This is a genomic window from Sphingobacterium sp. UBA7038 (genome assembly GCF_002494055.1).
Classification (GTDB): Bacteria; Bacteroidota; Bacteroidia; order Sphingobacteriales; family Sphingobacteriaceae; genus Sphingobacterium; species Sphingobacterium multivorum.
In genome coordinates this window covers 288571-341219 of sequence record NZ_DLAV01000013.1, presented here as the reverse complement: position 1 = coordinate 341219, position 52649 = coordinate 288571, and the positions used below count along the sequence as shown (strand labels likewise).

The 52649-nt window shown below is 39.7% G+C and carries 42 protein-coding genes (1 of these 42 running past the window's edge); 15 read left to right on the top strand and 27 right to left on the bottom strand.

What is annotated here, in order from left to right:
- Positions 1-339 precede the first annotated feature (339 nt).
- From B3H30_RS08485 to spt, 5 genes are read right to left on the bottom strand one after another with little or no spacing between them, the layout of a single operon-like run.
- On the bottom strand, positions 340-738 hold the full coding sequence (locus B3H30_RS08485) for a GtrA family protein (protein ID WP_112374843.1): 399 nt from the start codon (positions 736-738) through the stop codon (positions 340-342).
- A 2-nt stretch (positions 739-740) separates the two neighbouring features.
- Positions 741-1433, bottom strand: coding sequence for a CDP-alcohol phosphatidyltransferase family protein (locus B3H30_RS08480; RefSeq protein ID WP_112374844.1), 693 nt, complete (start codon positions 1431-1433; stop codon positions 741-743).
- A 9-nt stretch (positions 1434-1442) separates the two neighbouring features.
- Entirely contained in the window at positions 1443-2435 is a 993-nt protein-coding gene (locus tag B3H30_RS08475) for an NAD-dependent epimerase/dehydratase family protein (RefSeq protein WP_070561221.1), read from the bottom strand.
- Positions 2432-3553, bottom strand: coding sequence for a hypothetical protein (locus B3H30_RS08470; protein WP_088162962.1), 1122 nt, complete (start codon positions 3551-3553; stop codon positions 2432-2434). Before B3H30_RS08470 ends, B3H30_RS08475 begins: the two co-directional genes overlap by 4 nt.
- Positions 3554-3564: 11 nt before the next feature.
- Positions 3565-4764, bottom strand: a complete 1200-nt coding sequence (spt, locus tag B3H30_RS08465; protein ID WP_046672730.1) for a serine palmitoyltransferase — start codon at positions 4762-4764, stop codon at positions 3565-3567.
- 411 nt (positions 4765-5175) lie between these two features.
- On the opposite strand from spt, the gene smpB reads away from it, so the two are divergent.
- Entirely contained in the window at positions 5176-5631 is a 456-nt protein-coding gene (gene smpB / locus B3H30_RS08460) for an SsrA-binding protein SmpB (protein WP_046672731.1), read from the top strand.
- Between the two features lies 1 nt (position 5632).
- Here the strand turns inward: smpB and B3H30_RS08455 are convergent, their stop codons facing one another.
- Positions 5633-6535 (bottom strand): AraC family transcriptional regulator, encoded by a 903-nt coding sequence (locus B3H30_RS08455; RefSeq protein ID WP_046672732.1) that lies wholly within the window; start codon positions 6533-6535, stop codon positions 5633-5635.
- Between the two features lie 175 nt (positions 6536-6710).
- On the opposite strand from B3H30_RS08455, the gene B3H30_RS08450 reads away from it, so the two are divergent.
- Positions 6711-8213, top strand: coding sequence for an aldehyde dehydrogenase family protein (locus tag B3H30_RS08450; RefSeq protein ID WP_286709679.1), 1503 nt, complete (start codon positions 6711-6713; stop codon positions 8211-8213).
- 120 nt (positions 8214-8333) lie between these two features.
- On the top strand, positions 8334-8708 hold the full coding sequence (locus tag B3H30_RS08445; protein ID WP_112374846.1) for a DUF779 domain-containing protein: 375 nt from the start codon (positions 8334-8336) through the stop codon (positions 8706-8708).
- 90 nt (positions 8709-8798) lie between these two features.
- Here B3H30_RS08445 and B3H30_RS08440 read toward each other — a convergent pair whose 3' ends face one another.
- The 5 genes from B3H30_RS08440 to B3H30_RS08420 form a co-directional block, all read right to left on the bottom strand.
- Entirely contained in the window at positions 8799-9200 is a 402-nt protein-coding gene (locus B3H30_RS08440) for an acyl-CoA thioesterase (RefSeq protein ID WP_070561224.1), read from the bottom strand.
- Between the two features lie 68 nt (positions 9201-9268).
- Entirely contained in the window at positions 9269-11092 is a 1824-nt protein-coding gene (locus tag B3H30_RS08435) for a MutS-related protein (RefSeq protein WP_115046637.1), read from the bottom strand.
- Positions 11093-11223: 131 nt separating this feature from the next.
- Positions 11224-11880 carry a protein-L-isoaspartate(D-aspartate) O-methyltransferase gene (locus B3H30_RS08430; RefSeq protein WP_046672736.1) on the bottom strand — a complete coding sequence of 219 codons (657 nt, stop codon included), beginning with the start codon at positions 11878-11880 and terminating at the stop codon, positions 11224-11226.
- Positions 11881-12115: 235 nt separating this feature from the next.
- Positions 12116-14599 (bottom strand): replication restart helicase PriA, encoded by a 2484-nt coding sequence (gene priA, locus B3H30_RS08425; RefSeq protein WP_286833900.1) that lies wholly within the window; start codon positions 14597-14599, stop codon positions 12116-12118.
- 240 nt (positions 14600-14839) lie between these two features.
- The gene (locus tag B3H30_RS08420; protein ID WP_046672738.1) at positions 14840-15229 is read right to left on the bottom strand and encodes a DUF423 domain-containing protein; all 390 of its coding nucleotides are present in this window, start codon (positions 15227-15229) and stop codon (positions 14840-14842) included.
- 412 nt (positions 15230-15641) lie between these two features.
- Between B3H30_RS08420 and B3H30_RS08415 the strand changes: the two genes are divergently transcribed.
- The 3 genes from B3H30_RS08415 (at position 15642) to B3H30_RS08405 (ending at position 20456) form a co-directional block, all read left to right on the top strand.
- Positions 15642-18281: a hypothetical protein gene (locus B3H30_RS08415; protein WP_286833898.1), complete on the top strand. Its 2640-nt coding sequence runs from the start codon at positions 15642-15644 to the stop codon at positions 18279-18281.
- A gap of 118 nt (positions 18282-18399) precedes the next feature.
- Positions 18400-19410, top strand: coding sequence for a DHH family phosphoesterase (locus B3H30_RS08410; RefSeq protein ID WP_286727311.1), 1011 nt, complete (start codon positions 18400-18402; stop codon positions 19408-19410).
- 23 nt (positions 19411-19433) lie between these two features.
- On the top strand, positions 19434-20456 hold the full coding sequence (locus tag B3H30_RS08405; protein WP_070561229.1) for an FKBP-type peptidyl-prolyl cis-trans isomerase: 1023 nt from the start codon (positions 19434-19436) through the stop codon (positions 20454-20456).
- A 79-nt stretch (positions 20457-20535) separates the two neighbouring features.
- On the opposite strand, the gene B3H30_RS08400 is transcribed toward B3H30_RS08405, so the two are convergent.
- Genes B3H30_RS08400 through B3H30_RS08390 form a run of 3 tightly spaced genes read right to left on the bottom strand, consistent with a single transcriptional unit; the run spans position 20536 to position 24072 of the window.
- Positions 20536-21708: an ABC transporter permease gene (locus B3H30_RS08400; protein ID WP_145329426.1), complete on the bottom strand. Its 1173-nt coding sequence runs from the start codon at positions 21706-21708 to the stop codon at positions 20536-20538.
- A gap of 11 nt (positions 21709-21719) precedes the next feature.
- Positions 21720-22676, bottom strand: coding sequence for an HlyD family secretion protein (locus B3H30_RS08395; protein ID WP_182982056.1), 957 nt, complete (start codon positions 22674-22676; stop codon positions 21720-21722).
- 1 nt (position 22677) lies between these two features.
- Positions 22678-24072: a TolC family protein gene (locus B3H30_RS08390; protein ID WP_286833894.1), complete on the bottom strand. Its 1395-nt coding sequence runs from the start codon at positions 24070-24072 to the stop codon at positions 22678-22680.
- A 363-nt stretch (positions 24073-24435) separates the two neighbouring features.
- On the opposite strand from B3H30_RS08390, the gene B3H30_RS08385 reads away from it, so the two are divergent.
- Positions 24436-25203, top strand: coding sequence for a TatD family hydrolase (locus B3H30_RS08385; protein WP_070561233.1), 768 nt, complete (start codon positions 24436-24438; stop codon positions 25201-25203).
- Between the two features lie 12 nt (positions 25204-25215).
- Positions 25216-26235 carry an asparaginase gene (locus tag B3H30_RS08380; protein ID WP_070561234.1) on the top strand — a complete coding sequence of 340 codons (1020 nt, stop codon included), beginning with the start codon at positions 25216-25218 and terminating at the stop codon, positions 26233-26235.
- Positions 26236-26349: 114 nt separating this feature from the next.
- On the opposite strand, the gene B3H30_RS08375 is transcribed toward B3H30_RS08380, so the two are convergent.
- From B3H30_RS08375 to B3H30_RS08325, 11 genes are all read right to left on the bottom strand, one after another.
- On the bottom strand, positions 26350-27654 hold the full coding sequence (locus B3H30_RS08375; protein ID WP_070561235.1) for a bifunctional folylpolyglutamate synthase/dihydrofolate synthase: 1305 nt from the start codon (positions 27652-27654) through the stop codon (positions 26350-26352).
- 11 nt (positions 27655-27665) lie between these two features.
- Positions 27666-28493 carry an energy transducer TonB gene (locus B3H30_RS08370; RefSeq protein WP_070561236.1) on the bottom strand — a complete coding sequence of 276 codons (828 nt, stop codon included), beginning with the start codon at positions 28491-28493 and terminating at the stop codon, positions 27666-27668.
- A 58-nt stretch (positions 28494-28551) separates the two neighbouring features.
- Positions 28552-28962, bottom strand: coding sequence for an ExbD/TolR family protein (locus tag B3H30_RS08365; protein ID WP_046672748.1), 411 nt, complete (start codon positions 28960-28962; stop codon positions 28552-28554).
- Entirely contained in the window at positions 28962-29669 is a 708-nt protein-coding gene (locus tag B3H30_RS08360; protein WP_046672749.1) for a MotA/TolQ/ExbB proton channel family protein, read from the bottom strand. Before B3H30_RS08360 ends, B3H30_RS08365 begins: the two co-directional genes overlap by 1 nt.
- Positions 29670-29694: 25 nt before the next feature.
- On the bottom strand, positions 29695-31146 hold the full coding sequence (locus B3H30_RS08355; RefSeq protein ID WP_070561237.1) for an SPOR domain-containing protein: 1452 nt from the start codon (positions 31144-31146) through the stop codon (positions 29695-29697).
- Positions 31147-31187: 41 nt separating this feature from the next.
- The gene (locus B3H30_RS08350; RefSeq protein WP_046672750.1) at positions 31188-32930 is read right to left on the bottom strand and encodes a TonB-dependent receptor; all 1743 of its coding nucleotides are present in this window, start codon (positions 32928-32930) and stop codon (positions 31188-31190) included.
- Between the two features lie 6 nt (positions 32931-32936).
- Positions 32937-35975, bottom strand: a complete 3039-nt coding sequence (locus B3H30_RS08345; RefSeq protein WP_070561238.1) for a tetratricopeptide repeat protein — start codon at positions 35973-35975, stop codon at positions 32937-32939.
- A gap of 381 nt (positions 35976-36356) precedes the next feature.
- The gene (locus B3H30_RS08340; RefSeq protein ID WP_046672752.1) at positions 36357-37295 is read right to left on the bottom strand and encodes an aspartate carbamoyltransferase catalytic subunit; all 939 of its coding nucleotides are present in this window, start codon (positions 37293-37295) and stop codon (positions 36357-36359) included.
- A 182-nt stretch (positions 37296-37477) separates the two neighbouring features.
- A complete protein-coding gene (pyrR, locus tag B3H30_RS08335; protein ID WP_070561239.1) occupies positions 37478-38041 on the bottom strand; it encodes a bifunctional pyr operon transcriptional regulator/uracil phosphoribosyltransferase PyrR in 564 nt (187 codons plus the stop codon).
- A gap of 246 nt (positions 38042-38287) precedes the next feature.
- Complete coding sequence (locus B3H30_RS08330; RefSeq protein ID WP_236560287.1) at positions 38288-39688, bottom strand: APC family permease; 1401 nt, start codon at positions 39686-39688, stop codon at positions 38288-38290.
- 148 nt (positions 39689-39836) lie between these two features.
- On the bottom strand, positions 39837-42851 hold the full coding sequence (locus B3H30_RS08325; RefSeq protein ID WP_286833890.1) for a DUF2723 domain-containing protein: 3015 nt from the start codon (positions 42849-42851) through the stop codon (positions 39837-39839).
- A gap of 810 nt (positions 42852-43661) precedes the next feature.
- Here B3H30_RS08325 and B3H30_RS08320 point away from each other — a divergent pair.
- From B3H30_RS08320 to pth, 3 genes are all read left to right on the top strand, one after another.
- The gene (locus B3H30_RS08320) at positions 43662-44618 is read left to right on the top strand and encodes a ribose-phosphate pyrophosphokinase (protein ID WP_046672755.1); all 957 of its coding nucleotides are present in this window, start codon (positions 43662-43664) and stop codon (positions 44616-44618) included.
- Between the two features lie 421 nt (positions 44619-45039).
- Positions 45040-45636: a 50S ribosomal protein L25/general stress protein Ctc gene (locus tag B3H30_RS08315; protein ID WP_046672756.1), complete on the top strand. Its 597-nt coding sequence runs from the start codon at positions 45040-45042 to the stop codon at positions 45634-45636.
- Positions 45637-45716: 80 nt separating this feature from the next.
- Positions 45717-46280 carry an aminoacyl-tRNA hydrolase gene (gene pth, locus B3H30_RS08310; protein ID WP_286833889.1) on the top strand — a complete coding sequence of 188 codons (564 nt, stop codon included), beginning with the start codon at positions 45717-45719 and terminating at the stop codon, positions 46278-46280.
- Between the two features lie 68 nt (positions 46281-46348).
- Here the strand turns inward: pth and B3H30_RS08305 are convergent, their stop codons facing one another.
- On the bottom strand, positions 46349-48559 hold the full coding sequence (locus tag B3H30_RS08305) for a M56 family metallopeptidase (RefSeq protein ID WP_070561241.1): 2211 nt from the start codon (positions 48557-48559) through the stop codon (positions 46349-46351).
- Between the two features lie 4 nt (positions 48560-48563).
- Complete coding sequence (locus B3H30_RS08300) at positions 48564-48926, bottom strand: BlaI/MecI/CopY family transcriptional regulator (RefSeq protein ID WP_046672759.1); 363 nt, start codon at positions 48924-48926, stop codon at positions 48564-48566.
- A 335-nt stretch (positions 48927-49261) separates the two neighbouring features.
- On the opposite strand from B3H30_RS08300, the gene B3H30_RS08295 reads away from it, so the two are divergent.
- The 4 genes from B3H30_RS08295 to B3H30_RS08280 all read left to right on the top strand — a co-directional run.
- A complete protein-coding gene (locus tag B3H30_RS08295; RefSeq protein WP_070561242.1) occupies positions 49262-50632 on the top strand; it encodes a hypothetical protein in 1371 nt (456 codons plus the stop codon).
- Between the two features lie 5 nt (positions 50633-50637).
- Positions 50638-51645, top strand: a complete 1008-nt coding sequence (locus tag B3H30_RS08290) for an SPFH domain-containing protein (protein ID WP_070561243.1) — start codon at positions 50638-50640, stop codon at positions 51643-51645.
- Positions 51646-51771: 126 nt separating this feature from the next.
- The gene (locus B3H30_RS08285) at positions 51772-52017 is read left to right on the top strand and encodes a hypothetical protein (RefSeq protein WP_070561244.1); all 246 of its coding nucleotides are present in this window, start codon (positions 51772-51774) and stop codon (positions 52015-52017) included.
- A 189-nt stretch (positions 52018-52206) separates the two neighbouring features.
- A protein-coding gene (locus B3H30_RS08280; RefSeq protein ID WP_046672763.1) for a citrate synthase crosses the window boundary here: on the top strand, positions 52207-52649 show its 5' end (the start). It continues 844 nt past the right edge of the window; the window shows 443 of its 1287 coding nt (coding positions 1-443); it begins with the start codon at positions 52207-52209; its stop codon lies beyond the right edge, outside the window.

Below are 52649 nucleotides of genomic sequence, written 5' to 3'. Positions count from 1 at the left end.
TATAGGTTGTAGCTAAGCAAAAGCTAACTTTATACTAGGTAAAATCTAGAGTAAACAAAAGCGAAATAAACACGACAGCTATACAATGAGCAATATATTGCAGCTCGTCATGCAACCTAGCGTCAAAGTTGAATTACCCTTACAGATCGGTCACTAACAGCAACTTGCAGGATTAGCGCAACTATAGGCTGTTAAAAAGCTCTTTTAACCTAAACCAACAGCTCGACTAACATCCTATCAAAACAAATCTTGGTAACATAAGAGCACGAGAAATCGAAAGAAACAGAAAAAGAAATGGAACTGAAAACAGCTAAAGCTGATTCGTAAAAAATAAGGAAATTACGATTTCTCTTCAGCTTTAAAAACCCAAAAACGCTGAAGCGTATAGTTGAAACCCAAAGAAACAAGCAACTCAACAACTAGTTTCGAAAACAAAAAGTTTACATGATATACATCGACCAGAAAATGAATTCCTGTAGACTTCAATGTAATACTACCACAAACGACGATCACAAATTTCCATAACTGACTGCCGACAGACTTTTGCGTGCTACCGAAGGACCAGTATCGATTGATCAAAAAATTAACAACAGCACCAAGGCTACCACTAATTACATTGGAAAAAGGAGCACTGATATGAAGTAGCTTATAGCAAGCAGAGTATACTCCAAAATCAAACAATCCGCCTAAAAAGGCGGAGAGTTGGGCTTTTAAAAAAGTAATAACTTTTGAAGACATCGTTAAATAGCCTCCTCCTGTTGTTTTTTCAGTTTATCCGCTTTATCTTTTTCATCGCCTAATTTAAGAAGTAGGCGTGTATCATTTGTATTAATTATAAAAAGTGCGATACAAATTAACAGTACACACCAATTAATAGACCCAGGCATTAAAACTTCAAATAACATAACCAATGAAATAATCACCCGAATTTCAGTAGGCCCCAAAATTCCGGCGTCTATCGTATACTTATCGGTAATTCTATACCTGAGCTGAGAAATAATCATTGCCCAGCCATACAATGCGACCAATGTAAATCCCAGATACTTAAAATCACCCACGGTATACAGCACATACCCCAATCCTATAAAAACCGTACTAATCCAATCCATTACAATATCCAACGCGAAACCGTACCAGCGACGGGATTTATTACGGTAGAATGCGATACGACCATCTAATGAATCACCAAACCACTGCACAAAGAAACCAGGGATCCCTAGAAGCAAATAGCGAATATCAACATATTCAGCCAAGATAAAACTCCCCAATATCATTAAGGAGCCTAAAAATCCAATTGCCGTAAGTCCATCCGAGGTAATCCAATTTGGAATTCGAGGTACGACGTACGAAATAAGTTTTTGTTCGGGTTCACTTAAGATATTTGTTCTCTTTCTATCCTGAAAAAGTTTTTTATTTATTTTTAACTCACTCATTATCTGCGATTATAGCCATTTATTTTCTTTATACCAAGCCAATGCCTCCATTAAGCCTTTCTTCAAATCATATTTAGGTTGGTATTGTAGCTGACGTTGAGCCGCCGAGATATCACAGCCCCAGTTTTCAGCTGTAAGTTCATTCAGTCGCTCCGGATATAGCACAGGTATTGCTTTAGATTTTTTATACAATCGTTCAAAAATAACCGCGATAGTCTTCACGACACCAAAAGGAATATGCATACGAATCATTTTCTTTTGGCTAAACTCTTTGAAAAATCTAGCCAACTCATAACGGCCATACACCTGCCCATCACTGAGGTTATACACCTGCTTTCCTCCTTGATCAAAACGACAGGCATGAATGATCGCCTGCACCAGGTCAGCAACATAAATAAAGCTAAGCTTTTGAGGAGAGCGGCCAACATAGGCATCCAGGCCGCCATTCATTGTTTTAAAAACAATAAAAATATCTTTTTCACGAGGGCCGTATACTGCAGTGGGGCGCAAAATCGTTAGTGGCTGATCTCTAAAATCATCCAAGGCGAGCTCCGCTTTCCGTTTACTACGACCATAGGCCGTAACAGGGCGATAGGGATTGCTCTCATCGATAAGGTTAGCATCGTAGCTAACAGGACCGATTGCCGCAAGACTACTAACGAAAACAAATCTTTTGATGGGAGTTTTTAAATAAAAACAAGCAGATGCCAAGTTTTTTGTATAACCAACGTTGACCTTTTCGAGATCTTCTTCGTGCTTGGCACGAGTCATTGCCGCAGCATGAACAACATAGGTATAGTTTTCCGCTTCCAGTAATTCGCTGATAGACTCTTCATCAGAGAAATCCGGATAAACAAATTTATCTACAACGGAGCGAATTTCTGAAACATCACTTGACTTCCTCACCGCGGCATGAACTTCCATCCCCGCCTCTTTCGCTGCTCTTGTCAAATGATAGCCTACAAAACCACTCGCTCCGGTGATTAATACTTTTTCTATCATAATGATTTTTGATACAAACGATAACGTTTGTACAATTCTCCATTCATTTGTTCTATAGCGTGGTTCATCATGTAATTATGCTCCAACATCCACGAACATTCGGCCCCTTTGATATTAGAATCTTTTGATTCTTTTATAATTCGGCCATACAGACATGCTTCAATACCAAGTTTACGGTAGTCTTCCAATACCCCTAACATGAGTACACGAAGCAAGTTGATTTTTTTCTTTCCAAATAACAATTTAAAAATACCCGTAGGAAGTAGACGTCCTCGCTTCACTTTGATAAGGATTTGATTGATATCAGGTATCCCTAGACCAAAGCCAACAAGCTCACCATCTTTCTCCGCAACGATAGCAAAACGTGGATCGAGAATCATTTTTAGATCTTTGGCCGTATAATTAAATTCGTCCTCTGTCATCGGAACAAAACCCGAATTTTTATCCCATGCTCTATTATAAATATCACGAACTTTTGCTGCCTCGTTTTTAAAATCCTTCACATTGAATTGACGCAATGTAATGCCAGATCTTTTCAAACGCTCTTCCAGTCTATCCAAAAGCATGACTGAACGTTTATCCGCCGACTTTTCCATGACCAAGTAAGCTCTCAAATCCACTTTATGTCCATAACCCGAATTGGTAATCAAGTCGATGTAATACGGTGAATTGTAGGGCATCATGGCTACTGGAGGCTTATCAAAACCGTCAACCAATAAACCAACGGTATCATTGGTTGATAAATTGATCGGCCCAACGATCGTATCCCCTCCTTTAGCTTTAACCCATTTCTCTGCAGTCTCAAATAACGCGTTTGCGACTTCTTGATCATCTATACAATCGAAAAAACCCCACTGCCCTTCATTCACATGATTGAAAGCATTATGGTTATTGTTCCAGATGGCACATATACGACCGACAATCTTATCGTTACGATAAGCTAGAAAAGGTTGTGCTTGGGAATGTTTATAAAAGGGATGCTTGTCAGGGGAAAGCAAATCGTTTTGTTCAAGAAATAAGGCAGGTACATAATTAGGATTTCCCTCATAGAGACTATGAGGGAAATCTATAAAGAGCCGTCTTTGTTTCTTTGTTTCAACGGGTATAATCTGAATCATACGATTAGATTTTATATTAATGTTTCAACTTCAGCTTGTTTGAATACTTTAACCATCTTCTCAATAGCCTCGTCGATTTGGTCATAAGTATGTGTCGCCATCAATGAAAAACGAATCAAAGACTCTTCTGCAGGAACTGCTGGAGAAACAACTGGATTAACAAATACACCATCATCTTGGAGCATTTTAGTTACCCAGAACGTTTTTTCATTGCTACGAATAAAGATTGGTAAAATAGGACTTTCCGTAGCACCTAGATCAAACCCATGATCCAGTAATTGTGCTTTGGCATAATCTGTGTTTTTCCATAATTTTTCAATATGCTCAGGCTCATTTTGAATAATTTCCAAAGCTTTCAATGTTGAAGCAACCGAAGCTGGAGTCATTGAAGCACTGAACATCACAGAGCGCGCATTGTGTTTTAAGAAATCGATCACATCTGCATCACCTGCGACAAATCCACCTAAAGATGCTAACGATTTACTAAATGTACCCATAATCAAGTCTACATCATCATTAAGCCCAAAATGAGAAGCTGTACCAGCTCCTTTGTGCCCAATAACACCTAAACTGTGTGCATCGTCGACCATTACTGCAGCATCAAACTCATTGGCAATCGACGTAAGTTCAGGCAAATTAACAATATCCCCCTCCATACTAAAGATACCATCCGTACAAATTAACTTCGCACTATCCTCAGGTAGGCGTGATAACTTAGCACGTAAGTCCTCCATATTATTGTGTCCGTATTTGATTACTTTGGAAAAAGACAAACGGCTACCATCAATAATTGATGCGTGGTCACGCTCATCCAACAAAATATAATCATTACGTCCCATTAGACATGACAAAGGCCCTAGATTTGATTGGAATCCTGTACTAAACAGAATAGCGGCTTCTTTACCTACATAAGCAGATAATTTTTCTTCCAGTTCCACGTGAATATCCAACGTACCGTTTAAGAAACGAGATCCAGCACATCCAGTACCATACTTTTCCAAAGCATCTTGCGCTGCTTTTATAATACGTGTATCAGTCGTTAACCCTAAATAAGAGTTAGAACCAAACATCAACACACGTCTACCATCGATTTTTACTTCGGTATCTTGTTTTGATTGAATAGGTCTAAAATAGGCATATAAGCCCTTAGCTTTCAACTCCTCAACAATCTTAAATTGCGATATTTTCTCGCCTAACTTTCCTTTACTCATGCGATAAAAATGTATTTCTAAAACTATTTCTAACTTTTAGATGTTATTGTAACAAACAAAATTATCGAATTGGACTTTTATATAAAAAACTCGGTCTCCGACTAAAAATCTGCTATATCCACAATGTAAGTTGAAATGCTACGTTGTATATATTCACAATAATTCCAAAAAACGTTGCAAACATACGAAAACATAATCTGACTTTCACTTAAATTTAGTCATATTTTTAACACATCGCCCAAAACAGTTAATTTTATTTTAATACTCCGCTAACATCCGCCCCACACAATTCTACTTTAAAATAAGACAATTTTAATAATTATATTTGCGAACTTTAAATTATCCTATAATTAGTTACATTTAGGTTCATTGCAATAGCAATGGTATAGACTTACTAATATACAACAATATATGGCTTTATCTTCAGATATCAATATAAAAAATAAAAAAGCTTCTTTTGAATACCACTTACTGGACAAGTACATTGCAGGAATTCGATTATTGGGTACAGAAATAAAATCCATACGCGAAGGAAAGGCAAATATTAACGATAGTTTCTGTAGTTTTTTTGAGGACGGATTATACATCCGTAACATGCACATTGCCGAATATTCCATGGGATCTTTCTATAACCATGAAGCAAAACGCGACCGTCAACTGCTATTGACAAAAAGAGAATTAAAAAAACTGAAAGAGAAAGGGGAAGAACGTGGTTTTACCATTGTACCCCTACGCATCTTTATCAGTGCCCGGGGGTTTGCCAAAGTTGAAATTGCCTTGGCACAGGGTAAAAAAGATTTTGACAAACGAGAAAACATCAAAGAAAGAGATGTTAAACGTGAGCTTGATCGCGTGATGAAATTTTAGGTTAACGCGCCAGGACAAATGCGCCTGGCGTCATGCCTACCCTGCTTTTAAAAAGCCGAACAAAGTAGTTGACATCATTAAATCCTGCCCCATAGCACGACTCCTTTACATTACGGGTGAGTAAAAGCATCTTTTTTGCCTTCTCGATACGCTGTTGGATCACATACTCCATTGGACTAAGTCCAAGTTCACGGTTAAACATCCGCGTAAGGCTCGCTTTGCTCATGTGAGCAGTCCGCTCCAATAGACCAATTGAAATTTTCTCGGTAATATGTTTCTGAATAAATTCCTGCACGTGTAACAGTACTTTGTTGGGCGACTTCCCAATTTTTAATGCCATCATCGACTGTGACTGAAGTAGCCGAATCGTAAGCTCTTTAAAGGTCAGATCTGCAAGCACATCTTTCAACGGATTTTCACTAATAATGATCTGAAACAACTTGTTCACCAGATCGGCAAGCTCAGTCGAATTGTACAGGTGAAAAAACTCCGGATCAAGCCGCCATTGATTGACATGTTCTTTTGGATAAAACTCATTTAGATAATCTAAGACTGCTGCTATCTTCTCTCTATGAATTGTTAAAGCGGTACACTGCGTGGGCTGGTCGAGGGTCGCTTCTGGAAAATCAATATGCATAGCCACCGATGCAGGTAACACCATCATCTGACCGGGCAGATAGTCAAAAGCCTTTACATTCTCCAAATGCATGATTTTTTTACCCTGGATCATATTAATCATAACCAAATCATCAAAACATAAAGGTACATGCTGCGATATCCGATATGTTTCGTAGATATTAAGCTCCAAGCTATCTAACGTAAATGCGCGTCGGTTCTCCACTAATGTGCTGAGCTCCCCCTTCCGCGAAAATGGCAATGTATGAATCAGCGTCCTATTTTCCATAGTGCAACAATTAAATATAATTGGCAGTCAATCAAATATAATAAATAAAATAAACTATGAGCGAAAGTTATGTGCCACAATTGTGCTATGTTTTGGATCAATTCTGCTACACCATTGAATAATTGCTGGCTAACTTTGATAAGAAGGGATTAAAAATAATTAATAAATAAACCATATGAGCGCAATCAAAAGACCATCGTTCAAAGAACGATATGACAACTACATTGGTGGTAAATTTGTCGCACCAATTCAAGGAAAATACTTCGATAATATTTCGCCGGTAGATGGAAAAGTGTTTACTCAAGTTGCCCATTCAACAAAAGAAGATCTGGATCTCGCTGTCGACACCGCCGCTAAAGCTTTTGAAACTTGGGGACAAACCTCGGCTACAGAACGAAGTATTATCCTCAATAAAATTGCTGACCGCATTGAAGCTAATTTAGCATATATCGCAGCCGTTGAAACGATAGACAACGGAAAAGCGGTACGTGAAACATTAAATGCCGATATCCCATTGGCAATCGACCATTTCAGGTATTTTGCTGGTGTAATCCGCGCTGAAGAGGGGTCCATAAGCGAATTGGACAGCAATACAGTGTCACTGATTGTACACGAACCAATCGGAGTTGTTGCACAGATTATTCCATGGAATTTCCCGATTCTAATGGCCGTATGGAAACTAGCTCCGGCCCTTGCCGCAGGGAACACCGTCGTATTAAAACCTGCTGAAAGTACACCCACATCCATTCTTGTCCTTATGGAGATTATCGGTGATCTGATTCCTGCCGGAGTAGTCAATATCGTTAACGGTTTCGGCGCAGAACTTGGTCGTTCTTTGGTCACAAACCCAAAGGTTTCCAAAGCAGCATTCACTGGTTCCACAGCAACTGGACGTTTGGTTATGCAATATGCGACTGAAAATATCATTCCGGTAACCCTAGAATTGGGTGGGAAATCGCCCAATATTTTCTTTAGTTCGGTTATGGATGCAGACGATGCATTTTTGGACAAAGCAGTGGAAGGAGCCGTATTATTCGCACTCAATCAGGGCGAAATTTGTACCTGTCCTTCTCGTTTACTGATCCAGGAGGACATTTATGAAAAATTTATCGCTAAAGTAGTCGATCGGGTTAATCAGATCAAAGTGGGCGATCCATTAGACCCAACAACAATGATGGGTGCTCAGGCATCGAAGATCCAAAAGGACAAAATTATGTCCTATATTAAACTTGGCAAAGAAGAAGGGGCCGAAGTATTGACCGGCGGTGATGAAAACAATGTCGGTGCTGGTTTTGAAGAAGGCTACTACATCAAACCTACCCTATTCAAAGGCGATAATAGCATGCGTATTTTCCAGGAAGAAATCTTCGGCCCCGTGTTGGCAGTCACCACGTTCAAGGATGAACAAGAAGCAATTGCTATCGCCAACGATACCATGTATGGTCTCGGAGCAGGTGTATGGACCCGAGATGCACATCAGCTTTATCAGATCCCACGTGCCATACAAGCAGGACGTGTTTGGGTAAATCAGTATCACTCCTACCCAGCGGGTGCCCCATTTGGCGGATACAAACAATCAGGAATTGGACGGGAAAACCATAAAATGATGCTTGCCCATTACAGACAGGCCAAAAATATGTTGATTTCCTACAGTAAAGAAAAACTTGGTTTCTTTTAACTGAAGCGTACCGGGTATTCTTTTCGAACAGCTAGATACCCGAGTTTAGGGGGAGCAAATGCTGCCCCTTCAGCTGAATTTCCTATTCGTCAACGCTAAAACACATAAACGAATTTCACCATGATCAATAGACTAGACATCACTGAAAAAGCCAGGGAGCTCATTCATGAACTTGAAGCGAAGCATGGTAAATTAATGTTTTATCAGGCCGGAGGTTGCTGCGAGGGTACACAGCCACAGTGTTTTGAGGAAGGAGGTTATTTTCCTAGGACAAATGACGCCATGATCGGATTAGCCGAAGGATATGAGTTTTGGGTGGATCGGGATCTCTTTGAATATTGGAAACATGCGCATTTCACACTCGATGTGCTGGATGGATTTGGTCCGGGGGGATTCTCATTGGAAACCCCACTGGGTAAAACTTTCAAAGTTCATTATCGTTTATTTACAGCCGAAGAACTTAACGACCTCCGCCCCATCAAGAGAAACGAATGACAAAAAGGGTCGCATTGCAATCTGCGACCCATTTCCATGTTATAATTTTAAAAAATCTCCCTTGAGTTTCCGCATTCGGAAGCTAAAATTTTATTCAATATCCAAGCCTTCAAGGACTGGAATTGGCTGTCTGTTTTCATCAAGGGCAACAAATGTAAAAACACCCTCAATGGCCAATTCTCTTCCTTCCTTGTACATATGTTCCAAAAATATGTCGACCTTCACCTTCAAGCTGGTCCGGCCTACATTTTGAACCCGCGCGACCGCTTCAATAATACTTCCGGAAGGAATTGCCTTATTGAAGTCAATACGGTCTGTCGATACAGTCACCAACGTTTTGCGGCAAAATCGTGTCGCAGCCATAAACGATACTTCGTCCATAATGGACATCGCCTTGCCGCCGAATAAAGTATCGTGATGATTTGTCAAAAACGGAAACACGGTCGTGCAAACATGTGTTTCTGATAAATCAATACGTTCTTGTAAAGTCATTTATTGTATTATTTAGTGGATTTAAGAGGAGACAAATGTAAACCAATCTAGCTCCAGTTCCGTCATTTTTATTCCATATTTTCGTCAATATCCACGCCTATACCTTTCAATAAAAGCGACGCATTGAATATCTTACATTCCCCTATCTTCAGCTTATAATCAAACAGCATCTGCCCCGCATCAACACGAATGTCAAAATGATAATTTTTGATATCTCCCGGGAATTCCTCTTGTAAACTGGACAGTTGTAAGTCGTGTGTAGCCACCATACCCTTACCGTCCAATCGAACCAGTTTCTTTATGATTGCACGGGAGCCAAGATATTTGTCGACTGAATTTGTTCCACGAAGCATCTCATCGATTAGAAAAAAGCTATCGCTATGTACTGAAACTGTATCCAATATAAATTTCATCCGATTCAGTTCTGCTTTAAATGTCGACGTACTTTCATTCAGGTTATCCTTGATGCGCATATAGGATATTAGTTTGTAAATCGGGAGCTGAAAAGAAGTCGCTGCAACCGCAGCTCCGGCATAAGCCAAAATTGCATTAATACCTACTGTCCGCAGAAATGTACTCTTTCCAGCCATGTTTGAACCTGTTACCAAAGCAACACGATGATCTATACTACTGTAATCATTGGCGACGACCTGACTGCTTGGGATCAGTGGATGATATAACCCTTGCGCGTCAATCTTATTTTCCAGCGGATTATCCAAAATTACTGGATAACTATAAGACGAATGGTTTCTCTTCCAAATAGCAAGACTAGTGACAGCCTCCACCTTAGCCAAGGTATCGAATGAATTCAGAATCTCGTTTTCGTATTTATTCTTCCAATCAACAATAGCCAATACTTGTCTAAAGTCCCAAAGGAGAAATAGGTTTAGAAATAGCCCAACAAAGACATTATTCCGTGCGTCCAAGTTGTTAATAAGACCAGCGAGTTTTTTAAAGGCAAAGGAAATGGATGCTGTTCCCCGGTTTTGTTTTAGCTCTCCGGCGATCTCCTGCATAGCAATAGACTTCCATGCGTGGTCTTCGATCGATTGAATCGCATCTGCATATGATCCCAGCACGCCACCAATTTTGTCTATTCGCGACGAGAACATACTCACACTTCCTGCTTTGGCCAATGCCCAAAGAATATGAAATAGTCCTATCAAGGTTGCCACTCCAGCCAATTTTGGCACGAAAAAGCTGCCCGCTAAAACGACCAAAAATAAAACAGGGCCTGCTTTGATATAAAATCGCATAAAAGCATTTCCGAATTGAAAATTTCGGTCTTGAAAGTAATTTGTCAAAAATGCCTTGATATCCAATTTATGGTTCAGATTGGCCAAGAGCTTTGCCTGAAAATCCCATATCCATTCGGATTCATTTTCGAGTTCCTGTGATGCTTCTTGATTGCGTTGAATTTGATTGCTTTGGAGAGGCGCATCAAGCCAAGAAGCCAAAAGATCAATCCCCTGTTTGGTCGTTGCCCGATTTATCTGCGCGAATAAGGAGTATGTGCCAAAGATATCCATATCGGAGCTATAAGGATGAGCTCCGTTTTCGAAATGCTCACCATGGTCATACATGTTTAGTTTCCCTTCTGCTAGGGCCTGTTCATTTGCCAAAACTTTCAGATAAGCTTCAAAATAGTTCTTCTGAAGCTCTAACTGGCTCTGCTTCCGCACCAGATAGGCAAATAGGAACAATAGTCCAAAAAAGCAGAAAAAAACCAGCGGAAGGCTTTCCAGTTGAAAGGTATAAAATAACAACGCTCCGCCACCGAGTATCACAAATAGCCGCGACAAGCTGAGCGTGTTGACTTGTTTATTTAATTTGACCACAGTTGAAGCGGTTTCGCGATGCTTCTGGTCATATTGTATTGCAGTTGGCGTCATAAGGTGAATATTTATTCTTTCACGTTCATTTCAATTTAATCATGGCTATTTTGCATCTGCTCATGAAACAAGGGCTCGATTGTCACTCGCAGACCTTGGGGGAGGCCATCGGAACTGGTTGAATGGATCTCCTACCAAGCTTGATCACCCACCAAAGGCACAAAACGAAACGTATCCAATTCGATACGGTCAAAATCATTTTCACCTACCCGAATGATCGTCATCATCTTTTGCGATTTTTCGTCTCCTACAGGGATCACAAAAATTCCGCCCATTTTCAGCTGCTTCAACATAACCTCTGGCACGAAAGGCGCACCTGCAGTGACAATAATCTTGTCATAAGGGGCGTGCTCTTCGATTCCCTTGGAGCCATCACCTAAAAAGAAATTTGGTTTATAGCCCATGTAGGGCAACACTTGAATGGTTCGTTGATATAGGTTTTCCTGACGTTCGATAGTATACACTTCTGCGCCAAGTTCCAACAAGATACAGGTTTGGTACCCCGATCCCGTACCAATTTCCAGTACTTTATCTCCTTTTTTCACGTGGAGCAGTTCAGATTGATAGGCGACGGTATACGGCTGCGAAATTGTTTGTCCGTCACCTATTGGAAAAGCAATATCCCGATAGGCCTGATTCCAGAATGTTTCATCAAAAAAATAGTGACGTGGTACCTTGCCAATGGCATCTAATACTTTCTGGTCCGCAATGCCCCGGCTTTTTAGATGTTCAACCAATTTCTTACGAGCACCTTTCTCCCGATAATTATCAATAAACTTGTACGCCATGATGTTTCAAATTTACCTTTTAAAAGGCACATTAAACAGAATTAATCACAAATAATTCAATACCAACACTGTACGTATTTTCAAGTTAATTTGCTTTATTTTCCGAATCATCTTTCCCTTAGGCTCAACCTCCGTTGACCTCTTGAATTTGGCCGCGAAGAAAACGATAAGCGCATGTGATTTAAGTTTACCAAGAACGCTCGTTTTTACAAGTTAATGCGGGCAATAGCTGTCACTAATAGGGATCTACATCGACCTGAACGCGCACACCAGCATTGGTTTTATCGATTTCAAAATCGAGGAGCACCGAACGGATCAATTCCTTGACCTTTGCAATACTAATATTTGTTCGCTCAATCTTCAAGGTAATGGTCTGGATAAAATTATTCCGCACACGAGAAACTAAAGGCGGCTCCGGTCCCAATACCCTTGCACCCAACTGTTGCCGCAGCGCCGAGGCAAAACGATTGGCCGAATCATAGCATTTCTGAAAATCCGTATGTTTAATATCAATCCGAATAAGCCGGTAGAAAGGAGGATAAAGATAGTTTTTTCGTTCTGTAATTTCCGTCATAAACATCCCTTCATAATCGTTATTGACCACCTGTTCTAACACCCGATGATTCGTGGTGTAGCTCTGAATGATCACTTTTCCGCCTGCTTCACGCCGACCTGCACGTCCTGCTACCTGGGAAAATAACGAAAAAGATCGTTCATACGAACGGAAATCCGGAAAGTTAATGATCGTATCTGCATTGACAACACCGATGAGGCTTACTCTTCCGAAATCGAGCCCCTTAGCAACCATTTGCGTCCCAATAAGAACATCAAATTCATGCTCATCAAAAGCCGTGATAATTTTATCGAAACCGTATTTACCTTTTGTGGAATCCAGATCCAACCGACCGATGCGAATTTCGGGCATCAGGATTTCAAGTTCTTCCTCTACCCTTTCTGTACCGAATCCTTTACTTTCGATATGCGGCATTCCACAGGCCGGACAAACACGAAGTGGAGGCTCCACATGACCACAATAATGGCAATGCATCATATTAGAGCTCTTGTGATAGGTTAAGCTGACATCACAATTGACACATTTTGCAACGAATCCACAGGTATTACATTGGATCATTGTCGTGTGCCCACGTCTATTTTGAAATAATATAACCTGCTCTTTATTTTTTACGGCTTCTTCAATTGCTTTTAACAAGGTGCCAGAAAAATAGGAAAACATATTTTCTTTTCTTCCCTCTTCGGGAATATTCACCAACTCAATACTTGGCAATTGTGCGTTGCCATAACGCTCAAGCAGTTGCACAAAACCATACTTCTTAGCCTTGGCATTGTAATAACTTTCCAAAGAAGGCGTCGCTGATCCCAATAGCACTTTGGTCTGATGTAGAAACCCGAGGTAAATAGCCGTATCTCGGGCATGGTAACGTGGAGCTGGATCAAACTGTTTATAGGAGCTTTCGTGCTCTTCATCAACGATGATAATCCCTAAATCCTGAAAGGGCAGAAAAACTGAAGAACGGGCCCCAATCACGACCTGAAATTCATTTTTCATTACTTTATGCCATACCTCGGCACGTTCATTATCATTAAACTTGGAGTGGTACACCCCCAATTTATCGCCGAAATGCAGCTTTAAGCGCGCCGTAATCTGTGCTGTCAGCGCTATCTCAGGCAGTAGATAAAGGGCTGATTTTCCCGCTGCGATTGCTTGTTCGATAAGCCGTATATAAATCTGTGTTTTTCCCGAAGCAGTAACACCATGTAACAGGGTAACTTCCTTCTCTTCAAACGACTCTTGTATTTCGGCATAGGCCCTTTGCTGATTTTCATTAAATTGAAAATTGGCATCCAGTTCGATATCTTCCCCCTGGAACCGGGATACAACCTTTTCCTTTATTTCAAAAACACCTTTGTCAATCAAAGCCGTAATAGCACCGTTACCACAGCCCGAGGCCTCAGCCAACATGGGCCGCGTGATTTCCTCGGTTTTTTTGACCAGCTGCATAAATGCCAATACCGCATCTTGTTGTTTTGGCGCACGGTTTAAGCTATCCAACAATTCTCTTTTTGCATCTTCATTTCTAAAGTCGGGAGCAAAACGTAAAAATGCTTTGGTCTTGGGTTTATATCTTTCTGTAATCTCTTCAGAAATCAAAACAATTCCTTTGTCAAATAATTGCTTCAATATGGGGAAGACTGTTTTTTGTCCCAACAATTTCACAATATCATTGACTTTAAGTTCTCCCGCAACCTCCAAAGCCTCTATAATCAGATACTCTTTATCTGAAAGTGTAGAACGGTCAAATTCTTCCCCAATCGATGAAACGACTTTGGTCTCACTGGCCAGCTTCAATGCCGAGGGCAGCGCAGCCTGCATGACTTCGCCCAAACTACACATGTAATAATCGGCTAGCCAGTCCCACAGTTTAAACTGAGCTAAATTGACAATGGGTTTTTCATCAATGATGTCCAAAATATACTTTGCTTCATAGTGCTTTGGTGCTTCCTGGCTAATGGACTTGACAACCGCAGAATAGATCTTATTCCGTCCAAATTGCACGATGACACGTACACCGACCTGCACACGATCGTTCCAGTCAACCGGAATACGATACGTATATGTTCTTGCTAATGCTAGTGGTAGGACCACATCAACAAACAGCGTATCTCTTTCACTAAAAATCGTAGATTGTGGATTGGACATAAATTCAAATTATGGTATAAAAGTACAAAAAAACCTTCAGGAATAGCGGTCAAACGACTCCGGCAATACATAAAACCGTCTACAATCATACGGCGCCAAAGCGACATCGGAGTGTGAAAGCCAAGCGATCACTGGTCAATCCATTGTAACCTAAAAAAGCCTTCCTGAATTTATTCAAGAAGGCTCTGTTATGATTAAATACGAATATGATTTCGTATCGACATAGGCAATTAAATAGGATTACGATTTATTTTTTAGCGCTGCTATAAATAGCGCAACCCAGCCAACGATCAAAGACAATCCTCCCAAAGGCGTGATAGGTCCTAAAATAGACGGATTGCCAAAGCCGGTTATTTCTCGCACACTTAAGACATACAACGACCCTGAGAAAAAAAGTATACCAATGAGGAAAGCAATAAATGATACTTTAATCGAGTACGTCTTTGCTCGCGAAAAAGTAGATAAAAATAACAGGGCGAAGGTATGATAGAAATGATACTGATTTGCAGTTTTCCAAGTTTCAATATGATATGTACTTACCTTTCCTTCTAGACCATGAGCACCAAAGGCCCCTAATATTACAGCTAATGCTCCCAACAACGAAGCGGCTAAAATGATTTTCTTATTCATTATGTTAAAGTGAATGCTGAAAATGAGTTTCTAGCGATAAATGTATTAAAAACAGAGCAAAATAAGGAATTTTTTGTTAAATTTATATTACAAAGGCGCATTATAGGAACGATTTTCTATCTCTTCCCATATATTTTTATTAGGTTTGTTTTACGTATGAATCATCATGAGCATCGTGCAGCTCACCGAAATCTTGAACGAGGTGCAAGATTTGTATATTCTTGATAAACATCTGCCGCATGATGGCTTCATCACCATAAAAAAAACAAATTTAGTGTACTTATTCTGCTGACAAGAAAATGAGTACCTCATAAATAGTTGTTCTGATCAAACTGGATTTTTAATCGCATCGACCAGCGAGGTAGTGGCGATTTATTCGAGTTCCTATCAGACATTGAAAAAAATAAAAAGGATGAAAAAAACAATCATCATCACTGTTATATTATTCATCGCGGTCATCGCGGCCACGATCTATCTTTTTGGAGACTTCAATAAAAACAATAAACAAGATTCTAAAGCTTTACAATATCTTCCTGAAAGTACATTAGCAATTGCCTCCTTTGCCAATGATCAGACTGTAGATACGATCTTCAATGACTATGAGCTCTTTAAAGCCATTATAGGTCAACGCAATTTTGGCAACCTGGAGCGTCTTAAAGACGAATTATTACGTAGTGAACAGTTAGCACCTCTTGTAGCGGGGCAGCAAATATTACTCTCCTTTCACCAGGAAAAAGACCAGATTACCCCATTATATAGCGTTCAGGTTGGTCAAAGCATTGATAATAACTCGCTGGCAACATTACTTGGAAACGTCGGTAAAAACTACAAAATACAACCTTTTGACACCTTAGGGCAACGATTTTATGGGCTTAATCAAGGCAGCAAGGATAGTACACTTTATTGCGCTTATTCCCACGAAATCATTTTCGCCAGCTACTCCAAACAGGTACTTTCCCAGATCTTTGATAAACAGGTTAAGAAAATAAGTACCAAACAAATCGAGTTCTTCGTAAACCATAACAATAAAAACACGCCACTTAGTCTCTATTTTTTCAATGAACAATTGGCGCAAATTGCTCGAATATTGATGAAATCCAAATTTGGCACTTATCTCAACTTAATCGATTCGCTGAAGGGCCAAACGTCCTGGAACATGAATTTCAAAAAGGATGCTTTTATTTTTAAGGGTGAAACAGATCTCACGGCGAGCAAAAATAGCTACCTACAGTTATTTGCAACGCAGACGGCTCAAGTGCAAGCTCTGGGGAATTATCTGCCTAAAAATGCTGCATCTTATATAGACTTTAGTATTTCAGATCCCCATAGTTTTCGAAGCGGACTGAAAGCCTTGTTGGTACAGCAAAAAGAAGACGGCCGATTGGCTAAAAGTATAAAGAACTTTGAAGAAGACAGCAAAGTATCATTTGACAGTATCATCGCGCCAATTTTCAACGATGAATTTGCGCTCGCGGAATTGGATAATCAGGATGCAATAGGTTTGATCAGCATTTCGGATTCAACGCAGTTTGCTGATAATCTCAAGAAATTCAGCTCATCTGTAGGTGATTCAATCTATCAATTTAAATATTCGAATCTCTTACATGCGCTATTTGGTGAACCTTTCAAAAGCTTTACCCGACCCTATTTTACCATTGTAGATAACATTATGGTGGTAGCTACACGGACGGGCATCTTGAGAGATTATCGGGAATCTTTCCGGGAAAAGCAATTTCTTTCCGGAACGGCTATTTTCAAAAATCATGCAGCATTGCAGAATAGCCGCAGCAACGTGACTTTCTATTTAGAACCTAAAGCTGGTAAAAGCAATATTCTAGATAACTTAAAAGCTGACTTTGCAAAGAACTTTAAAGATGAGGATGCATATGGCTTTCAAAATTTCTACTCCTGGTCTTACCAGTTGAGTGGCAATCAGGGCACATTTTCGTCTAGTTTATATGCCCTCTTTAAGAGTGATACGAGATTAGGCGGCAAACCAGAATGGACAGTCCAGCTGGAGAACCGAATGATCAATAAACCTTGGATTTTCGATCAAGATGGGAAGAACAAGTTTATCCTGATTCAAGAACAAGATCATACGGTACATGCATTTTCGCCAGATGGAAAAGAACTCTGGCAAAACCTCTTCCAAGGTGAAATTTTGGGCGAGCCAATTCAGTTACAGGATCTCAGTATTGTCGCCGTTACAAAAAACCGCTTGTATCGCTTTATGCCCGATGGTAAAAACAGAACTGGCTTCTCCGTTGAACTTCCATACTCGGCAACTTACGGAGCTACAATCGCCACCTTCAATAAAGAACAACGTATTTACATTCCGGCAACAGACCGCATTCTTGCGTATACCCTGGATGGCAAAAAAGTGGAGGGCTTTGAAAATAATAGCGTGGATGGTCGAATTTTATTCGATCTAAAAACAACCAGCCTGGGACAGACAAATTATATTATTGCCGGCACAAGCACTGCTTCCGTGTATTTCTTCGATCAAAATGGTAAGATCATCCGTAAAAAAACAATGGATACCGATGGGGAAAGTGTTAAAAATCCAATTGGTTTAGTTGCGGCGTCGGATGAAAAAAACTCCTTCATTTACTTGGCAAACAATAAAGGCAGCGTATTCAAAATTCCTTTCGAAGGCGAAACCAAAAAAATAAAACTAGGTGATTGGGGTAAAGATGCGTTCTTTAATTTTGAAGATATTAGCGGTGGTGCTGACAGAGATTTTGTTATTCTAGCCAACAACAAACTGAATGCCTACAGTTCAAGAGACTCGTCTTCCTACTTTGAATATAAATTCATCGAAGAGGCCAGTAACAGACCGTTGTTTTTTAAACGAATAGGTAAATCTGATATCATAGGTGTTGGAACCGACAACCGCATGATTTATGTTTTCGGATCTGATGGCTTGGTCCAGGAGGGATTTCCTGTAGAAGGTTTTTCAAAGTTCTATTATGGACCGATTAACTATGGCGACAATGCCAATTATTTAATCTGCATGAAGCGGGATTTCAAGATCTATGTTTATAAGTTTTAAAAACCTGAAAATCAATTTTTTAAAATCAACACCAAACGCTATAAGATGCTAAAAGATCTTTATAAAAAATTTGTCTAATCTAATTTTTTTATAGTAGGTTTGCAGACTTAATATGACTATGCTGAAATCGGAAGAATTAAAAGAATTATTAGCTGAACCAAAACGTATTGTAATTACAACGCACTACAAACCAGATGGGGACGCATTGGGTTCATCTTTAGGATTATATTTTTGGTTGACCACGAAAGGACACCACGTAAATCTCATTGTACCGTCAGACTTTCCAGCCTTTTTGGATTGGTTACCTGGCTTAGAAAATGTACAAATTTATACGCAGGATATTGACCTGCACAATCAACAGATTGACGCAGCTGAATTCATTTTCTGCTTAGATTTTAATGGCCTTGCCCGGATTCACGAAATGGGTGAACCTATTCGTCAAGCGAAAGGAATTAAATGCATGATTGATCACCATTTAGATCCGGAAGGGTTTGAAGACTACGCATTTTGGGATCCATCTGCTGCAGCGACGGCACAATTGATCTATCGGTTCTTAGTCCATGAGATGCAAGATCCAGATCATATCAGTGCTGACATGGCGACATGCCTATATACCGGTATTATGACCGATACGGGCTCTTTCCGCTTCCGTTCTACCACTGCTGAAATTCACCGCATCATTGCATCACTCATTGATTGCGGTGCACAAAACTGGGCTATCCACGAAGAGATTTACAATAGCTCGTCAGAAAGCCGCCTGAAATTCTTAGGGTTCTGTCTATTGAATCGTCTAGAGGTTATCCATGAATATAACACCGCCATTATCCATGTAACCAAAGCGGATCTCACTCAGTTTGAAGTGATCACCGGTGATACCGAAGGATTAGTCAATTATGCCCTTTCTATCAAAGGAATTCGATTGGCTGCTTTAATTATTGACAGAAATGAACAAATTAAACTATCTTTGCGTTCGATTGGAGAAGTTCCTTGCAATGAGATCTGTAAATTGTATTTCAATGGAGGGGGGCATCTTAACGCTTCAGGAGGTAATTCGAAAGAAAGCCTCGAAGCAGTGATTGCAAAATTCAAATCGGTTTTACCAAATTATAAAGAAATATTAACAAAATAAGATATCGTAACATACATTAGAAAATGAAGAAAGCAATTCTATTTTTCGCGGCTGCCGGTCTTTTGATGACGTCATGCCAAAAATTCAAAAAGGCTGAAGGTGGTCTTGAGTATAAAATCGTAGATGATAATGCAAAAGAAAAAGCAGTATCAGGCGATTTATTAGCACTTGACATGGTTGTGAAAACGGACAGAGATTCTACAATGCAAAGTACGTATGACATGGGAGTCCCTCAAATCGTTCAATTATATCCAGATAGTATCATCGCAAAAAATCCAGGTGACCCTACTGGTTTATTCAAATATGTAGGTGAAGGTGATAGCTTAGTATTCAAAATCAATTTGGATTCTATGGCTGCTAAAACGCATCAACCAAAACCAGAATTTGCAGATAAATTCATTGTTTATTCGATCAAAGTCAAAAAACACTTCAAAAAAGGAAAGTTAACAGACCAACAATTGGGTGAACAAGTTCAAAAATATTTTGAAGAAGAATTGAACAAACACAAGGCAGCTGAACCAGCTAAACTTGAAAAATACATCAAGGATAAAAGCTTGAAAACAACTAAAACAGCTTCAGGTCTTCAATATGTAATTACTAAACCTGGAACAGGTACAAATGCGAAAGTAGGTGATTCTATTCACGTGAACTATGTAGGATCATTAACTACAGGAAAAGTATTTGATACAAACCTTCCAGATGTAGCTAAAAAAGAGAAAATTTTCAACCCTCAACGTCCTTATGAAGCATTAAAATTCCAATTAGGTGTTGATGGTGTAATCCCTGGATGGACTGAAGCATTCCAATTGTTTAACAAAGGTACAAAAGCAACTTTAGTCATTCCTTCATCTTTGGCTTATGGCGATCGCCCTTCAGGTGTTATCCCTCCATATGCTCCTTTAGTATTTGAAGTAGAAGTATTGGATATCAAACCTGGAAAAGTTCCTGCTCCTACAGCAACAACTCCAGGCATGGTAGCGCCTACTGGAACTACGGCTCCAGCGGCAACAGCTCCTGCAACTAAAGCTCCTGCAGCAAAAAAATAATTCGACTGTAAATTTCAGTTAACAAAAAAGCGGTTTCATCGAGATGAAACCGCTTTTTTATTGTTCGTATTTTTATTCACTATACGCTAATCTTCTTATCTTCTTTTTTGATCTTCCGTATTTTCAGCCATAGTATTATTACCGCCAATATAAAACTGATGATCATGATGATGGTCAATGCGATCAGCGCCTTATCGGTATGGTAATTTTCAGCATGCTGAATAAACATTAACCTAAAAATTCGTAGATAATGCGTCGATGGAATTACATTTGCAATTGCCTGCACCCAGCCTGGCATTAGACTCGAAGGCCAGGTAAAGCCACTCAAGATAAATGCTGGCGTCGCAATGACCATAAGTACTTCTGTCGATTTCAACTGCGAAGGCAGTAGAATACTGACGAGTACACCGATAAAACACACGGCAAGCAAAAAGACGAAAGTACAGAGTACAAAGCGACCAAATTCGGCCTGTAAAGGCATACGGTAATATTGACCAAAACCCCAATATAAAACCAGGATACCAACAGACATCAAAACATATGGTAATATCTTAACAAGAATAAGTCCGATAGGATTACCTATTTTACGTACAAGTTCCGGAAATGTATTGCCTTCAAATTCTGAGGAAAAAGACAAAGCCAAGCCTAAGAGCAAGACCTGCTGCAGCACAGTAATTAGCACTCCCGGTAGCATAAAATACAGGTAATTTCCACTTCGAATATTCTGCTTAACAAAAGTGGTCTTAAATGGTTCGTACTGCTGTGCAGCGATCTTTGCGGGAACACCACGTTTCATTTGTGCCTGAATCTGTATGCCTGCTTTCAACGTCGAGGCACACACATTGACAGCCATCATGGCAGTATTTGAGGTCAATGTATTGGCACCATCTACAAAAACAGTCATTTCGGGCAAACGCCCCTGTTGTACTCCGGATGCAAAACCCTTGGGAATATGTACAATCGTTGTTGCCTCATATTGCATCGCAATATCTTTTGAATCAAATAAGGACGGTAATACACGGGCAACTTCAATACTCTCATTATCCGAAAGCATATCAATAAATGAACTGCTTAAGGGGCTATTATCCTCATCAACTACAATGATCGGCATCTGAGTTACCTTACCTTGTTGATAAACATGCCCCACCAAGACACCATACAATACAGGTGCACCCAGAAAAAGCATCAATAGCACTTTATTATTGAAGAAGAGCTTAAACTCCCGTTGGATCAATTCTAAAAATTTTTTCACAGTCAAGCTCTTTAATTCGCATGGAGAACCACAAGCGTTTTTGTTAACAAATCTTTGCTACCGGCAACATCTTCAGGAACAATTTTCAATTCAAACACAGCCTGTTGCGGATCGAAATCAGGATAAGCTGAGGCAATGCTTGCGTACGAATTTAAGGCTTTGATACTGATCACCTTTGCTTTAACCTTTTTGTGATTCAAATAAGGAATTTCTACCTCAACAGCCTCTCCTTTTTGAAGTTTTCCCATTTTATTTTCGGGCAATGTAAATCTAAAATAGGTCGATCGATCGAGGAAACCATTGATAATCGGATAGCCTGCCATCGCCAATTCACCAACTTTCAGATTAATCGTTTCCACACTCATGTCCTGTGGAGCAATGACATATTTCTCCTGTGCAGCAACATTGACTTCAGATACCGCTCCCAGTGCACGTTCTTTTTGCCCCAAGGCCATAATCTGCTGTTCTTGTCTAGCCCCACCCTTTGCTTCAGCTAATTCAGCCTGTGCTGCAAGATATTGATTTTTAGCCCCCTGATATTTAGCGTAGGTCTCGTCGTACTTTTGCTGCGGAATCAGGCTGTCCTGCAAAAGGGCATCCAGCCTACCTATTGATTTTTTCGCAAATTCATATTGTTCCTTAAGTCCATCTACCTTCGCCTGCAATTGCACGAGTTGACCTTTCGTAGCACCTTTGACTGCCATGTTATATTGTGCATCAGCAGACTGCAGCGCTCCCTTTGCCTGCTCTTCTTTCGCATCTACCTCGGGAATACTCAAAATAGCCAAGGTATCCCCCGCATGCACAAAGTCACCCTCTTCAACCAGAAGCTTCGCAATTTTCCCCGGAACCTTTGTCACAACCGTCACTTGCTCTCGCTCCACCTTGCCTTCAATAGGCTTCTCTTTCACTTGATTTGTACAAGAAACAAAAATAGACAGAGATAATATCCCATATAAATTCTTCATGTTACTCATGTATAGTTTGTAATAATTTTCCTGATGTATGTAGTAATTCAACTGCAGCTGTACGTTGCTGCAAAACATTGTTAAAATAACCCAAATTAACTTTGTACCAATCGTTTTCAGCAGCCAATAACTCAGTAACATCTATTAAGCCAGCTTGATATTGTTTAACAGCCATAGAAAGATTATTTTCGGCAACTTTCAATTGCTGTTCCCCCACTTTCAGCTTTTGGTTGCCAGTCGTGTAGGTAACGGTATTTTTGCTGAGTAATAAATTTAATTTTTCTTGCGCATCTTCTCGCTTGGTCGTATTGATATGCTGATCGAGTTTAACTTGCTTTATCTTATTATGATGCTCTCCGCCCGTATAGAGATCCCATTTAACCCCTACGCCGACCATTAAATTGGGGCTCCCTTTGATGGAATTAAGCGGTAAGTTGACTGTACCAAATAGCGGTTGGTCTTTCACCATGAGTTGGGAGTTGAATACATTCAGATAGTTTGCGGATCCAAAGGCAAAGACAGCAGGAAGAGCTCCCCCCTTTTCTTTTTTATACAGGTACTCATACGCTTTTGAGGAAGCATCTAGTGCTTTCAATTCGGATCTTTGTTCGACATCACGTGGTAGCTCTGACAAAAATATAGGTTTAAGTCGATAATGAATTCCACCAACCTCATGAAAAGACACCCCTGTTTCTTGTTCGATCTTTTGACACAACAAATCCCGATTGCCAGAAACCTCTACCTTTTTCTCTTCCAATTCCAGTAATGCCAATTTCAATTTATCTCTATCATAAGGTATTGCAAGGCCATTTTGAATCGCTTTATTCACCTTTTCCTGTTCTTTCTTTAATCGCTTTTCAGAATCGACAATCAATTTATCCACCTCATCCAACAACATCAGCTGATCAAAAGAAGCAATAATATCCTTTGAAAGTGTTTCTCGACCGGCCGATTCTAAATATTGTTGAGCCACAGCTTTCTCCTGCAATGCTTTTATTCCATTCGGAATCTGTAATCCCGAAAAGATAATCTGCTTTACTGACACCCCCGCATAGGCCGCTTGTCCATGCATACTAAATCCTGTAGCTCCTTCAAACAAGCCGAGGTTCAATAAAGGGATATTAACCGTAGGAATATCAATACTCCCATTGCTATGTACATAACCGTATAGCCCGAGTGCCGAGACATGTGGCAGCCGGTTTGCTTTTACTCCATCGGCTTCCAGACGTGCTTTATCGACTTCGTAAGCCTTCAATTTCAATTCTTTATTTGTCTGAAAGGCTTTTTGAATAATATCTTTTACCGAAGGGTCAATCAATGATTGCGCATGTAGTTTGTTTAAAAACATAACCGACGCCAAAGTCAATAAACCCAGGCATAACCTCTTATTCATCATATGATTCATTTATTCTTATAAAAATAGGACAACAACCACCTCTTTTATCTATTTAACAGTAAATCTTACGGTATGTTTGACTTCTGACTCTTTTTATTACGACCTATCTTTCCAAGGGGCAATAATAATCGTTACTACTGTCCTCATGGCATGAAGGGGCGGTCCTCCTCCTAATGGCGTTTTCCAAGATACGAAAAAGGAATTCATCTCAATCGAAGGAATCCAGTATTAATTTTCATTTTTGCTAATTAATAAGTTATCTTTGGAGATCGAATTGAAATTTTGGTAATTAAGTCTACCACTTTATTCGATAATAATAAAAACAAGTTTTTACCCTAACCCGCTGCTTCCACGCAGAAAACTATGTTGCTTACAGATACACATACACACATTTATTACCATGCAGGAACCGAAAAACTGCAAGAACATCTACAACGTTGCTTTGATAATGGCATCCAACGTCTTTTTTTGCCGAATGTGAATAGCGCTTCCATAAAACCTGTATTTGATACCGTAGCAGCTTATCCAGAACATTGTTTTCCCATGCTTGGATTACATCCATGCGATGTAAAGGAAAACTATGTGGAAGAGTTAGAAACCATCCGAAAGAGCTTGGAAACACACAAAGTCCATGCCATAGGTGAGATCGGGCTGGATCTTTATTGGGATAAAAGCACGCTTGAAATTCAAAAAGACGCCTTTCGAACGCAGGTTCAATGGGCTAAGGAATTAAATTTACCGATCGATATCCACTGCCGGGAAGCCTTCACTGAACTGTTCGAATTATTGGAAGAACTTCACGACGACAAATTATTTGGCGTTCTGCACTGCTTTACCGGCTCCCTGGAGCAGGCCCAACAGGCTATCGATTTAGGTTTCGCGCTTGGTATTGGCGGAGTCGTTACCTTTAAAAAAGCGGGCTTAGATCAGGTGGTCAAAGAAATCGATTTAAAACATATTGTTCTGGAAACAGATGCACCTTATTTGGCTCCTGTCCCCTTTCGCGGTAAAGAAAATGAAAGTAGCTATTTGGTTTACGTCGCACAAAAAGTAGCTGACCTTCACCAGATCTCCGTCGAGAAGGTAGCCGAAATCACAACAGAAAATTCAAAACGTATATTTGGTATATAATTTCAAAACTCAATGCATAATATCTTTATTATCTACACAGGTGGGACCATTGGAATGGTTAAAGATGAAACAGGAACATTCGTTCCTTTCGACTTTGAATTGATCAAACGTAATCTCCCTGATTTAAGTCGCTTAGACTATAAGCTGACCGTGCACTCTTTCGAACCCATTATCGATTCATCCAACATGAAGCCCGAGATATGGATTGAAATGGCACAAATTATTAAGGATAACTATGCAGATTACGACGGTTTTGTTATTCTGCATGGTTCCGATACAATGGCTTTTACAGCCTCAGTATTGAGCTTTATGTTGGAGGGACTCCAAAAACCGGTCATTTTATCTGGCTCTCAGCTGCCTATCGGAGAGATCCGAACGGATGCGCGGGAAAATATGATGACAGCCCTTGAAATTGCTTCAGCAAAACAAGATGGCGTATCTATCATACAAGAGGTATGCATTCTTTTCGACAATAAATTATTCCGTGGCAATCGCTCATTTAAATATAATTCGGCCAAATTTGAGGCCTTTAGATCACCAAACTATCCCGTATTGGTTGAAGCAGGTATTCACCTCAAATATAATACAGATGCTTTATTAAATAATATTGATAAAGAATTTATCCTACATACCAAACTGGACAATCGCGTTGCGGTATTGAAATTATTCCCCGGAATTTCTGCACAAACGATCAAAGCCGTCTTAGACTCCGATGTCCGTTCCATTGTGATGGAAACATTTGGGTCAGGCAATACCACCACCGACACTTGGTTTCTGGATCTATTGAAAGAAGCAATTGAACAAGGTAAAAATATCCTCAACATTTCGCAATGTAAAGTAGGCTCTGTTGAATTAGGTCGCTATGAGACTTCACAAGGACTTAAATCCATCGGCGTGCTCAATGGCTACGACCTTACATTCGAAGCGGCAGTAACCAAATTAATGTATCTTCAAGGCGAGTTAGAAGATCAAAAAGAAGTCGCTTATTGGATTGAAAAGGATATCCGTGGTGAATTGACGATCAATGACTAATGACCAACGGCACAAAATCACAAAAAAGGGAGCTGCACTTCACGCAGCTCCCTTTTTGTGATCGGTTTCTATGAATTCCTCCCGCAGATTTATTTGCGAGGAAAGGTGATATTCTTATTCCTGCGTCAAACGAGCAAGCACTTCCGCAACAACAAAATTGCTTCCGCCAACAAAAATAAGGTTCCCTTGTTGATACGCTTCTTTTGCTGCATCAAACGCAGCTCCTACCGATGCATAATCAAGTCCCGTTAGACCAAATTCCATAGCTTCTTTCCGCAGCTCCTCGGATGGCATTGCACGCGGAATATCCGGAGCAGAGAAATAGTAGGTTGCATCCTTGGGTAGATAAGGCAACATATGTGATAAATCCTTATCGCGCATGGCCCCTATCACAAAGTGCAATTTATCATAAGCGGTTGTAGCCAGATTTTTGAGCACTTCATGAATTCCGTCCTCATTGTGCCCCGTATCACAGATGATAAATGGATCCTTAGACAATTGTTGCCATCGGCCTTGAATTCCTGTGGTTGCCTGCACATTTTTTAGCGCTTGATGCACATGTTGATCACTGATCTCAAAGCCCTGTTGACGTAACTCATCCACAGCTAACAGGACGCCGGCGAGATTCTTGACCTGATAAGAGCCTTTTAAATCCAGTTGAAAGTCTGCTGAATGACTTGCAGTATCCCTCGCTTGTACCGTCAAATAATCTTGGTCCACGCCCAGCATTTTCGTGGCATACTTATCGGAAGCGAATTGGATCGGTGCATGCTCGATCGCTGCTTTATCCAAAAACACAGCTGCTGTCTCTTCAGCATATTCCGAAATAACGACAGGTGTATTTCTTTTGATAATTCCGGCCTTCTCAGCAGCAATTTCCACCAGTGTATTACCAAGAAGATTCATGTGATCAAAACCGATATTGGTAATTACCGACAGCAAAGGCTGAATAATATTGGTGCTGTCCAAACGCCCGCCAAGGCCGACTTCAATGACAGCGATATCAACCTTATTCTTCTCGAAATAATCAAAAGCCATGGCTACAGTAATTTCGAAAAACGATGGACTGACTTCTTCTATAAGCTCGCGATGGGTATTGACAAAATCAACAACAAATTCTTTCTCACATAACTGACCATTGACACGAATACGTTCTCTGAAATCCAGTAAATGTGGTGAAGTATAGAGACCTGTCTTATATCCTGCCTCGGCCAAAATAGCGGCCAACATGTGGGAGGTCGATCCCTTTCCGTTTGTACCGGCAATATGTAATGTTTTGAATTTTCGCTGTGGGTTGTCCAAAGCAGCGCAAAGTTTGATGGTATTGTCAAGGTCTTTTTTGAAGGCAGAGGCGCCATCCCTTGTAAACATAGGCAATCGAGTATACAGATACTCGATTGCCTCATTATAAGCATTCATGTGAATGATTTTTATCTTAATCTAAAATTGAATACAATCCGTCCTGTTTGGGAGTCGGGAGCATTTGGCAATTGGTTTAGCCGAGCGCCACGTACAGCACGCTCACATTTCTCCAACAAGGATGGATCGGTAATCGTCGTTCCTTTTACACCAGCACGCGCATAGGTGATAACCCCTTGCTTGTTCACTCTAAACTCCACAGCAACCTTTCCTGCTTGCTGTCCATTATCGTCGATACTTGGTCGTTGTGTAAAACTTCGGTTTTCAATAGACAACATCATGTTACCATTTCCAGATCCCCCTTCGCCGTAGTTACTTGCTAAAGGATCACCCAGTTTGGAACCCTGATTTCCAGGAGTTGTCCCTGTACCATCACCAGCCCCAGTGCCGTTATTTTTATTGCCTTTAAAAAGCGCTTTGGCATTGGCCTGTGGTGCCACTTCTTTTACAGCTTTGGTTGTTTCCGGTGCTTTTGAAACGACCTTCTTTTCCGTTTTTGTTACCGCAGGGGCATCTTCTAAATCCTGTGTGACAACCGCTTTCTCCGCAACTTGCTGCGTTGGAGTTGGGGTAGGTGTTTCAACAGGATCAATACGGTCAGGGCGTTCATTATTGGCGTTGGGGTCCACCGATGGTTCCTCAACACTCATATAGTCATCTCCCATTCCCTCAGGTGAAGTACCGTAATTGACGATCATTCCCCCCATTCCATATTCATCAGGTGCCTGAGATTTAAAAACAACAAAAAATCCAATCAAGAGCAACGATGCCATGACCAAAGTCGATATCCCCAATGCTTTGGGGAAATTATTTTCTTCATGTTGAAGGTGATATCTCATCGCATTAATCTCCTATATTAATAGCTGACCAATAAACTTAAAAAAAGTTTAATTGCTCCTATTTATCTTTTTTTGGCTCTGTTGCCAATACCACTTTAATCTTCAATCGATTAGCGACATCCATTACAGAAATAACATTTTGAATGGGAACCGTATTATCGACATAGAGCATAATGGTCACTTCCTCACCCGCAGCCATTTGCGATTGAATTGCAGCTTCCAATCCTTCAATGGGAACTGGAGTTTTGTCAATAAAATAGCCCAAATCTTTTGTAATCGATACCGTAACGGTCTTTTTAGCAACAGATTGTTCTCCCGCACTTGACTTTGGTAACAATAGCTTCACCACTTGCGGATTAGAAACTGCAGAAGCCAACAGGAAGAACAACATCAGGAAAAACATGATGTCATTCAGCGCTGAAGTATGTACTTCCGCAGATGGTTTATTTTTTCTACTTCGTAAGTTCATTATCTTCCGGGTTCATCCAATAAATCAATAAATTCTACTGCATCCGTTTCCATACGTAAAATCAATCGCTCCACCATCATATTGAGGATATGGTAGCCCAAATAAGCTAAGATACCCACCGCAAGACCTGATGCAGAAGACACCATTTTTACATATAGACCACCAGATACAGAAGCGATATCAATACCACCAGCTAATTCGACGTCGTGGAAAATCTTAATTACTCCAAAGATCGTACCTACGAAACCAAGCATCGGGGCAATACCAGCAATAATACCCAAAATATTGATATTCTTTTCTAACTTGGCAACTTCCAATTTACCCACGTTTTCGATCGCTCCTTCAATATCTTTGATCGGTCTGCCGACACGCAATAAGCCTTTTTGCAACATACGTCCCAAAGCGGAGTTACTTGAACGAACTACAGCTAATGCCGAATCCAAATTTCCGGACAAAACATTTGCCTTTACTTGCGACATTAAGCTGTTATCATATTTTGCGGCACGACGGATAGTCAAATAACGCTCAAAAAAGATAACCAATCCAATAAAGAACAACAATAGGATTGGAACCATGATCCATCCCCCTTTGATCATCATATCGATCAAACTCATGTTTTCTGTAGGCGCAGCAGCAGGTAATGGTTGTTGTGCAGCTTGATTAAACGAATCCACAGCAGCCCGTGCTGTATCTTGTACTAATGACATAATTATTAATAGTTTTATATAGTTTCTATAATGTTTCTACCCAAGCACCTTCAATCTTTTTCTCTACAGATTTCTTAGCGAGGTCTGCCTCCGATTTTGTCATGTAGGTGTTTAAGATGATTTTCTTTCTATTTCTTTTGAACTTTCCCTCTACAGCTCGTGCTGTTTTATAGCCCATTTCCCGAAGACGCTTGGCTTCCTGCTCTGCTTGTGCCATTGTCTTTGCAGAACCTATTACCAATTGATATCTGGGTTGTGCAACAGGAATAGACTCTTTGATCACAGGATTTGCTTCCAAAACCGGAGATTTTGCTGCCGCATTGGTCGCAGGTACAGTTGTTGTCTTTTTAACAGAATCTTTCACACCAGTTTTAGCCAATGAATCGACTTGCTTTAAACTATCTGCTTGCATTGTATTGGACAAGGTATCAGCAGGCATGATCGGCTGTTTTTGAACAAGCGTATCTGCCGCTTTTACAACAGGTTTGGTCGGCCCAAATAACGAATTCTTCAACGCAGGATTGGTGTAAACGACCGCAACAGCAACCATTGCCAGCACAATAATTCCAGTCATCCAATACCAGATCGCATTTGAATTACGCGGCTCTTCCTCATAGATATTTGGCGCGTATGTTGAATTAGCGTTAGCCGACGCAATAGCACCGATTTCTTTTTTTTCAGCGATTTCTTCCTCTGGAGTAACCGAATGATTGCTATCAGTTATCACAGTTGTATCCACAGGTTCAAACTCTTCAGTTTCCTTTTGCGCTAACGACGACTCTTCAGCTTCAAGACCGGTACGATCGTTTGTTGGTGCTGTCTCCTGCGAAAGCTCATCCGCTGCTGGATCCGTTACCACGACCGGTTCCTGTGCTGTTTCAGTTTCTTCTTTGACCTCTTCAACCTCGATCGTTTCGTCTTGATCATCTGCCGTATCCGAAATAGACTCCCCGACAGGCTCTATGTTATGATCAGCTTCCACTACAGGATCTTCTTCAACAACAGGGTCATCTTCAACAGCTAAGTTCGTAAGTTCTTCTTCTTTCGCTTCTTCCAAAGAAGAAACGACTGTTTCAATCTCTGGTGCAACAAGATTTGTAACGGGCTGGAAATCGAATCCAGATAGATCCAAGGGTTTGAAGACTAAACTTGCGCCATAACTAATCAATAAGCCAAGATCATCCAATTTGACCTGTCCAAATTGCCCCAAATCAGCCCGCAGGTTCTCAACAGTTTCCGACAAGATCTGTTGTGCCTGATTTAGGCCCAAGTTTTCCTGCTGTTGGATATAATGAACAATATTAAACCCATGTTGAGCAGAGTAGTCCAGCTCAACATAAGAAATTGGTGGCAAAAACACATTATTTTGTTTATCGAACTGAGCCGGAGAATGAATTCGTTTGAACACACCTATTCCGGGCACGTATACTTCCGCATAACGTTTTAATAAACTATTGATGTTTTTGCCTAGATTCATCGCGCACTATGTTTAAGATGCAAATTTATAATCTTAATTCGTTAAAACGAATAATTAAGACCACCAATTACATTAAAGCCCAATCTTGGGTAATACATATAACGTTCGTATTCTTTTCCAAAAATGTTATTTGCTTTGACGAAAATACCAAATTGTTTTTTGATTCGGTATTCTGCGCCCGCATTAAGATCAGCAAATGAACCTATTGTTGCCTTATGCCCACTGTTGGCAATACGACTGCCATCTGTGTTATAATCATAAATATATGCATAGGTATTGCCTTGTGTAGAAAGTTCAGCATCTACGAAAAATTTATCGGAAATATTGAAGCGTGCATTAGCTTGCATGCGGAATTTGGGCAAGCCCCATGCTTCTTCCTCATCACTCAATTTATAATCGTCTATATACACTTTTCCGCCTAGATTAACCAGCTGTGAAAGACGTACATTGATTTCTCCTTCCAGTCCCATATGTTTAGCCTTATTGATCACGCCATCATAAACGACATCAAAAGCCCAAGGCACATAACCATTTTGACTATCGCCAAATGCACTATTTTTAAATAAAGGCAGTCCTTCAATCTGCTTGTAGAATACCTTTACTTTATAACCAAATGTTGCACCGGCATTTCCTTTTAAACCTGCATAAACATTCATTTTCTCAATCGAGTTGATCATTTTAGCGTTAGGAGCCAAATACGGATTTTCTTTAGCGAAACTACGGAAAGAAGCTTGTTTTACGCCACCATTAATCCCGGCAAACAAAGAGATGTATTCAGGTGCCAATGCAAAATCAGCCTCCACCGATGGGAAAATATTGAATCTTGAGCTATCGCCAAATTCAGAAGTTAAATTCGCACCCAAGGTTACGTTATAGTTGTCGCCCTTAAAACGAATATATGGATTGATAACCGCCAAATGATTTTTTACCTCAGCGCTATCTTTCACGTTATTCATTGTCACGCTTAAATTTGCCCCAACATTGAATGCACTTAAACGCTTATTCAAATAACCGGATAATGCGATCGAATTTTCTTTGGCTTTGTAGGCATCTTTAAACAAATAGCCATCAACTTTTGCGGAATAGCTTAATGCCTGCTCATTCTTCGGATCCACATTACTTGAGAGCTCTCCATTCAAATAGATATCTGTAAAGGTCTGTTTATCCGGAGTTGTATTCAACAAAGTTGTTCCCGATTGGTCAAAAGTCTGACCATAGAAATTCGTTCCATAACGATTGTATCCGATGGTACCTTTAACGGTTACGGCATCCAATACACGGCGACCAAAGATACCGATATCCTGTGTACTGAACTTCTGTCCATCAATATTACCCTTTTGGCTCAAATGCTTTGCAAATAAGCCAAATCGTGTGTTTTCAAACTGCTCAGAAGCTAAATAAGCCTCTCCCAATATACTGTTATAGTTACCGATACCAAATTTGACATAGTTGCTACTATGCTCAAAAGGTTGCGCAAAAGGAATCTCCTGTACATTCAATTGTTTCAACCCCGTATTGATATCCAATTTCTTGTCCAAAATATTGTTGTAGGACAATTTGGGTTGGTATTCCCGTTTGTTGGTCATATCCGGACTGCGGCGGATTTTTACAGCATCCGCAAGAATTGGTTTATAATCACGAACAACATCAAAAGAATCGATAGTGACCGGTTTTTCAGGATCATTCTTCTTGCCTGTTTCCTGTGCAAAAGAATTCAATCCCACGCCCATCAAAAGCGCTGCTAAAGTATATTTCTTCACGTTTCTATTTTGCAACTTCTTCATTGTATCCTATTTCTTTTTGTTGTTCAATTTATTTAGACGTTCTTTTGCTGCTGGCAAAATATCATCTTTCGCATCATAGTTATCCACAATCGATTCAAGTGTAGCTTTTGCTTGGAAAGTATCCCCCTTACCTGCATAAGCATCTGCCATAGTGATAAAACTTTTCGCTACCCAATATTCGTACGAAGAGAAATTATCAGATAGATCCATAGCTGTCTTAATACAAGCATCGTATTGTTTATTTTCCAATTGAAGCACTGCAACATTGTATTTTGCTTCTGCACCGAAGACGGTACGGCTCTTCAATGCTGCTAAACTGAATTCTTTCATGGCTTCAGTTTTCTTATTCTGCTTCACATAACATTTGCCGGCATACAAGAAGGCATTTGCGATCTCCTCTTCCGAAGACTTCTCGTAATTCTTGACAGCATTGGTATAATTTAAGGCTTCTTTATAATCCCCAATCTGAAAATAAGAGACCATTAAGTTATTGATTGCGAAACCATAGTTAGCCTTATACTCAGAAGTAAGCTCCAGTTTTTTCAACAACTGTGTCGCTTCGTTATATTTCTTTTGTTTCAAATATAAATTGGAAACCGAAATCAACGTGCGTTCTGTATAAGGAGACGTCCAGTCATTCAAGATAATATTGTAATCATGTAATGCATCTTCTGTATTACCCAGAGCTGCGTTACTTTCAGCACGAACAAAACGTGCATATTTCTCTTGATTTGGTTTCGGGAATTTGTCGAAATATGCATTTACAGCTTCCACCGCCCCTTGATAATTACCTCTGGAGAATAAAGTCGTCGCAGTCGAGAATGAGCGTGAATCTTGTTCAGATTTCGAAACGTCACCTAAATTTGTTCCCGTTGCATATTTGATATATCCTGTTGCATCGCCTTTGTCCAAATAGATGTTCTCAATGGAACGCATGGCCTGTCTTGCTTCATCTGTTGATGCATATTGGTCAACTACACGTTGGAAAGTTGCCAATGCAGCATCATTGTTATCTTGATTATATTGAACCAGACCAATCGTCACCAAAGCACGTGGCACATAACTACTGCGCGGATATTTTTCAACCATTGTTTGAAGGCCTGCAATTGCCTGATCACTTTCTCCCATCAAGAAACGTGTATAAGGAATCTCAAAAGCAATATCGTCGGCATAATTCGAACTCGGGAATTGCGCAATAACAGCATTCAATGTTGAAATTTTACCATTGTTATCCCCTTGTAATCCTTGAATAATACCACGTTGGAATAAAGCGTAATCCTGACTAGGAGCTTTAGAAGAGATTAACTTATTGTATTCTGTTAATGCTCTACCGTAGTTTTTCGAAGAGAAATAAGAATCACCTAAGCGTGCAATTGCATCATTACGTGTATTCATTTCAATTCCTTTCGAACCACCAGACGCTAAGAAACGCTCGAAGTAATTTGCCGCCGTGCTGTAGTTACCATTACGGAAAGCCGCATAGGCTAACGCATAATTGGCATAGCCATACACATCCGTTTTGCTAGCTCCCGGCAAGCGTAAGAATTTATTGAAATTTGTAACCGCTTCACCATATTTACGAACTTCGTACATGGCTTCCGCTTTCCAATAGGTGGCTAAAGCGTAAATTTCCTCGTCATAACGGAACTCTTCGGAGCGCATGAATAGGGAAATTGCATTTTCAAAAGCACGCTCGTTATAATATTCCAAACCTCTGTAGTAGGTTACCTTTTGATAAGCTGCGTTTGCTTCTTTTCCACGTTTAGGGATAGATTCCAAAATATCAACTGCTTCGCGGTAGTTTTTTGTACTCAACAATACTTCAGCAAGTAAAGTTTTCGCTTCCTCCAAACGTTTCGATTTTGGATACGTTTTCAAGTATTCTTGTGTAGAAGCCAAAGCCACTTGGTGGAATTCCAACTCATACGAAAGCTTAGCATAGTTGAATAAGCCCTCTTCTTGCATTGCCGGATCAAAATCCAATTTCGAAGCCCGGAAAAATGCATTACGCGCAGATTGCTTATTGCCTTTCTTCAAGAAAGCATCACCTAGGGTAATCATCGCAGACTGATAATAAGCGTCAGGCTCGGTCATTTTTTCCAATTCCGTGATCGCTTTATCGTAATCCTTCAATTTGTAAGCGATGTAACCGATTTGGTAGCTATCCTGATTATTCTGCGTCTTACCTTGATCTTGTGCCTGGAATTTATCGTAATACTCTTTTGATGTTTTTAAATCACCTTTGATAAAGTATGTTGCCGCTATAATACGGAACATCTCTGTTTCATTTTCTTGTTTTGTCCGCGACGAAATTGGCAATGCATAATCCAATACATCGTCGTAGCGTTTATCCAAGAAATACAAAGCAGTGATATAATAGGGGTAACTATTTTCGAATTGTTTGGATCCATTCAAACGCTCAAATTCATTCAACGCCGTTTTATACTCGGCGTCTAAGTAAGAAAGATACGCGTAATAATAGATGGAAGCTTCCTGAAATTCAGTTTTTTGATCTTTCAATCCTTCAAATAATGGTTTCGCCGTTTTATAGTCTTTAGTCATAAAGGAAGCGTATCCATATTTAAAGCGATATTCTACATTTTCTTTACCTGCTAAATTTTTGCTATCGATCTTATTAAACCACTCTAAGGCCTTAACATAATCTTTTTTAGCATAATAGGATTTACCGATTTGAAAATAAGCTGCTTTAGCATTTGCACTGACAGGGAAATCCTTAATGTATTTCAGAAAACGGTTTTCGGCATCAGATTCGCCCAATTCCAGTGCGCAAACTGCTTGATAATACCGTACGTTCTCTTTCAACAAAGAAAGTTCCTCTGTTTCGTCCAATTGCAAGTTGGATTTTGTCCGCAAAGCTTCAACACGGTCAAATTGGGCTGAAGCAGAACTAAATTTTCCGCGTTCATACAATTCCATTCCTGTTTTGTACGCCTTGTTGATTTGTTGCCATTCTGTCTGTTGCGCTAATGCTGGCGTCGCCATAACGGTTAATGCAACTCCCACCTGGTAAATCTTCTTATACATAATATGTGAAACCTTAATATGTTATTTATCTGCAAATGTAAATGAATCTCCCTCCAACCCGCGATAAATTTGCTTTAACCGGCGAATTTATCAAAAGCTTCTCAGCCATGAAAGGCTTTAAGATAGCCCCAAATTTATTGAAAATCAATTCAAATCTCCACTTCTTAGGGAGATAGTTTTATTCATTTTACTAAATTATACTTTAATTGAGCTATTTTACACAAAAGTTATTAACATCTGTGAATAATCCTGTATTATAACGGAAATTTTGCACAAAAAATATGCCCGACAAAAAATAAAGTCAGGCATACTATTGTAGCATTAGAAAACAGTGTTATTTAGTCTCCCACGTGCATTAACGCAGGGCGAAACCAATTTCAACTATCCGCGTTGCCCTGCTAGTAGATACAAGACAGCCATGCGCACAGCAACACCATTTTCAACCTGATCCAAAATAATTGAATGTTCGCTGTCCGCGACATCCGATGTGATTTCGACCCCTCGATTGATTGGTCCGGGGTGCATAATTGTAATTGGCTTCTCTAAAGAATCCAAAATCTCTTTATTCAATCCATATAGCATGGAATATTCTCTTAAGGAAGGGAAATAGGCAATATCCTGACGCTCCAATTGAATCCGTAACATATTTGCAACATCGCACCAGTTCAGCGCTTTTCTCAAATCATGCTCTACCTTTACACCCAATGAGGTAATATGTTTAGGAATTAATGTGGTCGGACCACAAACCATCACTTCAGCACCTTGCTTTTGAAGACATAAGATATTCGACAAGGCAACGCGTGAATGTGTGATATCCCCAACAATAGCTACTTTACGACCAGCTACATCGCCATAGCGTTCACGAATTGAAAATGAATCAAGCAAAGCTTGTGTAGGGTGTTCATGTGCTCCGTCACCTGCATTGACAATCTGTGCATCAACATGTTTACTTAGAAATACCCCAGCCCCAGCATAGGGATGTCGCATTACAATCATATCAACCTTCATGGCCAGAATATTGTTCACCGTATCGATGAGTGTCTCCCCCTTACTTACGGAAGAGGAGGATGCTGCAAAATTCACGATATCCGCAGAAAGCCTCTTTTCAGCTAGTTCAAAAGACAAGCGTGTACGTGTAGAATTTTCAAAAAACACGTTGGCAATCGTAATATCCCGTAATGACGGAACCTTTTTAATTGGCCTATTTAATACCTCTTTGAAATTACTTGCTGTATCCAGGATCAATTGGATATCGTTCTCATTTAGATCTTTGATCCCCAATAAATGGCGGGTACTTAATTGTTCTGCTACAGATGACATTTTATAGTATATTCAAATATTTACTAATCATTTTTTTTCTGAAAGTGTCTGATCTTATTGGCCAGAAAGAACCTTCAGTTTGCTTTCATTGCTGTTGGCGTCTGCGAAGTCATGAAGGTTTTATTGAAAGTGCCTGTTTCCAAAGGTCAACAATAACCTTCAGTATCGTCATGACACCGCTATTAATCGCTAGCTGACGCCTTCTTTTCTGTAATCAAGATAATACTATCCTGATCCTCTGATTCTTTCCAGTTAACAATTACTTTTTGTGAATCAATAGAATCTACCTGTATTCCGATATAATCGGGCTGAATAGGGATCTGTCTAGAAAACCGGCGATCGACCAAAACAAGCAATTCTATTCTTCTTGCACGGCCAAATGCCTGCACAGCATCCATTGCCGCACGAATAGTACGTCCTGTCCATAAGACATCATCTATAAAGATCACCTCTTTACCTTCTACAATAAAATTGATATTTGTGCTATTTGCTAAGATTGGACCAGTATTCCCTTTCGTACGGAAGTCATCGCGATAAAAGGTAATATCCAAATCGCCAACTAAAATCTCTTTTCCGATCATTTGTTCAAGCTCTTTGACGATGCGTCTCGCTAAGAAAGTTCCTCGGGGTTGAATACCTATGACGACAGCATTTGAAAAATCACCGTGATTCTCAATCAATTGACGACATAGTCTTTGAATTGTGATTTGAAATTTTGGTCCGTCTAATAAAATCGACTGTTTCATTATGGGAATGTTTGAGCAAAGCTACACTTTTTTTAACAAAAACGAAGCCATGAAGGGCAATTAATTTCAATATTTGCATCCAACTGGCACAATAACAAAAAGTGATTTAAACAAAGATTATCTTCCTTTCCGGGAAATTTACAAAGCCATTATTCCAGCACATTACCAGATTTTGAAGTTATATACAATACGCATTGCCAACCATTTACAGCAAATTCCATAACATCGAAATGCTATAGGTAGCGACTATTCATCTAGCTCGGCACGTTTATTATTCCGTGCAAAAAAATACACTGGTACACCGATTAATACAAGTATAAAGCCTGGCCAGGTATATTGTGGCTTATAGATAATTAATAATACACAAAATACGGTACCTATCAACAGGTACAAGATTGGTGTAATCGGAAAGAGGAAGGTTTTGTAGGAACGCTCCAAATCCGGTCTCCGGATACGTTGAATAATAACGCCCAGCACTGTAATCATATAGAATATAACAATAACAAAAGATATCATATCCAGTAAATTGCCATATTGTCCGCTCAGGCAAAGTAAGGAAGCCCAGATTCCCTGAAGCCATAACGATCGTGCGGGCACATCATATTTGTTATTGGGAATCGCCTGCTTCAGAAACAATCCATCTTTTGCCATGGTCTGAAAAACACGCGCTCCGGACAGCGCAAGTCCATTAACACAGCCAAAGGTCGAGATCATAACCAGAATCGCCATCGCTATCGTGCCCGTATGTCCTAATATTTTTTCAGCCGCCGCTATGGCAACACGATCATTTGCCGCAAAAGCAATTTCCTCTCTATTTAATGCCGCTAGGTAAATGTAATTACAGCTTATATAGAGCAACATCACCAAGCTCGTCCCGATAACCAATGCCCGAACAACATTACGCTGCGGATTGACAATCTCTCCGGAAACAAACGTTACATTTTCCCAGGCCACACTACTAAATACCGAACCTACCATTGCAGCAGCTAATGCCCCCATCAGTACGCCCCCCGAGATCTGCGACCAGCCAGCACCTTTCAAATTTTGAAAAGAATCCCAGCCATAAGCCATATTTTCTGAAAAATGATTTTCCTTAATCAAGAACAGACCGCCTAAAATCAGTAAAACCAGCGCAATGATTTTTGCTGAAGTAAAGAAAGATTGAACAGCTTTTCCACTCTTGATCCCTCTTGTATTGATAAAGGTCAGGAGAATAATAACACCCATAGCGACAATCTGTATCCAGGTAATCTTAAACTCTCCACGCTGAAATAGCGGCGCTGCATCATTTAACTGCGGAATAAGGTAGGCTGTAAACTTACCAAAGGCTACAGCTACAGCTGCTATCGTTCCCGTTTGAATAACTGTAAATAAACTCCAGCCATATAAAAAGCCAATTGGCTTCCCAAATATTTCTGTCAGATAGGTATATTGTCCCCCAGCCTTCGGATACATAGACGACAATTCGCCATAGCAGATTGCCGCCGCAACAGTTGCTAATGCGGTCAATAACCAAACTATCGCCAACCAATATCCGGATCCCAGCTGCCGCATCATATCACTCGATACAATAAAAATACCGCTTCCGATCATCGACCCCATGACCAGCATAACTGCATCCCACAATTTTAATTGACGTTTCATCATAACTTAAGGTTGGTTTTATATGGTGTTAAGCTAAGAAAAAATAATCAAAAAAAAGCCGCCCTTTCCTACATCGCATCAAAAAGTGTTTTTCCTTTCGAATACCTGTAGTAAAGGGCAGCTCCTTCGGTTAAAATGATGTCTCTAATTGTTACTCAACACCATACTGTTGTTTATACGATTTTTCTAAATCGGTCACTTGCTGTAGCAATTGTTTTTCCGAGGTAGAGGCCAAGATACTCTTATAGGCACCCAAAGCACGTAATGCTGTACCTATATTTGAATATTCCAGCTCAGGCTTCGTTTGTGCAATATCCTGATACCAACGCATGTTTTGGGTCATAAACTTCAGATTACGGTTTACGATTTCATTTGCACGCTTCGTTTCACCAGTTTCATACAACACATTGACAATTGGAATATAGCCTAAAATATCACGCATCAAATAAACACGTTTTGGCATTTTCTCAAAGGTTTCAACAGCGACTTTACGCGCCTCATCCTTATGACCTTCCATCATCAACTGTGTCGCTGTACTGCCCATTACCGTATTTGTAATCATGGTAATCATGCGGTAAGATTCAGGATCCAGGTAAGAAGCATGTGCCATATTACCCCATTGGTATTTCGTAGTAATGTCTTTATAAGCAGACTGTGTATCAACCAATGTACCTTCCGCCCCGGCAGGAGTTGCAATCGGCATTAAACGCAGTGCAAAGCCCTCTTGGACCAGATATTTATCTAAACCAAGGTAGTTATCATTTGGAACTGTTGCCGCAAAATAAATTGGACGTTTCCAATCGTTATTCAACAATACGTTTAAGATTGATAATTCTGCCCTAGAGATATAATTTCTATTGTAGGTCCAGCTCATGGTATCGACAATAGATTCTTGCCAAGCTTTAGGAACGACATTATTTTTCAGAACAGATTCTTTATTCACCGGAAGGCTAAAGTTTTTGGTTGGCAAGAAGTTTTCAAACTTACCACCTCTCAATTCCAATTTGTTCTTCTGGTCGTCAGACAATAAAATCTGCATGATCAAATCCAGATCCACATGTCCGGGAACCTTCATATCCTGATAATAAAGCACTTCGCGAACGCCTTTTTTGAATTTTTCGTCATCGATATTGATCGGTAAACCTTCGGCCTGATTCACTTTTTGCTTCATCTGGCGCATATACCAGTCCGAACTCAATAAACTTAAGTTCACCACGCGTACATCTGGACGATAATTTTCAACTTCCTGTACATACCACAAAGGATAGGTATCATTATCGCCGTAAGTAAATAAAATCGCATTCGGTGCACAAGATGCTAAATAGTTTTTCGCTAAATCACGTGCAGTTGTTTTCTCCGAACGATCGTGATCATCCCAGTTTTGGAAGCCCAGCAATACCGGAGCACCCAATAAACAAGCAACTGTAGCAGCACCGGCCGCTACTTTACCATCCACTTTTTTGCTTAAATAATCCGCGATAGCGAAAACCCCAAGCCCGATCCAGATGGCAAAGGCATAAAAAGAACCTGCATACGCATAGTCACGTTCCCGCGGTTGAAGCGGACTTTGATTTAAATATAAAACAATTGCTAATCCTGTAAAGAAAAACAACAACCCCACAATTCCCGCATCACGTTGTCTCTTTCCAAAATGCCAAAAGGCACCGATTAGACCGATGATCAAAGGCAAGAAATAATATTTGTTATTCGAAGGATCAGTCTTCAATGAATCTGGAATGGCATTTTGTCCACCGACATGCATTTGGTCTACAGGTTTAGCACCTGAAATCCAATTACCTTCTGTGAATGATCCTTGACCTTGTTGGTCATTCTGACGGCCTGCAAAATTCCATAAGAAATAACGTCCGTACATGTGTCCAATCTGATAACTGAAAAAGAATTTCAGGTTATCGCCAAAAGTCGGCGACTGTCCTTCCGGGATTTTTAAGTAATCACGATAATATTCAATATGTCCCTGATCTCGTGAACTGTAGACACGCGGAAAAAACATGGTTTTATCGTATTTATAATCCATGCCGTTCTCCACTTTTGTATACTTGTCCTTGTCTTTTCTGTACGTATACGTCGGCTCGGCATCAACTACCTGCGCATCAAATGTAGGTCCGTTTAAAAGAGGCTCACTTGCATATTGCTCACGACCAAGATAACTTACAAAAGAAAATGCATTATCTGGATCACTGTTATTTAACGTCGGATTTGCTTTTGCACGTACCATAATCATGGCAAAAGAGCTATAACCAAAAATGATAAATGCTGCACTGATCAAGATCAGATTTAGCATCGGTTTGACCTTTTTGATTGAATACCAGATACCATATACGAAAAGAGCCACCGCTAAAATCATGAATAAGTTAAATCCAGTACCGAAGCCCATTCCCAGACTATTCACAAAGAACAGGTCAAAATAGGCTGCCGCTTTAACGGTGTATTGAATGATACCCCATAAAATGAGCGCCAAAACAACGACACCGATCAAGAAAGCTTTGATGGCTCCTGATGACGTGACTGTTTTCGAACGTTTAAAATAGATCACCAAAGCTATTGCCGGGATCACCAAAAGGTTCAATAAGTGAACACCTATAGAAAGCCCCATCACGTAAGCGATAAAGATCAACCAACGATCTGAACCAGCTTCATCGGCGTGGTTTTCCCATTTTAGAATTCCCCAAAATACAACCGCCGTACATAAAGAAGACATGGCATATACTTCGGACTCTACCGCTGAGAACCAAAAGGTATCCGTAAATGCATAAGCCAATGCACCAACAGCGCCCGAGCCGAATATTTTGATTAAATCGGTTGATGTATATGATCCATCAACACCCTTTACAACGATTTTCTTTGCTAAAGCTGTAATTGTCCAAAATAAAAACAAAATGGTCAGACCACTACATACCGCCGATCCTACATTCATCCAGAACGCAATTCGTGTAACATCTCCACCGGCAAGGTTTGAGAATATATTTTGAATCATTAAGAATAAAGGTGCTCCTGGCTGGTGCACAATTTGAAGTTTAAAGGCTGAAGCGATAAACTCGCCACAGTCCCACCAGCTCGTCGATCGTTCGGCAGTCATGACATACGCTAATGTTGCTATTAGCGCACATATCCATCCTAAAAGATTGTTGATTTTAGTATAGTTCATAAAATGATAACTGTAAAAAGTATTATAATACGGCTCGAAAATAAGGATAAGTTAATAAGAAATGAACTTTATTCTGATTTTTTAACACATATTAATTGAAAAAATTTCATTACGCGATCTAATATTGGCAACAAAGAAAGCACGTCCAAGTATACTTGTACACTTTACAACGTGTTGATGGGATCTCCTTACCGAAAAAAAAGGTTAGCACACTGAATTTTCAGGAGCAAACAAAAATTATTTCTTTGAAAATCAGCCCTAATACACTTTTGAGTTCATTTTTATTTGCAGAAATAAGAATAGTCCGTATATTTGCATCATCAAATGTGAACGACATCATCACGATAGCAATCACTTTTGAATTGTTTGTCCGATAGTATAAGGGTAGTACAACAGTTTTTGGTTCTGTTTGTCTTGGTTCGAATCCAGGTCGGACAACAAACAATAGAAAAGGCTTGCAAATGCAAGCCTTTTCTGCGTTATATGCAAGGCTTATTATTTATAAAAGGGTTTAGATTTTTTTAAATTTACATTTTGATTTTTAAAACAAATCTCTATCTTTGCGTCGTCAAAAAGAGAAAAGCGGAAACGTTGACTTTTTAGAGACATTGTCCGATAGTATAAGGGTAGTACGACAGTTTTTGGTTCTGTTTGTCTTGGTTCGAATCCAGGTCGGACAACTTTTAAAGTTAAGGTATATGGATTGTGAAAACAATCCATTTTTTTTAATGTTTAACTTTAAAAAACAGTAAGGGAATAAAAATATTGAATAAACGACAATACAATAACCCAACATAAATATACAAAACCATGCCTTTGCAATTCAACACGGTTAAACTATTTGCAGGTTCTGGCACTACAGAACTAGCCGAAAAAATCGCACAATCTTACGGGAAACCACTAGGAGACAAAACATTATCGCGTTTTAGCGACGGTGAGATTCAACCATTCTACAATGAATCAGTTCGCGGAAGTGATGTATTCATCATCCAATCTACCAACCAACCTACCGACAATCTTTTTGAATTATTATTGATGACAGATGCAGCGAAGAGAGCTTCAGCGCATTATATCACAGCGGTAGTCCCTTACTTTGGTTTCGCAAGACAAGATCGAAAAGACAAACCAAGAGTTGCTATTGGCGCAAAAATGATCGCCAATCTGTTGACTGCAGCTGGTATCCACCGTATCATGACAATGGACCTACACGCAGCACAAATCCAAGGTTTTTTCGATATCCCTGTTGACCATTTGGATGGTTCTATCATTTTTGTCCCTTACATCAAATCGTTAAAACTTCCGAACCTAACGATTGCTTCCCCAGATATGGGTGGCTCATACAGAGCGCGTACCTTTGCTAAATTTTTCAATGCAGAAGTTATTATCTGTGACAAACGTCGTAAACGTGCAAACGAAATCGAATCGATGTCTATCATCGGTGACGTAACAGGTCAGGACGTTGTTTTGATCGATGACATCTGTGATACTGCTGGTACACTTTCAAAAGCAGCAGCACTTATCATGGAAAATGGTGCAAAATCCGTAAGAGCCGTTTGTACACATGCAGTGTTATCCGGAAAGGCATATGAAACAATTGAAAACTCGGTATTGTCAGAAATGATCGTAACAGATACCATTCAATTGGATCCAGAAAAAGCAAAACAATCGACTAAAATTAAAGTATTATCAACGGCTGATTTATTTGCAAAAGCAATCACCAGTGTAAATCAACACTCTTCAATCTCTGATTTATTTGAAGTAGAATAATCTTTGCGTTTTAGATCCTAGATATTGGACCTTGGTACAGAAAGCATTCAGCTCAGTGGCCAAGGTCTTTTTTTTTATAGCTTTTTTATCTCGTACACAAGTTAACAATTGATTTATCTCAATTCCTATATTAGCAGGGGATTTAAAGGGGGATTACAAGGGGATAACAGGGAAATAACAGGGGGNNCCCCCTGTTATTTCCCTGTTAAACGAGCTCTATACCGGTTTTAATATAAGGGTTGATATTAATTTGATCATATATTAGGCTAAACCAAGTAGCGTTGAATAGGTCTGTTCATAGACATGGAAAGATTAAGGACCTTGAATAAGTGCCTGTTCTCGAACCAATAACAATCGTATTTTTTTGATAATATCAGAAATTAGATTATCTTTGCACCTCAAATTTATAAAAAATTAAAAGATGAAATCAATTGCTATTAGCGGTTCTGTAAGACAGAACGTAGGGAAAAGAGATGCAAAAGAATTGCGTTACCAAGGTTTAGTACCAGCAGTACTTTACGGTGGTACAGAGCAAACAGCTCTTTCTGTATCCGCAGCTGATTTGAAACCAGTTCTTTACACTGCAGACGTAATCATTGTTGAATTAAACATTGACGGTCAAACTAAAAGAGCTATCGTTCAAGACGCACAATTCCACCCATTAACTGATTTAGTTACGCACGTTGACTTTTTAGAATTATTTGATGATAAAGAAGTATCATTGAATATCCCTATCAAATTAACAGGAACTTCTCCAGGTGTTAAAATGGGGGGTAAATTAGTTCAAAAATTACGTAATTTACGCGTAAAAGCATTACCAGCAAACTTGCCACAAGAAATTGCCGTACCAATGGAATCTTTAGAAGTTGGTAAATCAGTTCGTGTAGGTCAAATTCAATTGGAAAACGCAAAAGTATTGAACAATGCTGATGATACAATCGTATCAGTAATCATGTCTCGTGCATTGCGTCAAGCTGAACAAGAAGCTGCTAAAGCATCTAAAGGTGGTAAAAAATAATCTGAGCAAGATTTTAAAATACTACAGAAAGCACCGAAATTCGGTGCTTTTTTTGTTTATTAAATTTCTATTTTTGCAGCATGAATTATCTTATCGTTGGATTAGGCAACATTGGCAGTGAATATGCCGATACACGACATAATATTGGTTTTATGGTTGCCGACGAGCTGGTTAAACAGGCTGGCGCCAGTTTCTCCTTGCTCAAGTTGGCCTACTATAGCGAATTTAAGCAACGGGGGCACAATGTTACTGTGATTAAACCTACAACTTACATGAACTTAAGTGGCAAGGCCGTCAACTACTACATGCAACAATGCAAAGTTCCAATTCAGAATGTATTGGTGATTGTAGATGATCTGGCCATTCCATTTGGCTCGCTACGCATGAAACCCAAAGGAAGCAGCGCCAGTCATAACGGACTTAAATCCATAGAACAGCTTTGTGGCGGACAGGTTTATCCGCGCTTACGTTTCGGTATTGGCGATAATTACCCAAAAGGTAGACAAGTCGATTATGTACTAGGTCCTTTTGACAAAGAGGAACAAGCTGAACTACCGGCTTTAATTGACCATTCTGTTAAAATGATCCAGAGTTTTATCAATATCGGCATCGAGCTGACGATGACAAATCTGAATACAAAATAAGTCAGAAAAAGCCGAATATATCGGCTTTTTCCTGTGTAACTCTTGTGCTTTTATTGTATCGACCTTGTCTATTTCTTAATCGCTTCACCTTGTTCCTTCCCCAACTCAGTCTTAATTACTTTTCTCACTTTTCCCGATAGACGGTCCTTTACATCAGAAGATATTTCAGGGTGTTCCTTTACATAAGACTTGGTGTTCACAATGATGACGCCATTATCCGCCTGATCACCATATAGTGCAGTAGCATTTTGATCTTTTAAGATCGTAATGTTATCAATTGTATTCGGATCCAAATCTTTGATTTTTTTGTCTGCGGCAATTTCTCCGTCGACAACAAATAGTGGATTGCCCTTAGCTCCATGAACTCTGCGAAATTTAATATTACGGGCAGCGACTTTTCCAGATCCATCATCTGTCAATCGGATGATATTTCCAGGGATTCCCTGCGCTCGGCCCTTGAGCTCGGGTTCGTTCGCATCTTCTTTTTTATAACCCATTACAACAACTTCCGAGAGGTTTCCATTCACCTTCATCTTGTCAACGTTACCTGCATCTTCTTTTTTATCATAAGTAAAAGTAAGGGTCTGATTTGTGATCTTTGGTGAACCATTTTTCTTCAACTTAACAAGAATAACTCCGTTCTTCCCTTTTTCACCATATATTGATGCAGCATTATTTTTAATCACATCAATCGATTGGATTTCCGTCCCCGGAATGGCAGACATAATGGTTGAATTAACTTCCTTTCCTTCCACAATATAAAGCGGTTCACTTCTAGGGTCTGCATTGGCACGAACCTCTATCCCAATAGTATTTCCTTTCAATCTAGTCGCGTCTTTACCAATATGAGCTCCTTCTTTCAATTCCACTTCAAGGATGCCATCTTTCCCAACATCTTCACCATACTTATCAATAGCAGCCTTACCCTGTAATACCGAGACTGACGCTATAGCATTTGGATCGATATCATCTACAGTAAACGTTTTTTCCTGCACAATACCATTCATAACACAGCGCAATTTCTTTTGCGCTATATCCGAATGTTGTTGCATCTCGACAGTATTGGCCAAAACTGCTCCGCCAGCAATATCAATTGAAGACTTCGTCCGATACTTGATCAGATCACTATCATTCGAAAACCAGTACTTTGCCAGTTTTCCTTCAGGAATAGCCAAAAACTCTGCTTTAGAGACCAATTTATTATCCACAAAATACTTTTGATCTTTAGAGAAATCAATAGCGGATCTCTTGATTTCCGTAAAATCTTTTGTCTCCACTTGATGTGCTTTAGCCAAAGTATCCGTTAACGAAGTAGCCTTCATATTTGATTGATCTGTCTGAGATCTTAAATCAACTGTTGGCAACGGAATAGGTAATACAGTTTCATTTGCCTTCTCAACGACCCCCTCAATACTACCCTCCGCTTTACTTACTGTAAATGCTGCTCCCGTCAACAAAAATATGGGTAAAAGAAAGGCGTATTTACTAAGCTCTATTTTCGATGATCGCTTCTTGTTCATCATCATAATACGACGTTTTAAAAGTTTAAAATTAAATTGATTGCTCAATCCTACTGAAGTGCCCTTTTTGGACACATTCAATAGGCTGTATTGGTACGTCTGCTTGTCAATTCCTTTATCGAGAACCTGTTGATCAGTCAAGAACTCCAAATTTTGGCGAATGGCCCTGCGCATGAGCCAGACGAAAGGATTGTACCAACAACACACCAATATCATTTCAAACAATAAAATATCCAAACTGTGAAGGCCTTTCACATGAATATCCTCATGCTTAAAAATATCTTTTAGCTCAGCATCCAGATGCTGGTCTTTGTTGACATAGATTTTATTCAAAAACGAAAATGGAACAATAGGAATCAGGACATTCCGGAATAGGTACGTGCGCCATTGATCGGACCTCGAATTCAGATGGATCCGTAATAAACTCACTAATTGGAATACAAATTTTAAGAACAATAAAACGGCACCGGCCACAAAAACGATTTCCACCAACCTTCCTAATGTCAGCTGCCGTTGAACCTCCGGTTCCATCATATAAAGCGAAATCTGCTCGCCTACCACCCCTATATTCAATCCACGCTGTACAAACAAAGACTTTAAATCCAAAAATGGATACAGGAAAGCAAATAGCCCCCCTACTAAGAAGTAGGCTCTATTTAAAAAATAGAACGTCAAGCCTTTCAACAGTCCAATATATCCCAGATAGATAATACCCAACAACAGATTGACTTGTATAATATAGGTTAGTAGACTTTCCATGCGATTAAGATTTATTATGCTTAATCATGTCCATAATCTCCTTTAACTCATCGGCGGTCAGTTTTTCTTCCTGTACAAAAAAGGAAACCATTTCCTTATAGGAATTTTTGAAATAATCGCCCACAAAGGAATTCATAAACTTAGCCTTATAATCTTCCTCACTCACCATCGGCTCATAGCGTTTGGCATTGGCGTAGCGTACTGCCTTCACAAAAGCCTTGCGCTCCAGATTCTTTACTGTCGAAGCCAAAGTCGTATAAGGCATCTTCTCACCTTTTACATTATCCAAGATCTCTTTTATAAAACCTCCATTGAGGCTCCAAATCGATTGCATTGCCTGCTCTTCCTGTGCTGTTAATTTTTCCATATCTTTATCTTCCTTTTTCTAATCTACTACTAATCTACGAATAATTCGTAAATACAAAAAATATTTTTTATTGCCTTTGTGATCTTCACGCAAATAGGGACTTTGTAACCCCTTAAAAAAAAGAAATAGCTCATTTCCTGCGCATTTAAACTCAAATCCGACGAATATAAGTTAGCTGGCAAAAAATTTGTTATACGTTTATTTTAATTCTAAATTCATTCATAAATCGCTTCATCAATGGAAAGAACAGGATATTCACTGTGTAAAATTGATAGCAATCAGTCGCACCGTTCACTCCAAAAGGAGATGGTTTAACACAAATACAAGAAAGATAAATGGCTAAAAATATCAAAGCGATCAAATGTCCGCATTGTGGCAGTATAAAAATTACCACATTACGCCCCGACTATTACAAATGCGACAGCTGTGGAACTGAATTTTTTCTGGATAGTGATGATATCAATATCAATTACAACTATAACTACCCACGCAACAACCAAGATCAATATAAAGCCATACGGATTGTATTATTTGCTGTTGTGGGCTTTATTGCGCTGATGTTTGTCATTGGAGCCCTAAGTGCTCTATTTTCCAAAAAGCCAGCGCCTAATTATTCAACTTACAGCACTTCCAATACAGCAGAGAAAAAAGAAGAAGCCCAACCGCTGGAATGGAATTACGCAAGCAACACGCTATTTTTGGATAAAGATAATACGCCACATATCGTCGTCGTCGGTAATGTCGGAACCTTCAGGGGTCGAATGAACGAAGGCAAGGACAATAAGGTTTATATTGGGCTCTTCGACCCAAAAACTGGTAAGAAAGAATGGGTTAAGACTTTGATGGAAACTCCCGTCGAACTGTCGAGCAGCGACGTCAAACTTCAGGTATTTGAAGATCAGCATCTTTATATCATCGTCAAATCCAAATATATTTATCAGCTGGACAGAAATACACTCACTTATAAAAGTGTCCTAGAGAACTATGTAAAAGATGCTCCATCTTTAAGCACAGGCATCGCTAAAGTTGAATTTAAATACGAAGACTATGGCTCTGCCTATCAGATTGTCAACAATGAAGGACAAAACCTAGCTTATTACCCCTTAATTAACAAATCTATTCCCGATAAACAACTGTACGATGAAAGAAGGAAAAAGCTGCCCAACCCAACAACAAAAACGGAATTCACCTTTTCAAGTAAATCAAGTTATTACCCAGAAGAAAAAATTCAGTTAATCCAGTACAGCTACCAATATCAATATGGATTTCCCAAAGATAGCCCACGCTTTTCCTGGGATAAGGATTACGGCGGATCAGGTATTTTTACCGACCGCGATCCATACAAAAAGGTCTTGATAAATCCATGGCAATTTAAAGGAGCCCGTCTGATCAGTTTCAAAGACTTTACACCGGGCAGACTTTACTTCCAGCCCGTAGTGGTTGCTCAAAATGACAAAATACTTCTCATTGCGTATAAACCGACACCTGCTGAGGACGACCCCTTACAGATCCAGTTGCTGGATATAACAACGGGGGCCATACAAAAAACGATCAGCACAGACCTAAAGTCCATTTATGGAAATGGATGCCTGTTAAAGGATGGTTTTATTGTAAAAGACGGTAGCAACTATTATTATTTTGATAATAATGGCAAACAAATCAACAAGTTTGAAGGGTATAACCCCAAATTCGACACACTAAATTAAACACTATGGGACTATTTAATCTTTTTAACAACCAGCTTTCTGAGGTCATTGAGTGGAAAAACCAGGATCCCCGAATATTATGGTATAAATTTCCATCTGAAAGGAATGAGATCAAAAATTCCAGTAAGCTGATCCTTGCTCCAGGGCAGGGCTGCATCCTCGTCTACGAAGGAAAAGGTGAAAACTTGCTGACCGAGGCAGGCACATACAATCTGAAAACGGACAACCATCCATTCTTTACTACTTTAGCACGTTTGCGGCAAAACTTTGAATCAGAACATAAGCTCTACATTTACTTTTTCCGTACAGCCGCTATCGTCAATCAATCTTGGGGAACGGGAACACCTATTAAATATATCGACCCCCATTACAATTTACCGATAGAAATTGGCTTGAATGGTACATTCTCTTACCTCATCAAGGAACCGGTACATTTCTATAAAAACATTGTGGCGAATCAAAATACGGTTAGCACAGCTGATATTCAAGACATCATCAATAATCGGATCCCCCAACAAATTATTGCGCAGATTGCACAAAAGAAACTGGGTTACAATGAGATTGACAGTCAACTGGGATTACTTTCCAACGACATCAAGACCGCGGTTACACAAGACTTTAATGATCTTGGCCTCGACATTACGGATTTCAAAATCCTAGGAACTCAATTTGATGCCAATACACAACGAAGAATTGGAGAAATCGCCGATTTAAGCACACAAAATCAAGCAGCGCTACAGGCAGGTCTGAGCTATGTTGAATTAGAAAAATTACGGGCACTACGCGACGCAGCTAAAAATGAAGGCGGAATTGCAGGTGTAGGTGCACAACTGGGAGTCGGTATGGAACTCGGAAAGCAATTCGACCTTCAAAAAGAGGAGATCAAAGATCATATTCAGCAAGAGGGTGACTTTGTCGAGAAACTCCAAAAGCTGCAGCTGCTGCTTCGTGAGAATATCATTACCCAAGAAGAATTCGACACATTAAAAAAACAGATTCTCAATAAAATCTAGTGTATTACGGGAGATTCAACCTTAAAAGTGATAGCTATCCCATGAGACCTTTTAAAATGTAAATCGGTACGATTCAGCTCAATATACTGAGGTCAATCCATTCACAACCCATAAATTAATTCCGCTATGAAATATATATTCGGCATATTATTCACACTGGTGATCCTTTTCGTTGCTACCTATTTCCTTTTGGGACTTTGGGGCATTAAGCTATTGGAGGCGGAAAACTTCAGCAAAATATTGTGGACTACAGGAATTTTGACACTAACGTCCATTATTCTGGTTTGTTTTGTCATACTACCTTTTTTCGGATCGGGCAAACACGGCAACTACCAAGACAAAGGAAAGGTTGCGCAACGAAAAATAGATTGATATTTTTGCAGAATAAGATAATGTTAAATTTGAATAAATTATTTGCTTATTTAAGTAAATAATTCGTGAATATTATCCAAAATGACGCAGTCATGTCATTTTAATTCCAAAAGAACTTTCAATTTTAAATATCAAATAGTTAAATTTGTGAGATTAGCATAACAAATCAGATATAAGATATATATAAACATGTCAGATAAAGCATCTATAAATTTAGACGGCACTTCGTATGACCTTCCGGTCATTGTCGGTACTGAAAATGAAAAAGCAGTTGATATTTCGAAATTAAGAGATCTAAGCGGATTTATTACGTTAGACCCAGGATACAAAAATACAGGTGCAACGAAAAGTGCGATTACTTTCCTTGACGGTGAAAAAGGCATATTGAGATATAGAGGATATCCAATTGAACAATTGGCAGAGAAATCGACTTTCTTGGAAGTTGCTTATTTGTTGATTTATGGAGAACTTCCCAAAAAAGAGGTATTGGAAAAATTCAGAGCTGACATCAAAAAGCAAATGATGATTCACGAAGACATGAAAAACTTCTTCGCTGGATTCCCATCCAAATCTCACCCAATGGGCCAACTTTCGTGTTTAGTAGGCGCATTATCGGCATTTTACCCAGAATC

Excerpts from the sequence above, each read along its gene's own strand:
- B3H30_RS08480 (WP_112374844.1), bottom strand. The coding sequence starts at position 1,433 with ATGAGTGAGTTAAAAATAAATAAAAAACTTTTTCAGGATAGAAAGAGA.
- B3H30_RS08290 (WP_070561243.1), top strand. The coding sequence starts at position 50,638 with ATGGGACTATTTAATCTTTTTAACAACCAGCTTTCTGAGGTCATTGAG.
- B3H30_RS08370 (WP_070561236.1), bottom strand. The coding sequence starts at position 28,493 with ATGAGATATCACCTTCAACATGAAGAAAATAATTTCCCCAAAGCATTG.
- pth (WP_286833889.1), top strand. The coding sequence starts at position 45,717 with ATGAATTATCTTATCGTTGGATTAGGCAACATTGGCAGTGAATATGCC.
- B3H30_RS08475 (WP_070561221.1), bottom strand. The coding sequence starts at position 2,435 with ATGATAGAAAAAGTATTAATCACCGGAGCGAGTGGTTTTGTAGGCTAT.
- B3H30_RS08320 (WP_046672755.1), top strand. The coding sequence starts at position 43,662 with ATGCCTTTGCAATTCAACACGGTTAAACTATTTGCAGGTTCTGGCACT.
- B3H30_RS08385 (WP_070561233.1), top strand. The coding sequence starts at position 24,436 with ATGTTGCTTACAGATACACATACACACATTTATTACCATGCAGGAACC.
- B3H30_RS08295 (WP_070561242.1), top strand. The coding sequence starts at position 49,262 with ATGGCTAAAAATATCAAAGCGATCAAATGTCCGCATTGTGGCAGTATA.
- B3H30_RS08435 (WP_115046637.1), bottom strand. The coding sequence starts at position 11,092 with ATGACGCCAACTGCAATACAATATGACCAGAAGCATCGCGAAACCGCT.
- B3H30_RS08420 (WP_046672738.1), bottom strand. The coding sequence starts at position 15,229 with ATGAATAAGAAAATCATTTTAGCCGCTTCGTTGTTGGGAGCATTAGCT.
- B3H30_RS08325 (WP_286833890.1), bottom strand. The coding sequence starts at position 42,851 with ATGAACTATACTAAAATCAACAATCTTTTAGGATGGATATGTGCGCTA.
- B3H30_RS08330 (WP_236560287.1), bottom strand. The coding sequence starts at position 39,688 with ATGATGAAACGTCAATTAAAATTGTGGGATGCAGTTATGCTGGTCATG.
- priA (WP_286833900.1), bottom strand. The coding sequence starts at position 14,599 with ATGTCCAATCCACAATCTACGATTTTTAGTGAAAGAGATACGCTGTTT.
- B3H30_RS08430 (WP_046672736.1), bottom strand. The coding sequence starts at position 11,880 with ATGGCGTACAAGTTTATTGATAATTATCGGGAGAAAGGTGCTCGTAAG.
- B3H30_RS08410 (WP_286727311.1), top strand. The coding sequence starts at position 18,400 with ATGCTGAAATCGGAAGAATTAAAAGAATTATTAGCTGAACCAAAACGT.
- B3H30_RS08485 (WP_112374843.1), bottom strand. The coding sequence starts at position 738 with ATGTCTTCAAAAGTTATTACTTTTTTAAAAGCCCAACTCTCCGCCTTT.
- B3H30_RS08445 (WP_112374846.1), top strand. The coding sequence starts at position 8,334 with ATGATCAATAGACTAGACATCACTGAAAAAGCCAGGGAGCTCATTCAT.
- B3H30_RS08350 (WP_046672750.1), bottom strand. The coding sequence starts at position 32,930 with ATGAAGAAGTTGCAAAATAGAAACGTGAAGAAATATACTTTAGCAGCG.
- B3H30_RS08355 (WP_070561237.1), bottom strand. The coding sequence starts at position 31,146 with ATGAATCTAGGCAAAAACATCAATAGTTTATTAAAACGTTATGCGGAA.
- B3H30_RS08300 (WP_046672759.1), bottom strand. The coding sequence starts at position 48,926 with ATGGAAAAATTAACAGCACAGGAAGAGCAGGCAATGCAATCGATTTGG.
- B3H30_RS08450 (WP_286709679.1), top strand. The coding sequence starts at position 6,711 with ATGAGCGCAATCAAAAGACCATCGTTCAAAGAACGATATGACAACTAC.
- B3H30_RS08455 (WP_046672732.1), bottom strand. The coding sequence starts at position 6,535 with ATGGAAAATAGGACGCTGATTCATACATTGCCATTTTCGCGGAAGGGG.
- B3H30_RS08440 (WP_070561224.1), bottom strand. The coding sequence starts at position 9,200 with ATGACTTTACAAGAACGTATTGATTTATCAGAAACACATGTTTGCACG.
- B3H30_RS08390 (WP_286833894.1), bottom strand. The coding sequence starts at position 24,072 with ATGATGAATAAGAGGTTATGCCTGGGTTTATTGACTTTGGCGTCGGTT.
- B3H30_RS08305 (WP_070561241.1), bottom strand. The coding sequence starts at position 48,559 with ATGGAAAGTCTACTAACCTATATTATACAAGTCAATCTGTTGTTGGGT.
- spt (WP_046672730.1), bottom strand. The coding sequence starts at position 4,764 with ATGAGTAAAGGAAAGTTAGGCGAGAAAATATCGCAATTTAAGATTGTT.
- B3H30_RS08365 (WP_046672748.1), bottom strand. The coding sequence starts at position 28,962 with ATGAACTTACGAAGTAGAAAAAATAAACCATCTGCGGAAGTACATACT.
- B3H30_RS08395 (WP_182982056.1), bottom strand. The coding sequence starts at position 22,676 with ATGAAGAATTTATATGGGATATTATCTCTGTCTATTTTTGTTTCTTGT.
- smpB (WP_046672731.1), top strand. The coding sequence starts at position 5,176 with ATGGCTTTATCTTCAGATATCAATATAAAAAATAAAAAAGCTTCTTTT.
- B3H30_RS08360 (WP_046672749.1), bottom strand. The coding sequence starts at position 29,669 with ATGTCATTAGTACAAGATACAGCACGGGCTGCTGTGGATTCGTTTAAT.
- B3H30_RS08380 (WP_070561234.1), top strand. The coding sequence starts at position 25,216 with ATGCATAATATCTTTATTATCTACACAGGTGGGACCATTGGAATGGTT.
- B3H30_RS08375 (WP_070561235.1), bottom strand. The coding sequence starts at position 27,654 with ATGAATGCTTATAATGAGGCAATCGAGTATCTGTATACTCGATTGCCT.
- B3H30_RS08405 (WP_070561229.1), top strand. The coding sequence starts at position 19,434 with ATGAAGAAAGCAATTCTATTTTTCGCGGCTGCCGGTCTTTTGATGACG.
- B3H30_RS08470 (WP_088162962.1), bottom strand. The coding sequence starts at position 3,553 with ATGATTCAGATTATACCCGTTGAAACAAAGAAACAAAGACGGCTCTTT.
- B3H30_RS08345 (WP_070561238.1), bottom strand. The coding sequence starts at position 35,975 with ATGTATAAGAAGATTTACCAGGTGGGAGTTGCATTAACCGTTATGGCG.
- B3H30_RS08415 (WP_286833898.1), top strand. The coding sequence starts at position 15,642 with ATGAAAAAAACAATCATCATCACTGTTATATTATTCATCGCGGTCATC.
- B3H30_RS08285 (WP_070561244.1), top strand. The coding sequence starts at position 51,772 with ATGAAATATATATTCGGCATATTATTCACACTGGTGATCCTTTTCGTT.
- B3H30_RS08315 (WP_046672756.1), top strand. The coding sequence starts at position 45,040 with ATGAAATCAATTGCTATTAGCGGTTCTGTAAGACAGAACGTAGGGAAA.
- B3H30_RS08340 (WP_046672752.1), bottom strand. The coding sequence starts at position 37,295 with ATGTCATCTGTAGCAGAACAATTAAGTACCCGCCATTTATTGGGGATC.
- pyrR (WP_070561239.1), bottom strand. The coding sequence starts at position 38,041 with ATGAAACAGTCGATTTTATTAGACGGACCAAAATTTCAAATCACAATT.